The organism is Bradyrhizobium semiaridum (genome assembly GCF_020329505.1).
Taxonomy (GTDB): Bacteria; Pseudomonadota; Alphaproteobacteria; order Rhizobiales; family Xanthobacteraceae; genus Bradyrhizobium; species Bradyrhizobium semiaridum.
In genome coordinates this window covers 1-57,671 of sequence record NZ_JAGKJJ010000006.1, presented here as the reverse complement: position 1 = coordinate 57,671, position 57,671 = coordinate 1, and the positions used below count along the sequence as shown (strand labels likewise).

General features: G+C 63.1%; 48 protein-coding genes and 1 pseudogene (1 of these 49 running past the window's edge). 29 read left to right on the top strand and 20 right to left on the bottom strand.

Features of this window, described 5'->3' with window-relative positions:
- Positions 1-729, top strand: the 3' portion of a protein-coding gene (locus J6500_RS09085) for a hypothetical protein (RefSeq protein WP_225712358.1). The gene continues 24 nt to the left of window position 1, outside the view; 729 of the gene's 753 nt are visible here — the last part of the coding sequence; its start codon lies beyond the left edge, outside the window; its stop codon occupies positions 727-729.
- A 170-nt stretch (positions 730-899) separates the two neighbouring features.
- Here J6500_RS09085 and J6500_RS09075 read toward each other — a convergent pair whose 3' ends face one another.
- The 6 genes and pseudogenes from J6500_RS09075 to J6500_RS09055 all read right to left on the bottom strand — a co-directional run bounded on the left by J6500_RS09075 (position 900) and on the right by J6500_RS09055 (position 6,898).
- On the bottom strand, positions 900-1,565 hold the full coding sequence (locus J6500_RS09075) for a PAS domain-containing protein (protein WP_225712357.1): 666 nt from the start codon (positions 1,563-1,565) through the stop codon (positions 900-902).
- Positions 1,566-1,631: 66 nt separating this feature from the next.
- Positions 1,632-3,827, bottom strand: a complete 2,196-nt coding sequence (locus J6500_RS09070; protein ID WP_225712356.1) for an ATP-binding protein — start codon at positions 3,825-3,827, stop codon at positions 1,632-1,634.
- Positions 3,828-4,399: 572 nt separating this feature from the next.
- Positions 4,400-5,350: pseudogene (locus J6500_RS09065) on the bottom strand (sensor histidine kinase); the annotation flags it as partial.
- A gap of 189 nt (positions 5,351-5,539) precedes the next feature.
- Positions 5,540-5,920 (bottom strand): YihY/virulence factor BrkB family protein, encoded by a 381-nt coding sequence (locus J6500_RS32180; protein ID WP_376707779.1) that lies wholly within the window; start codon positions 5,918-5,920, stop codon positions 5,540-5,542.
- Positions 5,875-6,078 carry a hypothetical protein gene (locus J6500_RS32175; protein ID WP_376707778.1) on the bottom strand — a complete coding sequence of 68 codons (204 nt, stop codon included), beginning with the start codon at positions 6,076-6,078 and terminating at the stop codon, positions 5,875-5,877. The genes J6500_RS32180 and J6500_RS32175 overlap by 46 nt, the downstream gene beginning before the upstream one ends.
- A gap of 106 nt (positions 6,079-6,184) precedes the next feature.
- A complete protein-coding gene (locus J6500_RS09055; protein ID WP_225712354.1) occupies positions 6,185-6,898 on the bottom strand; it encodes a Crp/Fnr family transcriptional regulator in 714 nt (237 codons plus the stop codon).
- 126 nt (positions 6,899-7,024) lie between these two features.
- On the opposite strand from J6500_RS09055, the gene J6500_RS32170 reads away from it, so the two are divergent.
- The 9 genes from J6500_RS32170 to galE all read left to right on the top strand — a co-directional run bounded on the left by J6500_RS32170 (position 7,025) and on the right by galE (position 15,431).
- Complete coding sequence (locus J6500_RS32170) at positions 7,025-7,252, top strand: DUF6894 family protein (protein ID WP_376707777.1); 228 nt, start codon at positions 7,025-7,027, stop codon at positions 7,250-7,252.
- A 388-nt stretch (positions 7,253-7,640) separates the two neighbouring features.
- On the top strand, positions 7,641-8,711 hold the full coding sequence (locus J6500_RS09050) for an ROK family protein (protein WP_225712353.1): 1,071 nt from the start codon (positions 7,641-7,643) through the stop codon (positions 8,709-8,711).
- Positions 8,712-9,044: 333 nt separating this feature from the next.
- A complete protein-coding gene (locus J6500_RS09045; RefSeq protein ID WP_376707776.1) occupies positions 9,045-9,209 on the top strand; it encodes a DUF2934 domain-containing protein in 165 nt (54 codons plus the stop codon).
- 21 nt (positions 9,210-9,230) lie between these two features.
- The gene (locus J6500_RS09040; protein WP_225712351.1) at positions 9,231-9,785 is read left to right on the top strand and encodes a hypothetical protein; all 555 of its coding nucleotides are present in this window, start codon (positions 9,231-9,233) and stop codon (positions 9,783-9,785) included.
- Positions 9,786-9,806: 21 nt separating this feature from the next.
- Entirely contained in the window at positions 9,807-11,084 is a 1,278-nt protein-coding gene (locus J6500_RS09035; RefSeq protein ID WP_225712350.1) for an SDR family oxidoreductase, read from the top strand.
- The gene (locus tag J6500_RS09030; protein ID WP_225712626.1) at positions 11,084-11,545 is read left to right on the top strand and encodes a DUF2269 family protein; all 462 of its coding nucleotides are present in this window, start codon (positions 11,084-11,086) and stop codon (positions 11,543-11,545) included. The genes J6500_RS09035 and J6500_RS09030 overlap by 1 nt, the downstream gene beginning before the upstream one ends.
- Positions 11,546-11,996: 451 nt before the next feature.
- On the top strand, positions 11,997-13,616 hold the full coding sequence (locus J6500_RS09025) for an alpha-amylase family glycosyl hydrolase (RefSeq protein ID WP_225712349.1): 1,620 nt from the start codon (positions 11,997-11,999) through the stop codon (positions 13,614-13,616).
- Positions 13,617-13,721: 105 nt separating this feature from the next.
- Positions 13,722-14,081, top strand: coding sequence for an MBL fold metallo-hydrolase (locus tag J6500_RS09020; RefSeq protein WP_225712348.1), 360 nt, complete (start codon positions 13,722-13,724; stop codon positions 14,079-14,081).
- A 366-nt stretch (positions 14,082-14,447) separates the two neighbouring features.
- Positions 14,448-15,431: a UDP-glucose 4-epimerase GalE gene (galE, locus tag J6500_RS09015; protein ID WP_225712347.1), complete on the top strand. Its 984-nt coding sequence runs from the start codon at positions 14,448-14,450 to the stop codon at positions 15,429-15,431.
- 60 nt (positions 15,432-15,491) lie between these two features.
- On the opposite strand, the gene J6500_RS09010 is transcribed toward galE, so the two are convergent.
- From J6500_RS09010 to J6500_RS08965, 10 genes are all read right to left on the bottom strand, one after another.
- Positions 15,492-16,496, bottom strand: coding sequence for a Wzz/FepE/Etk N-terminal domain-containing protein (locus J6500_RS09010; RefSeq protein ID WP_225712346.1), 1,005 nt, complete (start codon positions 16,494-16,496; stop codon positions 15,492-15,494).
- A gap of 215 nt (positions 16,497-16,711) precedes the next feature.
- A complete protein-coding gene (locus J6500_RS09005) occupies positions 16,712-18,085 on the bottom strand; it encodes a nucleoside/nucleotide kinase family protein (RefSeq protein ID WP_225712345.1) in 1,374 nt (457 codons plus the stop codon).
- Complete coding sequence (locus J6500_RS09000; RefSeq protein ID WP_225712344.1) at positions 18,075-19,316, bottom strand: glycosyltransferase; 1,242 nt, start codon at positions 19,314-19,316, stop codon at positions 18,075-18,077. Before J6500_RS09000 ends, J6500_RS09005 begins: the two co-directional genes overlap by 11 nt.
- Positions 19,288-20,112: a polysaccharide deacetylase family protein gene (locus J6500_RS08995; protein ID WP_225712343.1), complete on the bottom strand. Its 825-nt coding sequence runs from the start codon at positions 20,110-20,112 to the stop codon at positions 19,288-19,290. The genes J6500_RS09000 and J6500_RS08995 overlap by 29 nt, the downstream gene beginning before the upstream one ends.
- Positions 20,109-21,062, bottom strand: a complete 954-nt coding sequence (locus tag J6500_RS08990) for a BUD32 family EKC/KEOPS complex subunit (RefSeq protein ID WP_225712342.1) — start codon at positions 21,060-21,062, stop codon at positions 20,109-20,111. The genes J6500_RS08995 and J6500_RS08990 overlap by 4 nt, the downstream gene beginning before the upstream one ends.
- Positions 21,063-21,582: 520 nt before the next feature.
- Positions 21,583-22,857 carry a carboxylate--amine ligase gene (locus J6500_RS08985; protein ID WP_225712341.1) on the bottom strand — a complete coding sequence of 425 codons (1,275 nt, stop codon included), beginning with the start codon at positions 22,855-22,857 and terminating at the stop codon, positions 21,583-21,585.
- A 12-nt stretch (positions 22,858-22,869) separates the two neighbouring features.
- The gene (locus J6500_RS08980; RefSeq protein WP_225712340.1) at positions 22,870-24,135 is read right to left on the bottom strand and encodes an NAD(P)-binding domain-containing protein; all 1,266 of its coding nucleotides are present in this window, start codon (positions 24,133-24,135) and stop codon (positions 22,870-22,872) included.
- Positions 24,136-24,204: 69 nt separating this feature from the next.
- On the bottom strand, positions 24,205-25,650 hold the full coding sequence (locus tag J6500_RS08975; RefSeq protein WP_225712339.1) for a lipopolysaccharide biosynthesis protein: 1,446 nt from the start codon (positions 25,648-25,650) through the stop codon (positions 24,205-24,207).
- A 4-nt stretch (positions 25,651-25,654) separates the two neighbouring features.
- Positions 25,655-26,512: a WecB/TagA/CpsF family glycosyltransferase gene (locus J6500_RS08970; protein WP_225712338.1), complete on the bottom strand. Its 858-nt coding sequence runs from the start codon at positions 26,510-26,512 to the stop codon at positions 25,655-25,657.
- Complete coding sequence (locus J6500_RS08965; protein ID WP_225712337.1) at positions 26,494-27,474, bottom strand: UDP-glucuronic acid decarboxylase family protein; 981 nt, start codon at positions 27,472-27,474, stop codon at positions 26,494-26,496. Before J6500_RS08965 ends, J6500_RS08970 begins: the two co-directional genes overlap by 19 nt.
- A 281-nt stretch (positions 27,475-27,755) precedes the next feature.
- On the opposite strand from J6500_RS08965, the gene J6500_RS08960 reads away from it, so the two are divergent.
- The 5 genes from J6500_RS08960 (at position 27,756) to J6500_RS08940 (ending at position 34,769) form a co-directional block, all read left to right on the top strand.
- Complete coding sequence (locus J6500_RS08960; protein ID WP_225712336.1) at positions 27,756-29,117, top strand: polysaccharide biosynthesis/export family protein; 1,362 nt, start codon at positions 27,756-27,758, stop codon at positions 29,115-29,117.
- A 61-nt stretch (positions 29,118-29,178) separates the two neighbouring features.
- Entirely contained in the window at positions 29,179-30,525 is a 1,347-nt protein-coding gene (locus J6500_RS08955) for an O-antigen ligase family protein (RefSeq protein ID WP_225712335.1), read from the top strand.
- 44 nt (positions 30,526-30,569) lie between these two features.
- Positions 30,570-32,051: a right-handed parallel beta-helix repeat-containing protein gene (locus J6500_RS08950; protein WP_225712334.1), complete on the top strand. Its 1,482-nt coding sequence runs from the start codon at positions 30,570-30,572 to the stop codon at positions 32,049-32,051.
- Between the two features lie 182 nt (positions 32,052-32,233).
- On the top strand, positions 32,234-33,229 hold the full coding sequence (locus tag J6500_RS08945; RefSeq protein WP_225712333.1) for an NAD-dependent epimerase/dehydratase family protein: 996 nt from the start codon (positions 32,234-32,236) through the stop codon (positions 33,227-33,229).
- A 70-nt stretch (positions 33,230-33,299) separates the two neighbouring features.
- Positions 33,300-34,769, top strand: coding sequence for an exopolysaccharide biosynthesis polyprenyl glycosylphosphotransferase (locus J6500_RS08940; RefSeq protein WP_225712332.1), 1,470 nt, complete (start codon positions 33,300-33,302; stop codon positions 34,767-34,769).
- Between the two features lie 75 nt (positions 34,770-34,844).
- On the opposite strand, the gene J6500_RS08935 is transcribed toward J6500_RS08940, so the two are convergent.
- The gene (locus tag J6500_RS08935) at positions 34,845-35,741 is read right to left on the bottom strand and encodes a LuxR C-terminal-related transcriptional regulator (protein WP_225712331.1); all 897 of its coding nucleotides are present in this window, start codon (positions 35,739-35,741) and stop codon (positions 34,845-34,847) included.
- Positions 35,742-36,351: 610 nt separating this feature from the next.
- Here J6500_RS08935 and J6500_RS08930 point away from each other — a divergent pair.
- On the top strand, positions 36,352-37,005 hold the full coding sequence (locus J6500_RS08930; protein ID WP_225712330.1) for a response regulator transcription factor: 654 nt from the start codon (positions 36,352-36,354) through the stop codon (positions 37,003-37,005).
- Positions 37,006-37,083: 78 nt separating this feature from the next.
- Here the strand turns inward: J6500_RS08930 and J6500_RS08925 are convergent, their stop codons facing one another.
- Entirely contained in the window at positions 37,084-37,842 is a 759-nt protein-coding gene (locus J6500_RS08925) for an SDR family NAD(P)-dependent oxidoreductase (protein WP_225712329.1), read from the bottom strand.
- 76 nt (positions 37,843-37,918) lie between these two features.
- Positions 37,919-39,190, bottom strand: a complete 1,272-nt coding sequence (locus J6500_RS08920) for an ROK family protein (protein WP_225712328.1) — start codon at positions 39,188-39,190, stop codon at positions 37,919-37,921.
- Positions 39,191-39,436: 246 nt separating this feature from the next.
- On the opposite strand from J6500_RS08920, the gene J6500_RS08915 reads away from it, so the two are divergent.
- From J6500_RS08915 to J6500_RS08870, 10 genes are all read left to right on the top strand, one after another.
- Positions 39,437-40,399 (top strand): sugar-binding protein, encoded by a 963-nt coding sequence (locus J6500_RS08915; protein ID WP_225712327.1) that lies wholly within the window; start codon positions 39,437-39,439, stop codon positions 40,397-40,399.
- A 61-nt stretch (positions 40,400-40,460) separates the two neighbouring features.
- Positions 40,461-42,002, top strand: coding sequence for a sugar ABC transporter ATP-binding protein (locus J6500_RS08910; RefSeq protein WP_225712326.1), 1,542 nt, complete (start codon positions 40,461-40,463; stop codon positions 42,000-42,002).
- Positions 41,999-43,060, top strand: coding sequence for an ABC transporter permease (locus J6500_RS08905; protein ID WP_225712325.1), 1,062 nt, complete (start codon positions 41,999-42,001; stop codon positions 43,058-43,060). The genes J6500_RS08910 and J6500_RS08905 overlap by 4 nt, the downstream gene beginning before the upstream one ends.
- Before the next feature lie 146 nt (positions 43,061-43,206).
- Entirely contained in the window at positions 43,207-44,553 is a 1,347-nt protein-coding gene (locus J6500_RS08900) for a carbohydrate porin (protein ID WP_225712324.1), read from the top strand.
- Positions 44,554-44,659: 106 nt separating this feature from the next.
- Positions 44,660-45,445, top strand: coding sequence for an ATP-binding cassette domain-containing protein (locus J6500_RS08895; RefSeq protein ID WP_225712323.1), 786 nt, complete (start codon positions 44,660-44,662; stop codon positions 45,443-45,445).
- Positions 45,445-46,527: an ABC transporter permease gene (locus tag J6500_RS08890; RefSeq protein WP_225712322.1), complete on the top strand. Its 1,083-nt coding sequence runs from the start codon at positions 45,445-45,447 to the stop codon at positions 46,525-46,527. Before J6500_RS08895 ends, J6500_RS08890 begins: the two co-directional genes overlap by 1 nt.
- Positions 46,528-46,619: 92 nt before the next feature.
- Positions 46,620-47,552 (top strand): sugar-binding protein, encoded by a 933-nt coding sequence (locus J6500_RS08885; protein ID WP_225712321.1) that lies wholly within the window; start codon positions 46,620-46,622, stop codon positions 47,550-47,552.
- A 111-nt stretch (positions 47,553-47,663) separates the two neighbouring features.
- The gene (locus J6500_RS08880; protein WP_225712320.1) at positions 47,664-48,278 is read left to right on the top strand and encodes a TetR/AcrR family transcriptional regulator; all 615 of its coding nucleotides are present in this window, start codon (positions 47,664-47,666) and stop codon (positions 48,276-48,278) included.
- A gap of 247 nt (positions 48,279-48,525) precedes the next feature.
- Entirely contained in the window at positions 48,526-49,137 is a 612-nt protein-coding gene (locus tag J6500_RS08875; protein ID WP_376707775.1) for a L,D-transpeptidase, read from the top strand.
- Positions 49,138-49,206: 69 nt separating this feature from the next.
- Positions 49,207-50,445: a YbfB/YjiJ family MFS transporter gene (locus J6500_RS08870; RefSeq protein WP_225712318.1), complete on the top strand. Its 1,239-nt coding sequence runs from the start codon at positions 49,207-49,209 to the stop codon at positions 50,443-50,445.
- A 34-nt stretch (positions 50,446-50,479) separates the two neighbouring features.
- Here J6500_RS08870 and J6500_RS08865 read toward each other — a convergent pair whose 3' ends face one another.
- Positions 50,480-51,160, bottom strand: a complete 681-nt coding sequence (locus tag J6500_RS08865) for a GntR family transcriptional regulator (protein ID WP_225712317.1) — start codon at positions 51,158-51,160, stop codon at positions 50,480-50,482.
- Positions 51,161-51,269: 109 nt separating this feature from the next.
- On the opposite strand from J6500_RS08865, the gene J6500_RS08860 reads away from it, so the two are divergent.
- The 3 genes from J6500_RS08860 to bioB all read left to right on the top strand — a co-directional run bounded on the left by J6500_RS08860 (position 51,270) and on the right by bioB (position 57,426).
- Complete coding sequence (locus J6500_RS08860; protein ID WP_312018208.1) at positions 51,270-54,704, top strand: molybdopterin-dependent oxidoreductase; 3,435 nt, start codon at positions 51,270-51,272, stop codon at positions 54,702-54,704.
- Between the two features lie 50 nt (positions 54,705-54,754).
- A complete protein-coding gene (locus J6500_RS08855; RefSeq protein WP_225712315.1) occupies positions 54,755-56,209 on the top strand; it encodes a short-chain fatty acid transporter in 1,455 nt (484 codons plus the stop codon).
- Between the two features lie 191 nt (positions 56,210-56,400).
- Positions 56,401-57,426, top strand: a complete 1,026-nt coding sequence (gene bioB, locus J6500_RS08850; protein ID WP_225712314.1) for a biotin synthase BioB — start codon at positions 56,401-56,403, stop codon at positions 57,424-57,426.
- Positions 57,427-57,671: the final 245 nt, after the last annotated feature.

Here is a 57,671-nt window from a genome sequence, read left to right as displayed (position 1 = left end):
CTTGGAACGCACCTCGTCGGCATGTTCTTGATTGCCGGCGACACCATCGGCGCTTCGACGACCGTCATGCTCTTCATGCTGTTCGTCGTCGCATTGTTTCCGCCGGGTGCCCATTACCAGATCGGGAAGACCGCGCAGCCGATGGCCTTGAGCTCCCGATTTCACGGTCCGGTCTTGGTCCTGCTGTTCTTTATGAACGCCTACTACTTCTATTTCGGGTTGAACAAGATTACCGACTATGGCGTGAAGTGGGTCCTGGATGCTCACACCGAGCTTTGGTCCAGATCAGCCATCGAAAACTCGCTCTTCGTCTCGAGCTACTCGACGAGCCTTTGGTTCAACGGCATCAGCTCTGGCCTTCATTGCGGCACTGCTGATATTCGTTCTCGAGTTGATCGCTGCGGTCACACTCTTTCTGCCGCGGTGGTGTCCCGTCGTCCTGATCTTCTTCGCGGCGATGCATGTCAGCATCTATCTGTCGCTTGGCTACGGCTATTGGACGAATACAGGCGCCGACCTGATGCCGCTGCCATACACGGCGATCGTCGCCCGGTTTTGGTCGTCCCAGAGTGGCGGCCGAGACGCAAAGCGGCCGCTCGTCTCCTTGCGATCGTAAGGCTCCTCGTCAGGCGAATTTCGACAGTTGCAGCGGCACGCCTTCGCAGGGCATACCCCGCGCGCCGAAAGGCTAATGTAGAGTATGCCTTGCATGGCGGGCGTCCTCGATGAGGAACTGCATCGCCATGGTTGTTTTGCCGGACCCGGCGTGCCCTCGATCAGGTAGAGGTTTTCGCGCTCCAGGCCGCCAATCAGTATCTCGTCCAGGCCGGGCACGCCCGAACTTGCCGGCCGTTTAGATACGCCTTCAGCCATCGCTGCTTCCAATTCTTGCTCACGCACTAAGTACGAGGAGCGCCGGCGACGGTCTCCGGGCCATCGTCACCCGAGTCCGTGGTGGGCGCCTGACGTATTTCGTTCCCATCCGCGCGGCTATTTGCGAACCGATTGTGGCCGAGCAACTCGGCCGCTTTCGCTTCATACTCCTCGGCCATGCGGCTTAGCGTATCGGCCGCAAAATCGTCCGCCACTGCATTGGCCAGTCGCCGGCAGCGCCGGGCCTGGGCTTGGAAATCCTCGGCGCGTGCTTCGTCTGTAACGTCTTCGAGCAGGTTCACCGCTCCCGCGAACCTGCCATCTTTGTCGAAAATCGGAGTTGGATAGGGCCGGAAGACCACGCGCGTGCCATCGGGCCGTTCTGCGACCGCTGTCACGCCGCGGATCGGCCGCCGGGTATTGATCGCGACCGCCATGGGGCATTCGGCATGGGGCAGGAAGTCACCGGCGTTGGTGTACAGGCGCCAGGTGACGCACCAGCGGTCCGCGCCGACTTGCGGACGCCGGCCCGTGAAATCGATGCAGGCGGGATTGAAATAGGTGATCACCCCATCGGCATCGGTGACGTAGATGGCGGCGGGCAGTTCGTCGAGCGCCTTACGCAGCGCTTGGTCGCCCGCCAGCACGACGGCGAGCGCGCGCTCCAGCATAGTCTCGACCGCGTCCGACATGGGCTTACCTACTTTCATGAACACCCTATCAGGTAAGGTGAGCTCGCAGGGAAACAATTGCGATGATTAAAGCTGCTCATCGAGTACATCTCGAATTCTGGTGGCTAAGTCAGCTGAACTGAACGGCTTGGTGATCAACCGCACGCCCTTGTCTAGTCGACCCTGGTGGATAATTGCGTTGCGAGCGTAGCCCGTCGTGAACAAGACCTTCAAATTAGGTTTCAAGTCGCGGGCCTGCTCGGCCACTTGGGCGCCTGTCATGCCGCCGGGCAACACGACGTCTGTAAACAACAAGTCCACCCGGCCCTGCCGTTCCAGCAGACGAAGGGCGGACGGTCCGTCATGAGCTTCCACCACGCGATAGCCAAGCTCCCGCAGGATTTCAACGGAATAGGTCCTGACGTCGTCGTCGTCTTCAAGGACCAGGATGGTCTCTTCTCCGTCGCCATCAGGGATGGTCTCAGCCGTTACGCTGTCGCTGTCGGCGGCGGCCATCAGTCGCGGAAGATAGATCTTGACCGTCGTTCCTTGTCCGACCTCGGAATAGATTTTCACATGACCTGCGGACTGCTTGACGAAACCATAGACTTGGCTGAGGCCGAGACCCGTGCCTTTGCCGACAGGCTTGGTGGTGTAAAAGGGCTCGAACGCTCGCCCCATCGTCTCCTCGTCCATTCCCTTGCCGGTGTCCGAGATCGAGATGGATACATACTGGCCAGGCGTCACCTCGGCGTAGTTGATCGCGTACGCCTCATCGATGTGGGCATTCGCGGTCTCGATCGTGAGCCGGCCACCATCCGGCATGGCGTCCCTCGCATTCACGGCCAGATTGAGGATCGCGGCCTCGAGCTCGTTGGCGTCCGCTTCGACCTGCCAAAGGCCGGCAGCCAGCACGGTCTCGACCGCGACAGTTTCGCCGAGAGTCCGGTGCACCATCTCCGAGAGGCCAGTCACCAATGAGTTCACGTTCAGAGGTTTCGGATCGAGCGGCTGACGCCGCGAGAAAGCTAGCAAACGTTGGGTGAGGGCGGCGGCGCGCCGCGCACCGTTGAGTGCCTGATTTGCGGCCCGCTTCAACCGAGGCGCATCGTCCGAAACGTTGCGCAGGATGGTGTCTAGGTTGCCGATAATTACCTGCAGCAGATTGTTGAAGTCATGTGCCACGCCGCCGGTGAGCTGGCCGATCGCCTCCATCTTCTGCGACTGCCGCAGCGCATCCTCGTTGACCCGGAGCTGAGCCGTCCGTTCCGCAACCTGCTGCTCGAGAGTAGCATTCAGCTCTCGCAGAGCTTCTTCGGCGCGCCGCCGCTCAGTGATTTCCCGTTGGGCTGCCTGGGAGAGCCTTGCGTTGTCGATCGCGACTGCGGCTTCCGCCGCCAGACCCGCAAGTCCTCTCTCCGAACGCTCATCGAACACGCCTGGCTTGCCATGGCCGAAAAACAGGCCGCCTATTACTTCTCCACTTCGTGAGACGACCGGCACGGCCAGATAGCTGCGCACAGGGAGGTGGCTCTCGGGCATGCCTTTGCGAGGCGCGTTCTTGCCGTAGCGCGGGTCTTTGGTGATGTCGTCGGATCGGACGATATGCTCGCCATTGAAGGTGGGCGCGAACACCGCGGTGTTGCGCGGCATTGGGAATTTGGAGAAGGCCTCCATCGGCGCGCCGGCCAAGGTGTAAAGCATATAGCTTTCGCCCTGCTCATTGAGCACATTGTAAAAGAACGCGCCAAACTCGGCGCCCGACAGCTCGACGCCGGCATCGGTGACAATCTGCACCAGCTTGTGGAGGTCTGTCTCTGCCGCGAGCGCGGACCCTGCTCGGTTGAGGATTTCAAGCGCCCGACGTTGTGCGGCGGCTTCTTCTTCCGCTGCCTTGGCCCTCGTGCGGTCGCGGACGATCTTGACGAAGCCCTTGATTTCGTCGTCCCGATCGCGAATTGGGGTCATTTCGCCGACTGCCCAGAGCCGGCCGCCCCCTTTTTTAAGTCGCCAACCCTCAGTACCGCCACCCAGGCCGTGGTTGCGGGCTTCCTCGAATTCACGCTCTATCTGGCTTGCATCTTCGAACAAGCGCTCGAGCGTCCGGCCCAGCATTTCTTCCTCGGTCCAGCCGAGCAGCCGGTGGGCGCCTTGGTTCCAGCTCGTCACCAGCCCGGCCTGATTGGTGGTGATGATCGCCGTGTCGGTTGCGCTCTGGACGATTTGGCGCCAGTCGGAGGCGCTGATGGCCTCTGGCTGGAATTCCGAGTTGGCGTCATTCATGCCCATACGATCCGGGGATGCTCTACCGGCGCCCACCTGCAGCGCGAAATCTTTTTGAGCACTTCCAGCAAGGCCCCAAGGGAATTCCTTACAAACTGTCCAAGTAGGTTTTGGTTCCAGATTGCGGAAAGGCGTGTTTTGGCCTGAAGCGGATGGTTCCAGACGGATTCACATGAGTTAATTCTGAAACCTTGCCGAAAGGTTAGGCCATGGAACCAGAACCGGACCACATTGGCGAAAACCTGCCGGATTGTCATGCTGTATGGAGAGAGCCAACGGTTGTCGCCGGCCGGCCGCTGCAGGACCTCGATGGCAAACTGAAACCTGGGTCACGATTGGCACCCGGAAGTCGCGGACAGGTCGAACAATCCGAACGAACATTCGGTCAATGATTCTGAGAGAATTGCGTGCGGTCCGAGCGGTTCGCCGGTTGGCAGCTGTAACAGGCGTCGATCGCGGTGTCGTCAATATTGAACGGTCGCAATCAGGTCTGTGTCGCAGCCGACAACCCGAGTTTACGGCTGGTAAGACCTGCGGGCTAGAGATCCTCTGCCGCCGCTCTGGAGACCGCGCTACGCCGGGATCTCCGCGAACGACAATTCGCAAACCAGGCCCTCCGGGCGCCAGTGGCGCGCAATGTGTCCTTGCAGGGTGCGGATGACGCCATCGACCGCGCCAACCCCGAAGCCCTCCCGCGTCGGCTTCTTGACCAGCGGGCCTCCGCTCTCCGACCAGCGCAGCGCGAGCGGGTCGGTGTCCCATCGGATCTCAATCCGTCCCGACGGGCTCGAGAGCGCACCGTACTTGGCGGCGTTCGTCGCAAGCTCATGGATGGCGACCGCGATGGCCTGCGCCAGCGAGGATGGGAGGCGGACGTCGTCGCCGACGATGCTGACCCGTCGGCGGTCACCGCCCGAGTACGGCCCGAGTTCCTCTTCGACGATGGTCCTGAGGCTAGCGCCGGTCCAACGCGACGCCGAGAACAGCCGCTGCACGTTCGCGAGCGCAGTGATCCGGCCTTGAAAGGCGGCCTGGAACGCTTCGGCGCTGTCTGCCTTGGTCAGCCGCAGCATCGCCTGGATCACCGCGAGGAGGTTGTTCGATCGATGGTCCACCTCGGCAGTAAGGAGCATCATCCGCTCCTCGGCCTGCTTGCGGGCCGTGATGTCCACCAGCATGTTCACCGCGCCGACCAGCCGGCCGCGCCCGTCGCGCAGCGGGGTCGGGTATGGCATGAAGCAGATCCGGGAGCCGTCCGGCCGCTCGGCCACGGCCTCAACGTCGCGGACGGGCCGGTTCTCCTTCAGTGCCACCGCCATCGGGCATTCCTCGTGCGGCAGCGGCGTCCCGTCCGGCCAATAGAGCTTCCAGGTCACGCACCACATTTCACCGATCTTCGGCGTGCGGCCGGCGAATTCGATGCAGGCATGGTTAAAGAAGGTGATTCTGCCAAAAGCGTCGGTGGTGTAGATCGCGGCCGGCAGGGCTTGCAGCAGGTCGCGGAACCGCTGTTCGGAATCCTTGCCGTTGCCGTTGTGCGCCGCCGCATGCCGCGCGGCGATCTCTCCGATGGCGGCATCCTCCGAATGTCCAAACAAGTCCTGCCTCGGGTCGTGAGCGGTGCGGGGAGATGGTCCAATTCCTCGGAGAGGCGATTGTTCCAGCCGTGTTTTCGTCCGCAGACCCGGAATCCAAAATGCACCGCGGTAGGCTTATTTATTCCGCAGCACCAGCGGCTGGCGTATTTCATCGCTTTTCATACTTACGTCGGTAGCCACAGGTGCTTGTCTGCTGCCTTGCATCCGACCAGCTGCTGCCCGCCGCGCCCATCGTGTCCGCATCCTCGCCCCGCGCGCGCCACCGGCTTCTCCGTGCCAGTCGTCATGTCGTGCCGTCTGGTGCTCCATCTCTGCGTCCAGCTCGGCTCCTAGCAGGATGACGATGGCGGAGATCCAGAGCCAGGTCATGAAGCCGATCGCGGCGCCGAGCGAGCCGTAGGTCTCGTTGAACTTGCCGAAGTTCCCCGCGAACGAGGAGAAAAGCCGAGCTACAAGACGGTCGCGACCGCGCTGCCCCAGGTGATCCAGCGCCACCGGGGCGCTTCCCGGCTCGGCCCGAAGCGATAGATCAGCGCAAGCGCGAGTCCGCCGACCATGAACATCGCGGGCCGCCTTGCGATGCGGGCTAGAAGATCGACCGGGTTCAAGAAGCCGACGAAGAAGGGCCGCGCCACATAGTAGGTGACGTCCATCGCTCACTCCTTGCGGCCGCGCGCCAGCGAAAGATTCCCCGCGCCAGGTCTATCAGCTCCTTCGCCCGTCTCTCGGGTCTCCAAGCCTAGCGGGTGAAGCTATGGACTACATCGCGCTGTCATCCTCCAAGGCTTCAAATCCGCCAAGTTCAATGATCTTCTCCAGGTCGCCGAGCGTGACAACACTTCGCCTCAAATCGAGGACCCCTTCGGCTCGAAACGTCTGGAGGACCCGATTGACGTGTACGACACTTAGCCCGAGGGCATCGGCCAGCTTCGATTGAGTAATCGGAAAATCAAACTGCTCGTTGGCGACCAATCCCATCGCTCCCAGCCGCTGGCGTAATTCCGCGATCAGGTAGGCCATGCGTCCAGCGGCCGATCGCGTGCCGAGGTTGACGATCCATTGCCGGAACAAAGAGGCGTCCACGAGTGTCTCCCGCCAGAGCGCCCTCGCGAGGGCCGGTCGCGATACAAGGACGCGTTCAAGCGCCTCATGATTGATGAAGCCGACCTGCGCTGGCGAGAGCGTCGTCAGGTCGTGATCCATCAGCTTCAAGGGCAAGCCCTGGAGATCGGGCATGTCGCCCGCAATATGGAACGACAGGATCTGCCGCTTGCCGGTTTCCGAAACTTTGGACCGGTACGCGAAGCCGCTCATGATCACGCAGCATTGGGTGCTGAGGTCACCTTCGCGGACGATGACGGAGTCCTCTGGCATGTTCTTCACCGGCGTCACGATGGAACGTAACGCCTCGATATTTTCATTAGGCAGTTCGGAGTGCAGCCGCAACTTGCGGATCATCATCTCGACGGGCATCCGAGATTCCTTGAAATTAGAGGCGGGGCAAAGCTATCGGTTCCGCCAGCATACGCTTGGAACGAGCTTGGGTGTCATCAATTATTCCTCGACATCAGCGCCCTCACCGCGAAACTGTCGCCTGGAATGCCTCGCTATTTTTTTCACATTCAGCATGGGCAACACCATGCCGACGAAACCGGCATAGACCTTCCCGGAAAGGATGCAGCCTGGGGGGAGGCTATCCTTACGGCTGGCCAACTCCTTCGAGATCTCGATGGCGCACTGAAGCCCGGCCACGAATGGCGGCTAGAGGTAACCGACGAGGCGGCAAATCCTGTTTGCGTCCTCCGCATATTAGCCGAACGGCACTGACCGTTTCTGTCCAGCCGACGGGCAGAGGGCCGACATTATCGAAGGTCCACGCCGGCCACGGCGCCTTCAGTGATTTGCTTCAGCCCGGAGGCCAGTGTCCGCGACCTCAATAACCTTGCGGGCCACCGGCGCAAAGCGGTCGCTACGGGCGACAACCCTATCCGTCCTAAAGCTAGGCTGAACGCCTCGGTCACAATCCCAATTTCTTCCGGCGAGCATTTGCCGGCCTTCCAGCAAGCGGCATCGTCGGCACTCACCCAGGCCAAGGTCGCTTCTGGCATTAAATCTGCTCGAGAGGAACCAAATCTGCTCGAGAGGAACCGCAATTGTCGGCGCGGGTTGAATGCAAGAAGTCCAGGTGCTGCCTGCGGCTTTTGCAAGGATTAGAATGGCCGACGAAACGATCAAGACCGCCGGCATAGCCTCACACGGCGCCTCTCGCCTCCCGTGGGTCGAGATTGACAGTTTCAACCTCGAACTCAAAGATGAGGACGAATTCCTGGGAGACCGCGCCAGCAAGGGGGCCTTCCGGGAAACTCTCGAAAAGTGGCGAAAGCCGCTGCGCAAATCTGGCGAAGATCCCTTCGGAAAAGAGCTTTCCGAGGACATTAGCAAGAAGGAGCTCGACGCGGTCCTTGGCGGCGACGATCCCGAAGCCTCCGTTGTCGTCCACAGCGCCATCGAGGACTTTGCGCAGCAGCTAGCCCGCGTAACGCGGCGGTTCCTAAAAGCCAAGGCTTGGGATAAAACCGAACGCATCGTGGTGGGCGGCGGTTTTCGGGACAGCCGACTCGGCGAACTCGCCATCGCCCGGGCCGAAATCCTCCTTAAGGCGGAAAACTTCAAGGTCGAGATACTCCCGATCCATTCTCACCCGGACGACGCCGGCCTTGTCGGCGCGCTATATCTCGCTCCATCCTGGATCTTCGAAGCGCACGACTCCATCCTTGCCGTGGACGTCGGAGGCACGAACATTCGGTGCGGCGTCGTGGAAACGCGGCGCAAGAAGGCGTCGGACCTCTCCAAGGCATGCGTGTGGAAGTTCGAACTATGGCGTCATGCCGACGACGAGCCGTCGCGTGAGAGCGCCGTGAAGCGCTTGGTCAAGATGCTTAAAGAACTGATCGCGAAAGCGGAGGACGAGAGATTCAAGCTCGCGCCATTCATCGGCATCGCATGCCCAGGCGTTATCAAGAGCGACGGCTCGATCGAGAAGGGGGCGCAGAACTTGCCCGGCAACTGGGAGAGCAGCAAGTTCAATTTGCCCGCAAGTCTCGTCGAAGCGATCCCGCAGATCGGGGAGAACGACACCTCCGTCGTCATGCACAACGATGGGGTCGTACAGGGACTTTCTGAGGTCCCCTTCATGCAAGACGTGAAGCGTTGGGGCGTACTGACGATCGGCACCGGTCTCGGCAACGCCCGCTTTACCAACCGCAATGGCAAAGGCGAACGCTGAGGTCTCGGCTGAAACGATGGCCGATTGGCCGGGTGTGAATTTCGGTCTTGGAGCCGACCAAGATCAGCACCTCAGGAAGCAGCCGGAATTTCGTTCTTGGTCGGCGTAGGCGGCGGTCAGCATCGCGATTTCGTTCGGCCCCTGGGCGACTTTTTGCCGCCATACGGTAAGGTTTCAACGGAGGAACCTCGCTGACTTCGCGGGTTTATCACCGGAGGAGGGATTGGCGCCGAGTGGAAAATCTACGGGTGTGAAAGCAGGCCGACGGCAACTGTTGAAGAGGCCGGGATTTGCCGACACTCACTATGATCTCCACACAGCTGAAGGAGGCACGTGGTGACCCAACCGACCGAAAAGGAAATCCAAAAGCGCGCCTATGAGATATGGGAGCGGAGCGGCAAACCCGAAGGTAGGGAGGAAGAATTTTGGCAGTTGGCGGAGCAGGAGCTGCGAAACGAGGATAAGTCATCTCCCCTCCGCACTCCAGACAGCCTGTAAACGAGAAGAAGCGCTGACCGAATGTCTCATTCCGCAGCAGCCGAAACCGTATTGCTGTACTTTGTGCTGCCCCTCTGGCTACTGGCCGGCTTTGCTGACTACCTTTGCCATCGCGCTTCGCGGATTGAGATAACCAGCGGTTATAAGGAAACTCTGCTTCATCTGTTGATGTTGATCGAATTGGCGATACCGCTGCTGGCGGCGATCTTTTTGGAGATTAACGCTCTTATTATCGCGACTATGATCGCCGGCTTTGTTGTGCATCAGCTGACAGCCCTCTGGGACACAACATTCGCCAGCAGTAAGCGGCTCATCACGCCCATCGAGCAGCAGATCCATAGCTTTCTTGAACTGATGCCCCTCATGGCGATGGTTATCGTGATTATCTTGCACTGGCCGCAATTCCTTGGCCTCTGGGGGATGGGATCTGAGCCCGCACGTTACGAACTCGTCCTGAAGCAAGAGCCATTACCCTGGACCTACGTGGCTGCATTCCTATTCGCAGCCCTGCTATTCGAAGTCCTGCCCTATATGGAGGAATTCGTTCGAGGTTTGCGGTCGCGGAAGAGAGCTTAGCTCGAACGCGGAGGACCATCAATGAAGGTTGCCGTCATCGGAGGGACAGGACTGTTGGGATCCGCCATTGTGGCCGAATTATCCTCGCGCGGCCATTCGGTTGTTTCCATGAGTAGAAGCGCTGGCATTGGGTGTCCGGGCGCTATCTCGGTAGATCTCAACCAGGCGGCGTCGCCCTCCTACTGGCTGCCCCATCTCGATGGCGTCGAGGCCGTAGTGAATTGCGCCGGGGTACTCCAAGATAGCCCAAGAGATTCCACGTCAATGGTTCATCATCGGGGCATTGCGAATCTTTTTACCGCCTGTGAGCAACTCCAAATCCGCCGCGTCATCCATTTCTCCGCAATCGGCGTGGACCGGCAAACCCCCAGCGCGTTTTCTGAAACGAAATTATCTGGAGACAAGGCTCTGATGGGGCGTGACCTTGACTGGATTATCTTGCGGCCCTCCGTCGTGATCGGTCGGGCGGCCTATGGGGCCAGCGCGCTCATGCGAGGCTTGGCGGCCCTCCCGGCTCTGCCGGTGATGCCGAATACGGGACAGCTCCAGATCGTCCTGCTAGAGGACGTCGTGCGAACGGTGCGCTACTTTCTAGAGCCCGGTGCGCCCACACGGACGATTGTCGAACTGGTTGGCCCGCATCGCCATTCTTTCCCCGAAGTCGTTGCGCTGATCCGCCGTTGGTACCGTTGGCCTTCGGCGCACGAGATTCGCTTGCCGAACTTTGCTTCGAGGGTGATGTACAAATTCGGTGACATGATTTCGCTTTTGGGCTGGCGGCCTCCCGTACGCAGCACTGCCGAGCGGGAGATCAGGCGAGGCGCGGTCGGCGATCTTGAAGACATGCAGCGACTTGGGCTGCGTCCAAGAGGCCTTTCGGAGTTCTTCGCCTCCGAACCAGCTTCAGTGCAGGAACGTTGGTTTGCGCGCATGTACTTGCTTAAACCAGCGATATTTATCGTGTTATCTCTGTTCTGGATCTCGACCGCCTTTGTCTCACTGGGGCCGGGCTGGGGCTACGGTATGGGCCTCATGGGCGAGGGCGGCGTCGAAGGAACGAGTGCGGGGCTCACGGTGATCGCCGGCGCATTATCCGACTTGATAATTGGGCTCGCGATTGCCTGTCGACCAACCAGCCGATACGGGCTCTATGCGGCCATCGCGATCTCCTTCACCTATGCAATCATCGGGACCGTACTTGTACCTCGCCTATGGGCCGATCCTCTAGGGCCGATGCTGAAGATCTGGCCAATTATCGTCCTGCATTTCGCAGCGCTAGCTGTTCTTGAAGATCGATGATGCTGTACTTCGTTCTCAAGTACTTACATATCGTCGGCGCCGCCGTCTTGCTTGGTACAGGATCCGGCATTGCATTCTTCATGCTTGCAGCTCACCTCGGCGGAAAGCCCTCCATCATCGCCGGCGTCGCGCGAATTGTTGTGATTGCGGATTTTATCTTCACAGCCACCGCCGTCGTTGCGCAGCCGGTCACAGGCTCGCTGCTTGTGCTGCACGTCGGTTACTCCTTCTGGGAAGGATGGATCGTTTGGTCGATCGTGCTGTATCTCGTCACGGGGGCACTATGGCTACCCGTTGTTTGGATGCAAATGCGCCTCAGGGATCTTGCCTCAATCGCAGCGGCAAAAGGCTCGCCTTTGCCTCCCGAATATCACCGAATCTTCTGGCTGTGGTTTGCCTTCGGCATTCCAGCGTTCATGGCGGTCGCCGCTATACTCTGGCTGATGATAGTCAAACCTTAACTTCAGATTTTTTGATGCGTGAATAGCAATTGCCGAGCTGGCAGGATGCTCCGCTCGCGATCGCCTGCCAGCTTGCAGTAGTTGCCGGGGATAGGGCGCAGGCCTCCGGGTATGGTCGAGCGGCTAGGAGGAGATACCTGTTAGGCCGTCCGTGCAATCCTGACAAAGCCACCAAGCTATCGCCGTTTTCACTTTGATGGATCCTGCGTTATCGGCTCAGAAACACAGATAACTCACTCTCCGCTGATCAGCCGAACGGACATGCCTTCCAAATGTCGCTGGCGTGCGGTTGCGGAAGATTCAGCGCTTCATGTGCACTGCAAGCGAACGCGGGCCGACGAGCTTGAGAGCTCAGCCGCGCGGTAGTCGTAGGAACAAACATCTCTCGGCGGAGGTTGACGAACACGTAGGTTGGACCGCGCTTGAGTCATCTAGGGAGTCCGTTTTCCGCGTGAGCAGGAATGCACCACCGAGGAAATCCGCATCCGTTTCCGACGAAACGTGGTGGCGTAATGCGGTCGTGTACGAAATCGCCGTGGTGTCATTTCAGGACAGCGACGGCGACGGACAGGGGGACTTGGTCGGCCTTCTGCAGCGTATCGATTATCTCACTTGGCTCGGCATCGGCGCCGTATGGCTGACGCCAATCTACAAGAGCCCCAATCATGACTTCGGCTATGACATTGCAGAGTTCTGCTCGGTTGATCCCCGTTTCGGCAAGCTGGAAGATTTCGATCATCTGCTACGTGCCTTGCACGATTCGGGCATGCGACTCATTCTCGACCTCGTTCCCAATCATACCTCCGATCAGCACGCTTGGTTTGGGGAAAGCCGCGCGTCGCGCAACAACCCGAAGGCCGATTGGTATTTATGGGCGGAAGCCGGTGCCAATGGTGGACCGCCGAACAACTGGCTCAGCCGGTTCGGAGGCAGCGCTTGGGAGTGGTGCGAGGAGCGCGGGCAGTTCTACTACCATTCATTTCTTCCGAGCCAGCCGGACCTCAACTGGCGAAACCCCGAGGTCCGAGAAGCCATCGCGGCTACCATGCGCTTCTGGCTCGATCGCGGAGTCGACGGCTTCCGGGTCGATGCCAGCGCCGTCTTGGTCAAGGATGACCTGCTACGCGACAATCCGCCTGACCCCGAGGCCAACGATAAGACTCCACCCCCTCAGGCCTGGACGCCTGTGTTCACGGACGACAGGCCGGAAGCCATGCGCTGCATCGAATACATCAGGGAAGTTCTGGACCAATATGACGGAAGGCTACTCTGCGGCGAGGTGCAGGGTAAGACTGGTCGGATCGGTCACTTTTACGGAAACAGCAAGCCGCGCCTGCACTTGCCGCTGAACTTCGCGCTGCTCGACTCGGAATGGAATGCGATCTCGCTTCAGGCGACGATCGATGCCTATTTCAATGCACTTCCGCAAGATGCCTGGCCGAACTTCGTGATCGGCGGACATGACAAGCACCGGGTCGCCAGCAAGGTGGGTCAGGCCCAGGCACGTATTCTTGCGATGCTGCTGATGACGATCAGGGGGACACCGTTCTTGTTTGCCGGGGACGAGATCGGCTCGGAGCAGGTCCCGATTCCGTCGGATCGGGTCCGGGACCCCTTCGAAAAGCTCGTGAATGGCTTTGACCTCGGTCGCGACCCCGAGCGGGCACCCTTGCGCTGGGACGACACGGAGGGAGGTGGCTTTACGAGTGGCGAAGCCTGGTTGCCGCTAAGCCGGGACCGCACTCGCAATATCAAAGCGCAGAAGGACGATCGGAATTCGCTCTTGCACCTCTACCGTGAACTCATTGCGTTGCGCCGGGAGGAGCCTTGCCTGCGGCAGGGAGAGTATCTGCCCCGCCGAGCCCAGAACGACGTCTTCTCGTTCGGGCGCCGGATGAACGATACGGAAATCCTCGTTGGTCTCAATATTTCCGGAGAGCCACGTCTTTGGGAGTGGAAGGGCTGTGGCGTCCGATTGTTATCGACCGGGCTGGACTGTAAGCAGGAAACGGTAGCCGGACCAATCCACCTGAAGGCGAACGAAGGAGTCATCGTCAAAGTCCGTCGTTAAGTCCGCGGTGGCCGCCGACCGGCTAGGCGCTAAAGTCCCGGCGATGCGGGCCGATGCGAGGACCCGTACAGAGCTGTCGCTTTTCGCGGCAACTACGCACGCCGGGTGCTGTTCTACGACGGCGATGCCGAGATCGCGCCCGGGCTGACGGCCCATGCCGCCGGCGGACATTCCGCCGGCCTGCAATTCGTCCGCGTCAATACGCGGCGCGGCCCCGTCGTGCTCACCTCCGACGTCAGCCATTTCTACGAGAACATGACCAGCGAGCGGCCGTTCACGACGGCCTTTCATGTCGGTGACATGCTGGCAGGATTCGACAAGCTGCGGGCCTCAGCGCCGGACGTGGTCCACATCGTCCCTGGGCATGATCCGCTGGTGATGAAATTTTATCCGGCAGCGAGCCCGAATCTGAAGGATGTTGCAGTTCGCCTCGATCTCCCGCCGACCGAAATCGCGCATTCCTAGTACGTGCCGAAGGTCGGGATCGGTGGTGCGCCTCCCTGATTTGAGTCGCAGTTGACTCCGTAAAGTCAGAGTGACCATCGGAAAACCCTTATTTTCCAAGACCTTCGCGGGATAGCGGCATTTGATTTGCCGCTCCGGTCGCCAAGTATCGAGCGCACCCGAGCGCGTCACAACCGACAATACGATGACCAGGCGCCGGCAACGTCGGCGGTGGCTCGCCTACTCCCTCTTGGCTACCTCAACTGCCAGATCGACAAGCGACCTACGAAGGCAGTGTCATGAGCAACTGAGCCGCCCGCTGCGGCGCCGCTATCGCGCCTGCCGCGATGAGTTTGCGGGAAGTTTTAAGCGGGAGGGAGATGCGGCATGACGATCCTGATCACAGGGGGCGCCGGATTCATTGGCGGTCACACCGTTCTCGCCTTTCTCGATCGGGGCGAGATTCCGGTAGTATTGGATGATCTGTCGTCCGGCTGCAGGGCCTCGGTGCCGTCTAGCGTGCCGCTTTATGTTGGCGACATCGGCGATCCGGAACTCGTGCTGCGGATATTGCAGAACCATCAGATCGATTCCGTCCTGCATTTCGCGGCCCGGATCGTCGTGGCGGAGTCGGTGATTGATCCGCTCCATTACTATCTCGCCAACACGGTCAAGACCCATGCGCTGCTGCAGACAGCAATCAAAGGGCAAATCAGGAATTTCATCTTCTCATCGAGCGCGGCCGTGTATGGCAACCCAGCGGTGACGCCGGTAAGGGAGACGGCTGATCCGGCGCCGCTCTCGCCTTACGGCAGGTCGAAGCTGATGTCGGAGCAGATGTTGGCCGATGCAGGTGCTGCCTATGGCCTGCGCTACGTGGCGCTGCGCTACTTCAACGTCACGGGCGCAGATCCGGCGGGCCGCCTTGGTCAGTCGATGCCGGGTGCCACCCATCTGATCAAGGTGGCGCTTGAGACGGCGCTCCGCCGCCGCGCATGTCTGGACATTTACGGCGCCGATTATCCAACACCCGATGGCACCTGTGTACGCGACTACGTGCACGTTTCCGATCTCGCCCGTGCGCATCTCGCGGCGCTGGATTACCTGCGGCGCGGCGGTGAATCGCGAACCCTGAACTGCGGCTATGGACGGGGCTATTCGGTCAGGGAAGTTGCCGATGCGGTCAGAACGGTTGCGGGCGTCAACTTCGAAATTCGCGAGGCGCCTCGTCGCGCGGGAGATCCCGCCTCGATCGTCGCCGATCCCGATCAACTCATGAAGCTCGGATGGCAGCCGAGGTTCAATGATCTGCCGACCATGATCGAGCATGCCTACAAATGGGAGAAGAGGTTGGTCGCCGCAGCCGCATAGCGGCAGGTGGTCCGGCGGCAGGGTCCCTCCGGCCCCAGCCACCGTATCTGCGGCTTGCATCTACGGGTCGGCCAGCTTTTCCTGCGATTTTGCGACCGCGACGCGAACGGGCTGCCCAGCCCGGTCTCCCACGACTGTGAGTTTGTCCGGCCGGAGGTGACCGCGCGGTGCGAGCTGCAGAGCCAGCCACATCCCCGCACCGAGAGCCGCGCACGCCGCAAGCCCGAGGATTAGGAACACAGGCGGGCCGGACGGGACAAGGGTCGGCTCGGCCGGGATGAACGACTGTCCTACAACCTGCCTTATACTGTCGCTGTCGGGCGAGCCATCCCGCAATGCGGTCAGCCGGTTTTCCAGAGCATTGAGTTTGGCTTGGGCGAGCGCGTGGCTCGGGTGACGTGCGCCATACACCGCTGAAAGCTGAGCCAGTTCGCGTTCGACGGCGGCCTGGTTGTCTGACAATTGCTGCAGCATCTGGCCCCTAAGATATTCCAGCGCAACTGCATTCGCGAGCCGGGTGGCCTGCTCGGGATCTTTCGTTGTCACCGTGATCGAGATCAGATAGGAGCGCGGCTCGTTGGTCACGCTGATCATGCGCATCAACTGGCTCGCGGCCAGCTGCCGACGCGTCGGCGTCGTCGTTTCCTCCAGGCCGAGCGCTGCGCGGATGAGGAAGACCAGTTGCCATACCATCGGTTCGCGCGCGAAGTCGGGATCCTTGTCGAGCTCGAGCCTGGCGACCACTGCGTTGGCCGTCGCCCGCGACCGGATGGCGCGCGCGGTGCTTTCCACCAGCGCGACTGCGTCCATCACGGCGATCGATTGCGTCTTGGTGCCATTGGCAGGCTCATCGCGAAGGAAGTTGAGCTGGATCGCGGCTTCTCCCGAATAGCGCGGGCCGATGAGTACGAGCGCGGCCGCTGCGAGCGAGACCGCAACGAGAAGGATGGCAAGAATGAGCAGCTTTCGATCCCAGATGAGCCGGAATGTGGTTCGCGCAACCTCGTCGTAGTGGGCTCGCGGCAGGGTGGCTTCGTTGTCCTTGATCTTGACCTGTACTGTCATTCGAGGTGTTCCAGGCTTGAGGTGCCCAATGCCGAAGCCAGCCGTGGCGCGAGAGCAAGAGTTCGACGAGCCTTGCGGAATCAAGCTCCGATCGCCAATGAATGGAAAGGTTGCAATGGGGGTAACCCGTGGGGATTAGGCGCTGGCGCCAGGGCGCGGCCAGCAAGTGAGCCGATCGGCACGGCGTTGCGCTGTGCGCTTTTCCGGATCACGCTCTAGCGCTGTACATCCGGTCTGGGCTCCTCGGCGTCAAAGCGCCGGCTCAAGGTGCCGAGAATGATGTCGTTGACGGCGGCCGTCACGTCTCGCAGCGGCAAGGATGCATCTACGGCATATCCATTGCGCAGCGTGCGGACGAGTTGACGATAGCGATTCATCAGCTCGACGGTTTGCTCGAACGGCAGCTCCTGTTTCCGGGCGTGGAGCACATCAGCCGGCGCGTCGAGCAGGATGACCAGATCGGGCTTTGGCAGCAGGAGCCAAATCCACCGCAGCAGCCACGCCGGACCCGCGTAGCGATAGCGCCTGGGATCAACCAATGCATCGAGGAGATGCCGGTCGTGAATGACCAGCGCGGATCGCGCCAGGGCTGGTCGAATGGAGATCCAGTAGCCCGCGATGTAATACGCCAACCAGTAGGCGAGAGCCCGGCTGACCGATGCGAACACCGAACGCTGCGGCAGATCGTGCGGCAGTACCGGAGGTCCTTCCGGACGACCGCGCCACCGGCGATACAGCGCCGGCGGAAAGAACAGGCAGCGCGTGCTCGAAAATGCACCGTCCAATTCCTTGCCTATCTGGCTGATCACTGACGATTTGCCGGCGCCATCCGGCCCCAGGAATATGACCTCCATGCCGCCCTTCGGCCAACAAATGCGGCTCCCCCGTCGGGCCAGCCGTGTGAACTGATCGCGGACAGGTTCGAGCGGTCGTCTCAGCGCTGTTCGCCGCTGGAGTTCGCTGCGAAATCTTGGAAGGCCGTTCTGAACTCCCTTCCAATCGCCGCGTTCTATCGCGCTTCGGATTTCTGCGGCTGTCGCCGGACTCCAGAAGCGCGAAATCTCCGCGGCGCAGCCGCGCGGATCCTGTCGGTAGAGATCGCCAAACCTTCGCGCATTGTCGTCGGAGATCGAACCCTTGATGACCCTGCGAACCAGATGGCAGCCGAATGCGAGCCGCACCGCAGGAATCCAGAGTTCGCCAAACCGTCGCCGCCGGCCGAGGATTTGCTCCGCACTGTAATATCGATGCCCATTCAGCTCGTAACCGTTACCGACGTGAAGGTCGACAAAGCATGGAGACCTGTCGGCGTTCCTGCCCGCGAGGACGATGTGCCCCGACAGGCAGCGTATGACATCCGCGCCAATTGCCCTGCGGTGGTGTTTGAGCAGATTCGTGAGCCGTTCAGGACTTACATCGATCGGCACGATGCAATCGACATCCGACGTGACGCCCTGGGCCAGGTCTTCGTAGCCGTGAGTGATGCAATACGGGATGTCGGCGGTCTCGAGCGTTTCCAGAACGGCAGCAAGTATGCTCCACGATCGATCGAGGGGAGCCACCGGAATTGGCGCAGGGCTATGCAGCATGGCGAATTCCGACGGCACGCTGGTAGATCGCCATGAGCATGTCATGATTGGTTTCGGCGATGAAGTTCTGTGCGAACCTCTCTCGGGCGGCACCTCGCATCTGCGCTAATTCGGATGGATGCGCGAGAAGTCCTCCGACTTTGGCGGCGAGATCGTCCGCATCTCCGGGTTCGAAATGCAGGCCGGTACGGCCGTCCTCGACGATCTCGGCCATGGCGCCCAATCGCGACGCGATGACCGGTGTACCTTTTGCAAAAGCTTCGACGGCGACGCGCGGAAAATTCTCATAGCAGCGCGAAGTCAGCAGCAGGACGGCCGCTTCGCCAAGCAGGCGGTGAACGAAATCGAGCGGCTTGTATCCCAGCCACTCGATCCGGCCGTCCGCAGCCGCCGCCTCGCGCACCTGCTGCGCCAGGGGGCCGTCGCCGACAATCTTCAGCTGAATGTCATCGCGCAAGCGCCGCCAGGCCGCGAGCAGCGTCTCAATGCCTTTCTCCTGCGACAATCGCCCTACGAACAGTGCGAAGCGTCCGTTGCCGTTGCCCGGGCCGGGATCCGGGTAGACGAAGTTGGGCTTGACGGTGATCTTGTCGGCGGGCAGTCCGCCTTGGAGCAGCTTGCCTCGCGAGAACTCGGACAGGGCGATATAGACGTCGACGGCCTTCTGCCAGGTCCCCAGCAGGCGATGCGTCGCAACCATGGTCGCGGTCGCGCTGCTTGCGCCGAGGCTGTTGCGATAGCACTTGTGCAGGATGCCGGGCCATGGCACCGCCTTTCCCAGACAATCCTCACAAACCCGCCCGTCCCGGAACAAGACCGCATTGATGCAGCAAAGCCGGAAATTGTGCAGGGTCTGGACCACCGCGGCGCCCTCGGCGCGAGCAGCCCAGTAGGCGGCGGGCGAGATCAGCGGAAACGTATTGTGGAAGTGAACGATCTGCGGACGATGCGTCCGCAGCAGTCGTGTCAGTTCAAGCGACGACGACCGGTTCCAGATCGTGCGCGAGGCGAGCGCAAGGCGGTTCATTGCATCGATCGCGTTGTTGTGCAGGCTGAACTGCGCAACTTCATGCCCGAAGGAGCGGAGCATGGCCACTTCGACGGCGACCTGTTCATCCTCGCCGCCAGCCTGCTGGTAGTAGTTGTGCGCGACCAGGATCCTCATCGCGGCCGGATGAGGAGTCCGGTGGCGCTGGCCGCCATCAGCCGCGTGCGTCAGAACGGAGTTCATCGCTTGATCCACCCATGTCGGCGCGCCGGTCTCGCATCGCGTCATCGTGGAGTCCGGACGTCGAGGATATCCGGGCTAGCTCTGCATTCGTGAGATTGGGCGCGTCGCCCGCCACGTCGCGCATCAATCGCAGAACGTCATCCAGGCGGCGCCACTGGCTCGAGTCACGTAGCTCCCATGAGTGGCCCCAGAGATGGAAAACACCGCCGCGCTCGATCGCCTTGTTCAACAGGGATCGCGCCAGTTGCGACCAATCTGCCGATCGGCCATGAACGAGGAATCGCCACAGGTTGGCGAAGGCCATCCGCTTGACGGCGTTTCTGGCAAACGCGGCCAGGCCATGCGGATAGGCTTGAACCGTCGTCGGCATCAAGGCGAGGCCGGCGCGCCGTCTCGGGAGATCAAGGGACCCCAGCTCGACCGTGCGCAGACCGACGAAGCCGGCCTTGCGGATCATCTTGAGATGCGAGCGCAGGAATGCGCCTGTTGGCGGACAGAACATGCTGCATTGTCGCCCGGTCACATCTTCGAGCCAGGCTTTCGATCCCACGATCTCCTGCCACGCCAGTTCATCGGTCACTTCGGTGAGAACCGTGTGGTGGATCGTGTGCGCACCGATCTCAAAAGCCGAGTGAAGGTCTCGAATCTGCGCCGCCGCCATCGTGCCGTTTTCGGCGGTCATCGGCACGTAGAACGTGCCGGTCAGGCCGTGCTTGCTCAGAAGCGCAGCGATGCGCAGATCGAGGGGGTGGCCGTCGTCCCAGCTCGTCGTGATGTATGTTGCCGACTGCGTCACTGACGCCTCGCCAATTGGTCGGCCAGCGGTGCACACGTCGCCGGTACGCATCGCGCTCTCAATCGCCCGAGCGTTGCGTCGATGCGTCGCGCAGCGAGCCAGCGAAGCGCTCGGCGCCAAAGTCCTCGCGGCGAGAGGGAGACATCGATCGTTTCCAGATGAAACCGGGCAATCGCCTGGATTTCATCGATCAGGTGCAGCCTGTTTTCGTGTCCCGTCTCGGACTCGAGGAAGACGCACAAGACGCGTTCCGCAAGGGTCAGCCTGCGATCGCGGGCGACCGGGCCAATCGAGTCGCTCTTAACCTGCATTGCGACATCGTAGAGCATGTAGCCGAGGTCGTACGACGCGGGATGCCAGCGGGCTGCTCCGTCGCCGCACGGAATCAGCGGCGGCATATCGAAGTCGACAAATGAAATCTGTCGCGTCGTCGGCTCGAGCAGAATGTTGTCGAAATTGAAATCCCCGTGCGATTGACCGGCGCGCCAGTATTCGCTCATGGCAGCGATGATGGCCGGCGGCACCATCGCGGCGAGGTCATGTGCGAGGTCGCCGCCGGGTCGCAGATATCGGCTCACCTTCGTGCCAGGGACCATGGTCATGACGAGCGCGAGCGGCGACCGGCACACGTGCAGCGGGATCGGGGTGGAAATCCGCCAGCCATCGAACGTGCGGCCGCTCAGTGCCGCATGGGCGCGGGACATCGAGTCGAACTGTCGGCATACGAACTCACCTTGCGTGGGCGAGGCCAGTCTGTACAGCTTGATGACGACGGGATCGCGGGTCTGGCTTTGATCCTGGTTCCTGGACTCGGCGACGAAGACGGTGGCCTGCTCACCCTGGTCGAGCGGTCGGACCCGCCAGGTGCCGTCGGATGTGCCTTGCGTGAAGTCCCTAAGGGCCTGAACCGCCTGACCGAGGTTCGACGACGGAGCTGTCGTCTCAGCCATGCCGGCGCGCGTCTCTTGCGCTGGACGGGCCAACGTGAGCGCGATCCACCGTCCGACCGATCGGATCACGGTGCCCGGCAGGAATCCGCAAGCGGCCCTGACCAGTCCCCATGCATATGCCGGATGGGATGCCAAGAGCGTCTGGCTGTCGCATCGTGCGGCTCCTCTCGGCGTGAGCCTCTCCGTTGCGCTCGGCGTGCGCGAGGAGAGTGTGTCGGGAACGGCGTCACTTGCGGTCGGGGGAGTTCTTTTCAGTGTTCAATCCTGTTCTTGTCGTGTCCGGGGATGCGTGGCGCCTTTGGGCGCATTGATCGCGAGCCAAGCGTCGGCGGCCAAGTGGACGCCGGAACGAACAGGATGGAAAGCAGCAAGTCGGGGTAATCCGTAAGGGCAGGGCGCCGGCCTCCGAGGACCCTGCGGCCGGTCACGACAAATCGCATGCGACCGTAATGACGTTGCCCGCGGTGGATCCCAAAAGCGCCAGCGCGAAAGGCAGCGCCAGAAGCGCGAGCAAGCGAAACTAGGCTTTCTTGCTTCTGGCGCCAAAGTGAAGGAGTTTGTTGGTTCGCCTGACACGCAGCAGGACCTTCCCGCCGTTTCTCCGGGCCGTGCGTGCCGCGACCCGAAGCAGCAGGCGCACGCCCATTGCCAGAAACGGGACTGGATCGTCCCAGCTCCACCAGGCCAGTTCGCGGGTCCCGGCAAGTGATTTTCGCCACGCCTGGACGCTCAATCTGCCGCGGCGTGGGTAGGTGAGGGACGCAACCAGGTCATAGAGCTCCACGACGAACGTCCGGCCTTCGATCATTGGAGACCTGCGGATCTGCCGACCCGTGAGGTCGAGATGGAGCGCGCGGACGACGTCAATACCCTCGCTGGTTTCGAACATTCGAAAATTCGCGCCAACGCGCGGGTTGAAGTCGACGAGCTTGTATTGACCGTCGCGCTCGTCGCGACGGTAGTCGAGATCCATGATGCCGGAATAGCCGATGTCTCGCAGCATCACCCCGGCCTGTTCCTCGAGACGATCATTCCGGATCGACACGCCCAGCGTGGTGGGGCCTGCAAAGGGTGGATAGGATCGCAGCTTCCTTCCAGTGAAGCCGACGAGGGAGTCCGTTTCGGCATTGCGATAGCCGTGAAAGATCCAATCCTCTCCAGGAATGTGTTCTTGCAGGATCATGTTCGGGCGGCGAAAGAATTCCGGCGGCCCGCAAATTGCACGGAGTTCTTCCGGGGTTCGCACGATGAGGCTGCGGTAGCAATTGTGCAGTGGCCGCGAATGGTCCGCGGCCTTGACGATGATGGGGAATGTCGTGCGCTCGACAAACTCATGCACCTCTTCGAGAGAGGTGGGAAAGGCAAAATCAGGACAGGGTATTCCGGCCCGTCGGCACAGTGCGTACAAGCTCATCTTGTCGGCCAGCTGGCGAGGAAGCTCCGCCCGCAGATGCGGGAACAGAAAATGATCGCTCAGGTGCTTCGCGTGCTCCGCGATGAACACAGCCGCGTTGTCATCCGTCGGGAGCAGGATCGTGGGGCCCTTCATGCGTTCAGCGATCGAACGCAGGCAGTTCAAGACGTCATTGGCATCCGTGGTCCGGTTGACAAAGGTTCCGGCCAGATGCCGGCACATCGCAAGCGGGGTGTAGCGGTCCTCGACGGTTGCATAGACCGGGATACCCAATCGGCCGAGGCTTCGAGCGATGCCGATGGCGCCATGGTGAATGACGTACTCGCCGATCCTGAACAACAGCACCGAAACTTTTCTGTCCACGTCGGCCGATGTGAGCATCACAAGCTCGAGCTAGCCGCCCGCCTCCAGATTGTCGTACTTGGCGATGCGGGCGGATCGGATTGCCGGCCTGCTGTCTCGTTCCGCGGCTGCGATCTGCTCGGATATGCGCCGCGCCGTGAAGCTCGTGCCATGGATGAACCGCATGGCGGGACCAAAGGAGTAGGTACTGGCCAGCCCGGTAAAATACAGTCCAGGCACGGACGATTCGAAATCCGAGCTGAGCATCGGCAACTGCCGCTCAACGCGAAGCCGGGACCTGAGATCGTCGCTGAGGAATGGCAGTCGATCGACCTGGAAAGCGTAACCGGTGGCAGCTATCACGTGATCGGTGACCAGATGATCCGGGCGGCCACCGGGATCGGAGACATGCAGCACGGCACGGTCGCCTCGGGCCTCGGCGCCACGCACCGAGTGACCGAGCAGGATCGGCAACCCGGCGATCCTGTCTCTCAACCACCACGCGCCTGCGGGGCCAAGCACATGCTTTGCTCTGTCGTGCCGGATTCGTTGAGGCAGATAGCGGAACATGTGGGGAAGATTGCTGTACGCCCAGAGTTGGAGCCCGTCTCCGAGGCCCGTCCTTGGACGCGCCAGGCGCTGATACAAGGTTAGGCGATCGCCGCTCGGCGACGGGTTCCATGCGAGCGATGGCTTGCGAACGACGAGGCGGACGCTTGCACCTGCTTCATGCAGCAGCGCCGCTGCTTCGAGGGCGGACTGTCCGCCGCCGATCACCGTGACGTCCCTGCCTCCAAACTGACTGAGGTCGTGATGCTCCGCCGAATGCGATCGCAGGTGCGCGGGCAACTGGCTCAATTCCGGCGGCACGAGGGTCATATGCTCCAGGCCGGTTGCGATGATGACCCGCTCAGCGTTCAATCTCTCACCGCTGCTCAACTCCAGCCGGAAACTATTGCGCGACTTGCTGACCATGGTCACCATCGCGCTTTCGACGTTGGGTACGAGCGCCCGCTGAAATGCCAGCGCATATCGGACAAAATCCTCTCGCGAGATCGGCAGACCCCATTCGCTATACGGCAGCGCGTGCTCGGCGCAGTATCGGCCAAGCGTTTGGTGACCCGTCGGATCGGAGAGGCTCGAGGCGCAACCTTCGGACTTCAGGAACATCCCAATCGGCATTTGGGCGCGCCATCGATGCATCGAGATGCCGAAGATGCGGAAATCTATCCCCTTGGATTTCAGGTGCGCGGCGACTGAAAGGCCGTAGGGTCCGGCGCCGATGATACAAACCCTTACAGGCGACAGGAGGTTCATTGCGTTATTCCTCCGAGATGCGTCCATCCATGGCGCCGCTCAGGCGTCTGGCGGTCGAAAAAGCTCCATTCACAAATGATGATCAGCGGGCCGTTCGGCCTCGGTTGCGGGAAAACCCGATTGATGGACATCGTCGCGGCACGCATTCCGCCGGGGAACGAAGATCAGGAACGCGATCCACCTTCCAAGCGAGCCGGTCACGCTGCCAGTCAAAAATCCGTAAGCGGCTCCCGGCAGTCCGCCTTCGATCATCAGATACCAGACGAGAGCCACCGTCACGCCGGCGCCCAGCGAACTGGCCCCGAGAAGCGCCTGGGGGCGCTCCATGGCCAGCAACGCATTGGTCGCGGGCATGCCGAGCGCCGAGGCGAGCAGTGCTAGCGCCAGCACGAACAGGGTATGGGCGTGATCGGCATACTCCTCGTTCGAGTAGAGCAGGCGCATCACGTCGTCGCCCAGAAAGAAGATCGCCAGGCAGAACAGCATCATCGCTCCGCCCAGCAACAGCAGATCCTGCGCTGCCTCGCGACAGAGCCGCGGGTGGCCGCCCTCACTCAGGGCCAAAGCAGCCTTCGGAGCCAACGTGTTGCCGATCCCGATGATGAACGGATTTGCAAAGAGGACGATGCTCATGCACGCGGCATAGATTCCCGTCGCCGTCGGGCCGGCGATCAATGCCAACAGCCAGTACGGGATGCTTGCCTGAACGCAGATGGTTATCTGGATTGCGAAGAGCCATTTTCCCAGGTCCCAGCCATGTGTGATCGCTGCCGACAGCTGATTCGTGCGGATCACGAAATTGCTGCGGTTGAGGCATAACCAGACGCTGCCGGGGAGTGCGCAGGCGATCCCGATGGCGATATATGCGCTCGCCGACGACATTCTCCCGGTCCATCCCAGCCAGCACAGCGCGACCAGCTGGATCGCTGCGACCGCGACATCGAGGATCAATGCGCGATTCATCTGCAGATGCGCGAAGGAATACCGCCGCCCGAAATCGCGCAGCAGCGCGAACGGCGTGACGATTGCCAGCGCCCAGGTCATTGCAACCAGTTCAGGCGCCGCCCCGTAGACGGACAGAGCCAGCGCGGTCCCTGAAGGAACGATCAGGCCGAGCGCCGAAAGCAGGCCGGATTGTACCAGCGAACCGCCGGCGTGCTCGGTCGGTGTGCCGCGCGGCAGATGCCGCTGGATCGTATATGGCAGCGCGATCAGCGAGTCCTGGATCGCAACGATCGAGATCAGTATGGAGATTCCGATCGCATAGAGGCCAAGCTCCCTGGGGGAGGTCCAGTGGCCGACCAGAACCGTTGTCGCAAAGCTGACGCCGCTGACCACGGCCTGGTCCGCGAGCCCCAGCGCGTGTGTGCGCCACTTTTGCCAGGCGATGCGCAGCACCGCGACCGACCACCATTTTGTCTGCCCTGGCATCGGTCCCGGTCGAGCGGATGGGACCGGCGAGGGCACCGGTGCTGCCGCCGCCATCGGTACGCCGCATTTCGAATTGCGGTCCAAGCTCCTATTCCTTCGCTCGACTGTCCGGCTTCCAGCTGCTCATGCTCAAGGGCGTGCGCGAGCGAACGGAGGGTCGCAGCGCGCGACGCAGAATCTCGGCGGCGGCAAGGATGCTGAAGCCCGGGACGATATAGGCGTAGCGACGCCACAGACGCCGCGGCTCGGAGCACAGCCGAAACAGCCACTCGAGCCCGCGTCGTTGCATCCACGGCGGAGCCTGGGCTTTGGTGCCTGCCAGGAAGTCGAAAGCCGCCCCGACGCCGAGCATGACCGGCGCCTCGATGCGCCCGAGGTGGCTTGCCATCCATAGCTCCTGCTTGGGCGTGCTCAACCCTACCCACACGATGTCGGGGCGCGCCGCGTTGATCGCGGCAACGATCGCCTCGTCCTCCTCGGCCGTCAGCTCGCGGAACGGGGGACTGAGCAAGCCCGCCACCTGCAGCCCGGGGTGCTCGGCGATCATGACCTGCCTGAGCTGCTCGGCGACACCTTCGGCGCCGCCATAGTAGAACTGCCGGTAGCCGCGCAGACTTGAGACGGCGGTCATTTCCCGCATCAGGTCCGGACCGTAGACCCGGCGGATACGATCGCTGCCAAAGATCCGTGAAAGCCACACCAGCGGCATGCCGTCCGGCGTCACCATGCCGGCGTCGTTGTGGATGCGACGCAAGCGCTCGTCGCGGCGGCTCTCCATCACGCCGTGAACGCCGGTGATGCAGACGTAATTGCGGCTGCGACGGCTGATCCAGTGCTCAATCGTTGCGATAGCGTCGTTCAGATTGATCAGACTGATGCCGACACCGAGAATATCGACGCGATCGTGATGGATTGAACCGGCGAGACCTAGCTGGCGACTTTCCATATGATCTTCTTCGTTTCACTGGGGCTCGAAAGCAGGCTGTCGAAATAGCGGATGGTCCGGTTCAGGCCTTCCCGAAGCGGGATCGTCGGCCGCCAATGCAAGATCTCTCTGGCCCGGGTAATATCGGGGCAGCGTTGGCGAGGGTCGTCCTGCGGCAGCGCGCGAAACTCGAGTTTCGATTTCGACCCGACGAGAGAGATGATCAATTCGGCAAGTTCGTTGATGGTGGTTTCGGAGGGGTTGCCGAGATTGACGGGGCCGTCGAGATCGCCCTCGACACCCATCAGGCGCATCAGGCCATCGACGAGATCGTCGACATAGCAGAACGATCTCGTTTGCGCGCCCGAGCCAAATATGGTGATCGGCTGGTTTTTCAGGGCCTGGACGATAAAGCTGGAGACAACGCGCCCATCCTGCGGATGCATGTTCGGGCCGTATGTGTTGAAGATGCGTGCGACCCTTATCGAGAGCCGGTGCTGGCGCTTGTAGTCGTAGCACAGCGTTTCGGCGCACCGCTTGCCTTCGTCGTAGCAGCCGCGCGGGCCCGCCAGATTGACGAGGCCGCGATAGGCCTCGGTCTGAGGATGGACGTCGGGATCGCCATACACTTCGCTGGTCGACGCCTGCAGGATCGGGGCGTGCAGGCGCTTGGCGAGGCCCAGCATGTTGATCGTTCCGATGACACTCGTCTTGGTCGTCTGGACCGGATCATGCTGATAGTGAACCGGCGAGGCCGGGCAGGCCAGATTGTAGATCTCGTCGACCTCGACATAAAGAGGGAAGGTCACGTCGTGACGCATGACCTCAAAGCCGGGCTCGTTGAGCAGGGGTTCGACGTTGCGGCGGGTACCCGTGAAGTAGTTGTCGACGCAGAGAACCTGACACTCCTGGTCGAGCAGCCTTGCACACAGATGCGAGCCGAGAAAGCCCGCACCGCCGGTCACAAGAACCCGCTTTTTCATTGGATCACTCCCTGGCTACGAGGCGCCAACAAGGCGTCTCGCTAGGACCCGAAGGTCGCTCCGAACTCTGATCGGGAGGGCTGCGAACGGGAAGGGGTCATTGGGAGCCCCGGCCTATACAATGCGGATTATCCGCGCATACCCAAGGGGTACTCACGAAGAGCCTGTCGCATAGCCATCGTCGCCCCCGATGGGGGTCCGGCAGGTCGCTAGCGTTGCTGCTGCCGAATGTGGACCGCCGCGTCCCATCCGGTGACGCGCGCGGTTCGCGAGGAGAGTCCATGACGGCTGCTCGAGCGGCGATGGCTGGCACGCTGAGGTTCCGGAGTGCCGGTGCATTGCATCAATTCATGCGCACGGCCGCTGTGCTCGGCGTCCTCGCATTCCCATTCTCGCTCCGTGCCGACCCCGCGGGGGACGGCAACGCCTACCGGCTCGGCCCCGGCGATCGGATAACCGTGAGCGTTTTTGGACAGGCGGAATTGTCAGGGGACATCGCTGTCGATGGCACGGGCAAGATTCTCCTGCCGTTGGTCGGGCCGATCGACGTCAGGGATCTGACGATTGATGAGTGCCAGAACCTTATTCGAGACCGGCTGGCCGACGGCGTTCTCCGGCAACCTTCCGTGAGCGTACGGATCAGCGAGCTTCGGCCGCTGTATGTGCTGGGCGACGTGCGCGCGCCCGGTGCTTATCCCTTCCGCTATGGCAGCACCGTGCAGAGCGCCGTTGCCGTCGCCGGTGGCTTCGGACTGCCGCCTCAGATCGAGGCCGCGGCAGTCCCCGAATTCCTGCTGGCCAACGAGCGCGTGCGCCAGCTCAGCTTCCAAAGGCAGGTGCTGTTGGTCCGCCGCGCGCGGCTCGAAGCGCAACGCGATGGCGCGAAGAGCTTCTCGCCGCCCGCCTCGGAGGTGTTCGCGGAAGCGGAGCCCATGCCGGGCGAACAACTTGCCCGGCGGGCGTCAAGCATAATCGCCGACGAGATGGATACCTTTGCAGTGCAGGCTGACATCCTGCAACGGCAGCTCGAGTTGCTGCGGTCGCAAAGGCCCCGCCTGGAAAACGAGATCGAATCCTACAACGGGCAGATCGAGGCAGCGAAGAAGCAGCTCGACGCGGTCAAGCAGCATGCCGATCAATATAGCCGGCTGGTCAAGCAGGGCCTGGGCGTCACGAATGCCGAGCTGCAGTTCCGGCTCACGGAAGCCAACCAGGAGAGCGAGCTCTGGAGGCTGAACACCCAGGTCATGCGCCTGCGGATGGAGGCCGGCGAACTCGACGTCAAGATCTACGAGGCGGAGGCGGCCTTCAAGCGGCAGGTCGTTACCGACCTGCGCGACGTGCGCGAACGCCTGAGGGAGCTCGATGTGACGTTGCCCTCGGCGCGCGAGATCCGGGAGGCGAAGCGTCAGCAGGCCGGCAGTCTGTTCGGCGCCGAAGCGGACCGGACCATCACGGTGACGCGCGCGCGGAACGGTCAGACGACGGTGTTCGAGGCGACCGAGGCGACCGTCGTGCAGCCCGGCGACATCATCGATGTCAAGAAGCGGCTTCCTCCGGAAATGAACCGCAAATTGTCGGCCTCCGAGTCTGGTCGGGAAGCAGCAGCGCGGGAGCTACCCGTTGTGTCGGCGTTACGCTAGCAATCGATCCGACCAGCGACGGACGTAACGGGGCAGCGGCGGCGTCAACGGCGGCAATTCGATGACCTCGATGTCTTCAGGCAGTGCAAGTTGGTCGGCTCCTGTAAGGCGAGCGGACCTGGGCGACCGTTATCTCCTGCTGCTCTCGGTGGTCCTCCTCGGATATGCCTTGCTTGGAAAGGGATTCGCCTATCTTGGCCTCCCTCCCATCTTCATCGGCGAGATTTCCCTGTTCCTTGGTCTTTTGGTGCTGTTGCGGACCGGCTGCCTCGTCGCAACGCTGACGACGTTGCCGGCTCTCGCCCTTGTCACCGCGATGCTCTGGGTCCTTCTGCGCACCTTGCCCTTCATTGAAACCTATGGCTTCGACGCCCTGCGCGACAGCGTCGTCCTGATGTATGGAGGGTTCGCCTTTATCGTTATCGCGCTGCTGCTGGACGACGGCAACCGCATCAATTCAATTCTTCGATACTACGGCACGTTCGTAAGGATCTTCATCCCGACCATCCCCTTCATCTACGCGTTCCATCGCTACATGGGGGAACAGATTCCGAGATGGCCCGGCTCCGACGTACCCATCCTGCAGAGCAGCGGCGAGGTCACCACGCATTTGGCTGGCGCCGCCGTGTTTGCCCTTGTCGGGTTCAGCAGGATGAGCCCGCTCGCCATCGTCATCTTGTCCGCGACGGCCGTGATGGCCAGTGCGGCAAGCCGGGGCGGAATGCTCGCCTTTGTCGTGCCCGTCGTCTTCGCCGCGCTGGTTCTTGGCAAGGTGCGAACGCTGGCGGCTGTCCTCGTCGCCGGACTGATGATCTTTGGCGCGGCCTTTTCGGTCGAAACGGCTGTCACCGAGGCGCGCGTCGCCAGATCGACCGAGGAGCGGTCGCTCAGCACCCGGCAGTTCGTCGACAATGTCGCCAGCCTTGTGACCCGGTCGGGCGAAGATACCGAAGGCACCAAGACCTGGCGTCTCGAGTGGTGGACGATCATCGTCAACGACACGGTGTTCGGGTCCAACTTCTGGACCGGGCGAGGGTTTGGATTGAACCTTGCCGACGCGGACGGCTTCCAGCACAGAAAGGACCCGAACAGCCCCCCGCTGCGGAGTCCGCACAGTGTCCACATGACGATCCTGGCGCGCGCCGGAGTCCCCGGGCTGGCGCTGTGGGCACTCTTCATCGCCGCCTGGTCGGCCGCCTTGGCCGTTGCTTCGAGGGCGGCCCGCCGCAGCGGCGAGCAGGCGTGGAGCGGTTTGTTCATTTTCATCGGCTGTTACGCGGCGTCGTTCGTGATCAATGCATCGTTCGACGTCGCGATCGAAGGGCCGGTGCAGGGCATATGGTTTTGGTGCTTGATCGGCTTCGGCATCGGCTCCGTGATGGTCTACCGATATCAGCACAATTGCTGATGATCGCTCTATGATGGCAACTGAGCTTGGGAGCTAGGGCAGCCATGCGGGCGCCTGGCGCGAGAACGAGCGAACGTATCGTTGCGGTTGCGCTGCTGGCGCTTGCCATTCTGCCGGCAGCCGCAGCACCTCTCCGCGCAGGCGTCATCGACAGTCGCTGTCCGCCGGGCGCGATCGCGGTCGAGCCCGGCGCCGCGATCCAACCCGCGGTCGAGCGCGCCGGCGAAGGTGCCGCGTTTTGCCTGAAGAATGGAATTCACCGGGTTCAGGCGGTGCGGCCGAAGTCCGGCCAGACCTTCAGCGGAGAGGGCCAAACCATTCTGAACGGCAGCCGCCTGCTGACGGCGTTCAGCCGCGACGGACGCTACTGGGTGGCAAGCGGACAGGACCAACGTGGACAGAAGCACGGTCGATGCGCCAGGGACGCGCCGGCCTGTGACTTGCCCGAGGCAGTCTTCATGGACGACCAACCGCTGGTGCCGGTGCTGCGCAAGGACAGTCTTGAAGCGGGCCGGTTCTATCTCGACCGCAGCAGCGGGCGCCTCTACCTCGCCGATGATCCGGCCGGGCGCAAGGTGGAGGCCACGGCGGCCGCTTTCGCGTTCGAAAGCGCCGCAAGGAACGTGACGATCAGAAACATCATCATCGAAAAATACGCAAGCGTCGCCCAGAAAGGCGCAGTCCAAAGCGGCAACACCGCCTGGGTCATCGAGAACTGCGAAGTGCGCCTGAACAGCGGGATCGGAATCGTGGCCCGAGCAGGCGGCCGCGTGCGGGAGTGCGACGTTCATCACAATGGCCAGCTGGGGATCGGCGGAAAAGGCCGGGATATCATCGTCGAGGATAACCGGATCTGGGCGAACAACATCCACGGCTTCGACTTCGGATGGGAGGCGGGCGGCCTGAAGATCGTCCTGAGCGATGGCGTGATCCTGCGCGGCAACCATGTCCACGACAACGTCGGTCCCGGGCTGTGGTGCGACATCAACTGCCGGAACGTGCTTTACGAGGACAACATTGTCGAGCGCAACCAGGGCGCGGGCATATTTCACGAAATCTCCTTCGCTGCCGTCATTCGCAACAATACCGTCCGCAACAACGGCATCGCCGAAAACACCTGGTTCTGGGGCAACGACATTCTCATTGCCGCGTCGCAGGATGTGCAGGTGTACGGCAACAGGCTCACCGTCAGCCCGGGAAAATGCGGCATCATGCTGATCGACCAGGGGCGCGACGATCAAGTGCGAGCGCGCAATGGCCCGATCTACAAGACGAAGAACAACACGATCCGGAACAACGAGGTGACCTTCGAGGGGGCGGCATGTGCAGGCGGCGCGTCCGACGTCAAGCCGGGGCACGAGAATTTCTCAATCATCACGGACGGCAACAACGTCCTTGATGGCAACCTTTATCGCGTTCGGCGATCTGCCGGGCCTGCGCGCTTCGCCTGGGGCCATGCGACCTTCGACTGGGAAGGGCTGCGCGCGCAGGGTGTGGAGCCGACCGGGCGGATGGTGATCTACTGATCGCTCGCACGTCAATCGCTTCTGCCGTCAGTCAGGCTGCACTGCGTGTCAGTGCGCGGCCTGCGTCTGGGCCGTCAATCGTCCAAGGCGCATCTCCGAGCACCATCTGGATTACTCCCTTGTTGCAGTAATGGAGCGGGTTCTATCCCCGTATCTTGTGCCCAGAAGTCAGGGAGTGTGACATGCGGAAAGATGCGACAGTCCTGGTCACCGGAGCCGGCGGTTTTATCGGCCACCATCTTGTCAAGTATCTCGTCGAGCGTGGGTACACCGTGCGCGGTGTCGACATCAAGGCGCCGGAGTACGAACAGACGGCGGCTGACGAGTTCATCATCGCCGACCTTCGCAAGCCTGCCGAGTGCATGAAGGCGACAAAAGGCGTCGATGAGGTGTATCATCTCGCGGCGGACATGGGCGGCATCGGATACATCAGCGCATCCCACGCCGGCATTGCGATCAACAACACGCTCATCAACGCGCACACGCTGTGTGCGGCCCGCGAGAATGGCGTGAAGAGGTTCCTGTTCTCGTCGTCGGCGTGCGTCTATCCGCAATATCTTCAGGAGCAGCCCGAAGTCGTGCCCCTGCGTGAAGAAGACGCGTTTCCCGCGCAGCCCGAGGAAGGCTACGGGCTCGAGAAACTGTACATGGAGAAGCTCTGTCAGTACTTCACGGACGACTGGGGATTTGTGACCCGGGTGGTGCGCTTCCACAACGTCTATGGGCCGCTCGGCACCTACGATGGTGGTCGCGAAAAGGCTCCCGCCGCAATCTGCCGCAAGGTCGCGACACTTCCGGATCGCAGCGAGATCGAGATCTGGGGCGACGGCAAACAGACACGATCGTTCATGTATATCGATGATTGCGTCGAAGGAATCTACCGCATCATGCAGTCCGACTATGGCGCGCCGCTCAATCTCGGTACCGACGAGCTGGTGACCGTCGATGATCTCGTCGACATCGTCTGCGCGATTGCGGGGAAGACGCTGGTCAAGCGGCACGATGTGTCGCGCCCGCAAGGTGTGCGCGGCCGCAACAGCGACAATTCGCGGCTGAGGAGCGTTCTCGGCTGGGAGCCAAAGACGGCGCTGCGCGCGGGGCTGATCCCGACATACCGATGGATCGAGGAATACATGGCAGGCCGGCAGCAGCATCCCGTGCAGACCGCGGCCGAATAGCCCGGAATCGCGTTGGCCGTTCGAATGCGTGTCGCGAACCGGCAGCGCCGACCATAAGGGAACGCCGAGAATGGCAGAAATTGGCGCGCTTCTCCCTCAAACCGATGCGTCGACGAGCCGTCACCACGGCCGGCGCAGTGGGGACGAGGGATTCGCTCGCCGTTTTCGAAAGACAATCGTCATCGCGACCCTGGCGTTCGGCGATCTGGTTGCCGCAACTGCCGCGATCGCTTGCAGTCGCGCATTGATCGGGATGTCCGGTACGCAATCGCCTGATCCGGGCTATCTCATGATGCCTCTCGTCGTTGTGGTATTCCTTTGTGTCGGCCTGTACAGCGGATGCGGCCCCAGTCCATATGAGCGGTTCAGGCTGCGCGCGATCGGCGTGGCGGCGCTGGCCGCGATCGATCTTCTGGTCGAAAGTCGTTTGAATGGACTGTCGGCCCTGCCTGTTGCGGTTGCAACCTGCGACGCGTTTTGTTTGCTGATCCTCAGTCACTACGCGGAGACCATGGTCCGCGCCATGCTCATTCGTCTCGGCCTGTGGGGCGCTTCGGCTGCTGTCGTCGGGTGCGGCGACAGCAGCCAGACGTTGGCGCGGTTTCTGGAACGCCATCCGTCGCTCGGATTGCGGCCAATCGGCTTCATCGAGACATCCCGTGATCAAGCGGCGCGCGGCGCGCTTCCCTTGCCGCTGATCGGAGAGTTGGCGGAAGCAGGCCGGCCGTACCCCGACGTCGAATTCGCGCTCTTTGTCTCCGCGAGCGAACTGTGCGCGGCCTCAACCGGTCCATACGCATGGCTGCCGACCTGTCGATTTCTGCTGGTCGAGGATGTACAGGATTTGCAGAGCCTGTGGTTGCGCACGCGGACGCTGGGCAGGGGAATCGGAATCGAGATCCGGCGTGACGTCTGCTTGCCGTACAACCAGGCGCTCAAGCGCGCCATCGATCTGTTCGTCGCGGTTCCCCTGGCAGTGCTGGCGGCGCCGATCATTCTTCTTCTCGCGGCTGCCATCAAGATCATCGACCCGGGACCGGCGATCTATGTCCAGGATCGGGTCGGGCGCAACGCGAAGACGTTGCGGATCTTCAAGCTTCGCACGATGTATGCCGGCGCCGAACAACGCCTGCAGGAACATCTGTGCAATGATCCGGTCGCGAGGGCTGAATGGCAGCGCTTCTTCAAGCTCTCGCACGATCCTCGCGTCCTGCCCATCGTCGGAAACCTGCTGCGGCGCACCAGTCTCGATGAGCTACCGCAACTTTGGAACGTCATTCGGGGCGAGATGAGTCTCGTTGGTCCGAGGCCGTTTCCCGCGTACCACATGAACGGCTTCGATCCCGAGTTTCGCGTCATTCGGACCAGCGTGCAGCCTGGCATCACGGGGATGTGGCAGATTTCGTCGCGAAGCGACGGTGACCTGGAGGTTCAGAGGGCGCAAGACCTCTTCTATATCCGAAACTGGTCGATCTGGCTCGACCTGTATATTCTGTTGCAGACGGTCATTGTCGTCATCGAGGGCAAGGGAGCCAGATGAATTCGCCCGCGCGCAGGTCTGGCTGCGCACACGCTCCGCTGATCCATCAAGTCCGAGGCCGTAGCGATTGCCCCGCTATTTGCCGATTCTGCCCGCGCCGGTCGCTTTTTGAATCAGCACGTCGTGGATCAGCTCGCCATTGATGCGGTCGATCCCGACATGATTTGCATTCTGCGCAATCACGCGGAGCTGGGCCGGTCGCTCGGCAATCCCTGCGTCCGGAGCCGAAGCTTGCTTGCCGGCGTTTGCGGCGGCAGAGCCCTTGTCGATCGGATGGGTGAGCAACTCGTTGTTGTTCAGGGCCCAGATCGCCGCCTGGGTCCGGTTCTGGACGCGGATCTTCCGCAGTATCGCCTTGACGTGAACCTTCACGGTCGCCTCGGCAATGTCGAGCTTGCGTGCGACGCACTTGTTGGTATCTCCCTCCACCAGGCAGCGCAAAATGAGCTTCTCGCGGGGGGAAAGCTGTGGCGCGGTTGAATCGTCGGCCGCCGAGTGGCCGCTGGCGCTGTGCGGCGCCGTCTCGCCGAGGGAGGCGAATTCGGCGCTGCGGACGAAAGTGCGCAAGGCCGGTGGAAAGACAGTCTGGCCCATCATGACGAGTTCGATCGATTTGATGAAGGCGTCGCATGTCGTGATGTCGACGAGGTAGCCGCTCGCGCCGGACCGGAATGCCGAAACCAGGTCGCTCTCGCGATACCGGTCAGCCACGATTGCGACGAGCCCGTTTGGATAGCGCGCCTGGAGCAGCGCTATCTGGCCGGCGACGGACTCGAAATCATCGCCGGTGTGAACAATAAGGAACAGCAGCTGATGCCGCTGCAGTTGAGCCGTGCTTGGAATCAACTCGTCCGTGGACGATACCGAACTTTGGATGCGAAAATGCGCTGCCCGTAATATTCCGGAAAGTGCTTCTCTGAGTAATACACTTTTTCCAATGACTACGGCCGCAAATGACTGCCGCCTTTGCATGATACTCTCCTGCCGGCGCCCAATTGAAAATAAAAGGGGCGATCGAACTCAGTAATTCTGGGTTGTCGATGGCCGAATGACTGTGCGTTAACGGTGGTCTGGCAACGTTGATAAATCTGGAAGCGCCAAATATTGTGCGACTTTCTTGTTCTTCAATGAGAAGGCTCGGATGCGGGCGATATGGGGGCTTTCGACTTTTTTTGTCTGCGACATTTTTATGAATTGTAGATTCGAATTCCCGATATCCCTATATACCTAAAGTTATATAGTCGTACCTTGTTTGATGAGCGGTCGCCGTCAGGTGAATGCGGACCATTGCGAAAGTCCGCACCGGACGATCAAGCGTCGCCGAAATGGTGTTTGAAGCAGCGCTACAGCGCACCCCTGGCAGTATTGGAGGGGTCCGTCATTATCTGCATGAGCCATGCGGCCCAGGGCCGCGAGCGCCTCGATGAGGACGTGTTGGCAGTGAATTCGGGGCGCCGTGCCTGACCTTGGCTGAGCGCGATTGCGCTGCGCCGACTTCGGGGAAGCGAAAACCGAGTTTTGGAAACAAGTGTGTAGCCCGGCGTTTAGTTGCGAGGCGTTGAGCCACAAGGGGAGAGGGCAAGTGCCCACGCGTTGCGTCACGGTGGTGATTGCGGACCGCCAACCGATCGTCCTGCACGGCTGGATCAACCTTCTCGGGCCGAACAGCGGCTTCAGAGTTGTGGCGTCCTGCGATGACGGGCCAAGCTGCATTGACGCGATCAGGAGTCTGGTCCCCGACATTGCCATTCTTGACATCGCAATGCCCGGTGCGAGCGGACTGGAAATTCTCGCGATCGCCGGCTCCGAAAAGATTCCGACCAAGCTCGTTCTGTTCACGGCATCCAGCGACGAGGGAGAGCTTGCCCTGGCGGCCGCCGCAGGCGCGTACGGCATCATTTCGAAGGACGTCGATGTGGCAGTCGTCGTTCAGTCCTTGCGCCGGATTGCCGATGGCCAGAGGCTGTTGCCGTCATCCTTCCCGAACGGCGTGATGCCTCGCGAGCCGGCAAACATCGCGCGTGAGCAGAACGCGCTCAACGTGCTGACCGATCGCGAGCGCCAGATCATGCGCCTGGTGTCCGAAGGACTGTCGAACAAGGAAATTGGACGCAGGCTGAACATCAGCGACGGCACGATCAAGGTGCATCTGCATCACATCTTCCAGAAGCTGGAAGTCAGCAATCGGACGGTGCTCGCGGCGCTCGCCATCGCGCAAGGCGAGCTCAATGGATGAGGTAGCGGCGGGGCTCGAGCCCCGCTGCGCCCACCCTCGCAAAATCGCTGCGCCGGGAATCTCGCCGACGCAGCCGGGTCAGACCCAGCCGCCGTCGACGATGTAGTTCTGGTTGGTGCAGGCGCCGCTGTCGTCGGCGGCGTAGAACAGCACGACGCGGGCGATGTCGTCGGGCGTCAGCTTGCGCTTGATGCACTGACGCTGCATCAGCTCGGCCTCGGCTTCCGGCGTCAGCCAGTGATCGAGCTGCCGCTGCGTCATGATCCATCCAGGGAGGATGGAATTGACCCGCACGTTGCTCGGCCCGAGATCGCGGGCCAGCGCCCGGGTCAGGCCCTGTACCGCCGATTTCGCGGTGGTGTAGCAGGGCATGTTGCCCTGGCCGATCACCCAGCTCACCGAGCCGATGTTGACGATCGAGCCGCCACCGGCCTGGGCCATATCGGGCGCGACCGCCTGGGCGCTGAAGAACTGGTGCTTCAGATTGACGGCGAACCGCTCGTCCCAATATTCCGGCGTGACGTCGGCGATCGCGTGGCGGTCGTCACGGGCCGCGTTGTTGACCAGGATGGTGATCGGACCGAGCGTCTCGCGGATCCCCGCGATCGCGCGCCGCAGGGCGGCGATGTCGCGCAGATCGGCATGCTCGAAATGCACGGTGGCCCCTGCGGGAAGGGTCGCCAGCAGCTGCTGCGACGCCGCCGTATCGATGTCGATAAATCCGACCCGCGCGCCTTGGCCGATGAATTGGCGGACGATGGCTTCGCCGATGCCGGAACCGCCGCCGGTCACCAGAACGGTGCGGTCTTTGAGGCTTGGATAGCTGGCGCCTTGCATTGGAATCCTCTCTTGGCGCCTCAACGGCGTCGGTTTGCGTTGCCGCGGCTCGAACGAGGCGCCGCCGCTCCGGGGGTTATTCGGGTGTCTCGAGCTGGCTCTGGTCGACGACCCGCAGGGTCCGCCGCACCATGCCATCGACGATGGCCGCCGCTTCGCTCGGACGGATATGGATCGTCGTGGATTTCAGCAGCCACGGCAACACCGCCTGATCGAGCCGCTCCTCATAGGCGCGGCGCATCATCTCGAATGCCTGCAGGCCGGGACCCGCCAGGATCACGTGATGCGGGCGCAGCACCGAGATCGTTGCTGCGACAGCCTCGGCCAGCGCGCGGCCGGCCTGCTCGAACAAATGCGCGAGACGCGGATCGCCGCCCGATGCGCGCTCGCGCAGCAGCGCCATCTGAGCTTCGGACGGCTGCTGCGACACGGCCGGCGGCAGGTCGAGAAAGGTGCGCGCGTCGCGGTACAACGCGTAATCGGCAAGATGGGCCTCGATGCAGCCGCGCTGACCGCAGCGGCATTGCGGACCGTTCATCGCCAGCTTGACGTGGCCGATCTCGCTGCCGGCACCGGCGCCCCAGCGCGCTTCACCGTCGATGACGATGCCCATGCCGACGCCATGGCCGACCATGATCGTGGCCGAAAGCCCCTGCGCCAGCGCCGGTTCCGCGGCGGCGAGAGCCACTGCGACCGCGACGGCGTCGTTCGCCATCACGACCTCGACGCCGAAGGCCTGACGGACCGGCGTCGCCAGATCGACGTCGGTGATCGACAGCGCCGGACTCCACAGATGCCGGCCGGTGTCGGCGTTGACGATGCCTTGCAGCGCGATGCCGATTCCCAAGAGCCGATGCCGCGGCGTCGCCGTCGCATCGAGCATGGCTTCGATCTGCGCGATCACGAGATCGCATAGCGCGCCCGCATCGAGCGCGCGCGTGGTGAGTTCAAGCCGCGATTGCGCCACGGCGGCACCGCTGAAATCGGCGATCAGCGTCTCGATCAGATTCATGCGCAACGAGACCGCGATGATGCGGCCGAACTCGGGATTCAGCGTCAGCAACACCGCAGGCCGGCCGCGGCGACGGCCGCTCGACGGGTCCGCATACTCCTCGTCGGTATCGTCGGACCAGGATGTCGCGGCGCCGGTGTCGGCCTCGCACAGCAGCTCCTCGGCCAGCAGTTTCGACGTGATGGCCGAGATGGCCGGGAAGCTCAGCCCCGTGCTGCGTGCAAGCTCGACGCGGGGCAGCGGCCCCTGACGTCGCAAGACTTCGACGAGACGGCCGCGGTTCGATCCGCGAACCAGGCTTGATGCACGTCTCAGCGGTTCGGGCTGGTCATTCATGCGGGGCTTTTTAATTCTGTAGATTAAATTAATCAACGCGTGAGAACACAGCGAACGCGGAAATGTGCCGTCAAGCGCTGCTTCCTCGGACTTTGAAAGCTTACCTGCGCGGGAGGCGGATCGCAAGAAACACCCTTGACTGGACAAAATGTCGCGATAATTTATTCAGCGAGTAAATAAAATAAGGCGGCAAAAAACGCCGTCCATGGATCCCGGGATGCCGGGGCGACGACAGGGGAGGTCCAGATGAAGAACTCGAAGAAATTGCTTGTGCCGCTGCTGGCCGGCACCGCCGTGCTCGTGATGGCGACAGGGCTGGCGCAGGCGCAACAGAAGAAGACCATCGCGCTGGTGACCAATGTCGCAGCCGATTTCTGGACCATCGCCGGCCGCGGACTCGAGAAGGCGCAGAAGGAACATCCGGACTACAAGATCGAGCTGATCGTCACCAACGACGGTACGGCGGCGGGCCAGCGCCGCGAGCTGGACGATTTGCTGGTGCGCGGCGTCGCCGGCATCTCGATCTCGGTGGACGATGCACCCCACGCGACCGAACAGCTCAACAAGGTTGCCGCCAAGACCGTGCTGATCACGACCGACAGCGACGCGCCGCAGAGCAACCGTCTCGCCTATATCGGCACCGACAACGTCGCGGCCGGCCGCCAAGCCGGCGAGGAGATCAAGAAGGCGCTGCCGAACGGCGGCAAGATCGCGCTGTTCGTCGGCACCATGGACGCCGACAACGCCCGCGAGCGCGTGCAGGGCATCAAGGAAGCGATATCAGGCACTAAGGTCGAGCTGGTCGACGTGTTCACCGATCAGGTCGACTTCGCCAAGGCCAAGGCGAACATGGAGAACGTGCTCGTCAAATATCCCGACATCGCGCTGCTGTCCGGGCTGTGGAGCTACGAGACGCCGCTGATCTATGACGCGGTGAAGGCGGCGGGCAAGGCCGGCAAGGTGAAGATCGTCGGCTTCGACGAGGATCAGCGGACGCTGCGCGGCATTGCCGACGGCACCATCGAATCCACCGTCGTGCAGCAGCCCTACGAGTTCGGCTATCTCTCCGCCGTCAACATCATCAAGACGCTGAACGGCGACAAGTCCTGGATCCCCGCGGACAGCAAGCTCATCGTGCCGACCAAGGTGATCAGCAAGACCAACGTCGCGGAGTTCACTGCCCATCTGAAGGACTTGCTGAAGAAGTGACGTCAGTGGGCGTCACGGCCCGGCCGCCACAGGCCGGGCGTTATGCGGGAGGAATCGCCTGATGGCGGAGACGCTGCTGCAGCTCAGCGGAATCAGCAAGACCTATCCGGGTGTCCGGGCCCTCGACGACGTCAACCTGCGGGTCGACCGCGGCGAGGTGCTCGGACTGATCGGCGAGAATGGCGCCGGCAAGTCGACGCTGATGCGCGTGCTCGGCGGCGTGATCGCGCCGAGCGAGGGCGTGATCCGCATCGGCGGCATCGACCACGCGCAGATGACGGTGAGCGAGGCGACGCGGTGCGGCATCGCGTTCGTGCACCAGGAGTTGAACCTGTTCGAGAATCTCGACGTCGCGGCCAATGTCTTCATCGGCCGCGAGCAGCTGACCGGCGGCCCGCTGAAGCTGGTGGACAATGCAAAGATGCGCGCCCGCGTGACACCGCTGCTGGAGCGGCTCGGCGCCGATTTCACGCCGGATACGCTGGTCGACAATTTGTCGATCGCCGAGCGCCAGATGGTGGAGATCGCCAAGGCGCTCTCGATCGATGCGCGCGTGATCATCATGGACGAGCCGACCTCAAGCCTGACGATTTCAGAGACCGAGCGGCTGCTCGAGGTGATCGCCGACCTGAAGGCGCACGGCATCTCGGTGATCTATATCTCGCACCGGCTGGGCGAGATCATGTCTTGCGCCGATCGCGTTGTGGTGCTGCGCGACGGCCGCACCGTGGGTGAGCTGGCGCGGGACGAACTGAGCCATGCCGCAATGATCCGGCTGATGATCGGCCGCGACCTGAAGGCGCTGTATACGCCGCCGAAGCAGCCGCCGCAGCCGGGCGGCTGCGATATTGCCGGCGTCGTGACGACAGCTTTTCCCGACCGGCGGATCGACCTGTCGGTGCGGCGCGGCGAGATCCTCGGCCTCGCCGGGCTGGTCGGCGCCGGCCGCACCTCGCTCGCCCGCGCGATGTTCGGCGTCGATCCGCTGCTCGGCGGCGAGATCAGGATCGACAACACGGCGGTCGAGGTCGCGTCGCCGCGCGATGCGATCCGGCAGGGGATCTACCTGGTGCCGGAGGACCGCAAGAGATCCGGGCTGGTGCTGGAATTGCCGATCCGCGAGAACGTGACGCTCGCGAGCCTGCTGGATTATGCGCGGATGTGGCTGGTCGATGGCGCGGCCGAGCGCAAGATCGCCAAGGATCAGGCGCGCAACCTCTCCATCAAGGCGCCGAGCATCGACACCGAGGCCGTGACGCTGTCCGGCGGCAACCAGCAGAAGGTCGTGCTGGGCAAGTGGCTGTCGATGCAACCGCGCGTGATGTTCTTCGACGAGCCGACCCGCGGCATCGACGTCGGCGCCAAGAGCGAGATCTACGCGCTGATGCGAGAGCTCGCCGATCAGGGCGTCGCGATCGTGATGATCTCGTCCGACATGGAGGAAGTCATCGGCGTCTCCGACCGGGTGGCAGTGATGCATGAGGGGAGTATCAGCGGCATGCTCGAGCGTGCGCAGTTCAGCGAATACAACGTGCTGCGGCTGGCGATGGGCCAGGAGCTGGAAACCCGGGCACCGGAAGCCAAGGAAGCCGCCGCGCCATGATGAAGAAGGAACTCGGCCTGTTGCTGCTGCTCGTGGTGATCTTTGCCATCACCGGCGCGATCAATCCGGCCTTCCTGTCGGTCGTGAACCTCTTGAATCTGGCCAACCTGATCGGCCTGTTCGGCGTGTTCGCGCTCGGCGAGGGACTCGTGATCATCACCGGCGGCATCGATCTTTCGCTTGGCTCGATGTTCGCGCTGCTCGGCGTCATCTTCGTCGACCTCTTGACGACGTATCAGGTTCCCTGGCCGCTCGCGCTGCTGCTGGTGCTGCTGGGCGGGCTGGCGCTGGGCGGCATCCAAGGTTTCCTGATCACGCGGCTGAAGATGCAGCCCTTCATCGTGACGCTGTGCGGGCTGCTGATCTATCGCGGCGCCGCGCGCTACTACACCAGCGATTCGACGCGCGGCTTCGGCTATGGCGACGAGGCCGCCACGCTGAGCAACATCGCCTCCGGCAATGTCGCGGGTATTCCCAACACGTTCATTTTCCTGATCATCCTCGCATTGATCCTCGGCGTGCTGCTGCACCGCTCGGTCTACGGGCGCTGGCTCTATGCCGTGGGCAAGAACGAGGAAGCGGCGCGCTTCTCCGGCATCAACACCAACATCGTGATCGCGACCGCGTACATCATCAGCGGCGGCCTCGCCGGAGTCTCGACCGTGATGTTCGTGTTCTACACCAACTCGGTCTCGCCGAGTTCGTTCGGCAATTTCTACGAGCTCTATGCGATCGCGGCGGCCGTGCTTGGCGGCTGCAGCCTGCGCGGCGGCGAGGGTTCGATCCTCGGCATCGTGCTCGGCACCGCGCTGCTGCAGGTGCTGCAGAATCTCGTGAACATCCTGGGCATCCCCAATTCGCTCAACTTCGCGGTGATGGGGACGGTGATCCTGATCGGCGTGCTGGCGGATCAGCAATTGCAGGCGCGCCGACGGCGCAAGGCGGCGCTGGCCGGCCTCGCCCGCACGGCGCCGAAACCGACACTGGCGCAGGGAAAGCCAACCACAGCACCGCGCGGCGCGGCCGCGTTGTCTGCGGCAACGGACGAACAGACATGACGGCTCCACGCTCCGGTTGACTCACGGCCGCTGCGTCGGCGGTTGAAATCGGTGCGTGCTGAGATGGGGCACGTTCCAGCTCATGGGCTTGGGCGGGAACGTGATGGAAACAGACAAAGCCTGGGGAAGCTGGAAGGACTACGAAAATGTTGCACAGGTCTGTGACCGCCGCACGCATGTGCGGCGTAGGGATCCTATTGTCTTTGTTCAGCAGTGGAGCACATGCAGCCGACCTTCTCACGAAGGCTCCGCCGATCCCGTATACCGAGACCGATGATTTCTGGACGAGGCCATATCTGTTCGGCGATCTCGGCAGGACGCAGTTGAAGGAGCGGGGCATCTCCCTGGCCCTGACGTTGGGCGACGAAGCGGTCGGCAACCTGTCCGGCGGAAACCGGAACACCGCGACACAAGCCGGCCAGTTGTTTTTCCAGGCCAAGTTCGATCTGGCCAAGCTTGCCGGCATCCAGGGGGGCCTGGTCGGCCTCACGCTGGTCGACCGCTTCGGCCACAATCTGAATGACGAAGCCGGCATTCCGGCGTTGCAGCTCACCAACGAAGTGTTCGGCCGCGGCAACATCCTGCGCCTGACCGAGTTCTACTATTCGCAGAAGCTGTTCGACGGTCAGCTCGAACTGAAGGGCGGCCGCTTGCCGGTCGGCTCCGACTTCTTCTTCGGCCTCTGCGAGTTCATCAACCTGACCTTCTGCGGCGGCCAGCCCGGCAATATCCTGGGCGGCTACATCTACAACTGGCCGGTGAGCCAGTGGGGTGGTGTGGTCCACTACAACTTTGCCAAGGGCTTCCAGTTGTCGGTCGGCGTCTACGACGCCAATTCGAACTATCTGACGACAACGGATCCCACGATTTATTTCCTGCCGGGCGTGCCGAACTCGAATCCCGCCGCCGGCGTGCTGGTGCCGGTCGAATTGGTCTGGGCGCCGAGCGGTCCGTTGGACGGCACCTGGAGATTCGGTGGCTGGTATGACAGCGCCTCGTCGATCGACGGCGGCCTGCCGGGCATTCTGGCGCTTATCCCGGGCGGTAACGGGGGCCCGGACCAGAACATCGGAGATCAACGCGGCCGCTACGGCATCTATGAATCGATCCTGCAACGGCTGACCGTCGAAGGGCCGAAAGCGCAAGGCTGGTACACCTTCCTCAATACGACCGTCGCCGATCACCGGACGTCGTACCAGGACTACCAGATCGCGTTTGGCTTCAGGCACACCGGCACCTTCAGCTGGCGTCCCGAGGACGAGGTCGGCTTCGCGGTGGGTACGACCCACGTGAACTCGGCGGCGCTCACTCCGAATGCCGGCGGCAACGAAGTTCCGATCGAAGCCTGGTACGGCTGGCAGGCGACCGGCTGGATGAACCTCAAATTCGATGCCCAGTATGTCATGAATCCGGGCGGGCGCGGGTATAATGCCGCGGGCGTCAAGACGAGCAATGCCTGGGTGCTCGGCATACGCACACTGGTTCACTTCTGATGCGACGGCTGGCTGCCCGGGGCACGGCGATGAACGAGGGCAACGCGAAGGCCGTGAGCATGCCCGCTCACGGCGCGTCCTGCCGATCATCTGAACGAGGATCACGATGGTAACCGCTCACGCTGCCGGTCAGCCAGCCCCGGCTTTGAACCAGCCCGTGCTGGAATTGAAGGGCATCGGCAAGGAGTTCGGCGCCATTCGCGCGCTGCACGGCGTCGACATGCGCATCTTCCCCGGCGAGGTGATCGGCCTGATGGGAGATAACGGCGCCGGCAAGTCGACGCTGGTCAAGATCATCGCCGGCAATTTCCCGCCGAGCCACGGCGAGATCCGCTTTGCCGGCGAGACGGTACATTTCGCCCGTCCGATCGATGCCCGCGCGGTCGGGATCGAAGTGGTCTACCAGGACCTCGCGTTGGCCGACAATCTGACGGCAGCGGCCAATGTCTTCCTCGGCCGCGAGCTCAAGCGCAAGCTCGGTCCGTTCAGCCTGCTCGATCACAAGGCTATGGCAGCGCGCGCGCTGGAGCTGTTCGGAGAGCTGCGCTCGGAGACCCGCCCCGATGATCTGGTCAAGCAGATGTCGGGGGGCCAGCGCCAGGCGGTTGCGATCGCGCGGACGCGGCTCTCCAATGCCAGGCTCGTGATGATGGACGAACCGACGGCAGCGATCTCGGTGCGTCAGGTCGAGCAGGTGCTGGGCCTGATCCATCGCCTGAAGGAGCAGGGCGTTGCCGTGATGCTGATCTCGCACCGCATGCCCGACGTGTTCGCGGTCTGCGACCGCGTCGTCGTGATGCGCCGCGGCGAGAAGCGCGCCGACAAGGCGATCGGCGACACCAGTCCGGAGGAAGTCACGTCCCTGATCACCGGCGCGAAAGAGGCTGCGTGATGACGACGCCCCTCGACTCTCCCATCAGCTTCACCAATGTCGGCAAGGTCAGGTGGTGGCAGAGCGGCTTTTTCGCCTCGCAGACCGGCTACGTCCTGCTGGCGCTGGTGGCGCTGTTCGTGGTGATGCATTTCGCCAGCCCCTATTTCTTCACCCAGGGCAATCTGCAGAATGTGGCGAAGAACTTCTCCTTCATCGCCATCGCCACGCTCGGCGTGACCCTGGTCATTATCACCGGCGGCATCGATCTGTCGGTCGGCTCGATGATGTGCTTTTCCGCGATGGTCACCTCGATGGTGATGACCCAGCTCTCGACGCCGGGCATGCCGGGCGCGGAATGGTTCGTGCATCTGGCCGATGACGGCAAGACCGTGGTCGCCAACGTGCCCGGCCTGATCCTGCTCGTCTCGGTGCTGGCGGGGCTCGGCGTCGCGCTGGTGGTCGGCCTCGTCAACGGCTTCTGCATCGCGGTGCTCGGGCTGTCGCCGTTCGTCACCACGCTCGGCATGCTCTCGATCGTGCGCGGGCTCGGCTATGTCATCTCCAACGGCCGCGGCAGCTTTCCCGGCGGCCCCGACGCCGATTATTTCTATGCGCTGACATCGGGTGTCGTGCTCGGCCTGCCGGCGCCGTTCATCTATCTCGTGGTTCTCGCGCTGGCGATGGCGGTGGTGCTGCATCACACCAGCTTCGGCCGCCATGTGTTTGCGCTCGGCGGCAACGAGAAGGCGGCGGCGCTGACCGGCATTGCGGTGGTGCGGGTGAAGATCGAGGTCTATGTGATCTGCGCGCTCGCGGCGGGTTTGCAGGGCATCATCGTCTCCGGCTGGCTGGGATCGGCGCCGGCTAACATGGCGACGTCCTACGAGCTCAACGTCATCGCTGCCGCGGTGATCGGCGGCGCCAATCTCGCCGGCGGCGTCGGCGGCCCGCTCGGCGCCATCGTCGGCTGCGCGCTGCTCGAGGTGATCCGCAACGGCTTGGTGCTCGCGCAGGTCAACTCCTACTGGCAGCAGGCGCTGGTCGGCGTGATCATCATCGTCGCCGTGCTGGTCGATCGCATCCGCTCGCGCATGGCCTGAACAATTCCTCCGGGAGGATCGCGAAATGATCGCCTATCCGCCTCCCGAAGCCGCTGATGTGAAGGATAGGTGTAAAAATGTGGAGGGAAGCGATGAGGAAGGCACTTCTTGCCGCCATGGCCGTCGCCATGATGGCGACGCCGGGGTTTGCACAGAGCTACAAATTCGTGATCGTGCCCAAGGCGATGAACAATCCGTTCTTCGACTTCGCGCGGGATGGATGCCAGAAGCGCGCCAAGGAGCTCGGCAACATCGAGTGCATCTATAAAGGTCCCGTCGAGCACGAGCCGGCGACGCAGGCGCAGATCATCCAGGATTTCATTACCCAGAAGGTGGATGGGCTGGCGATCTCGGTCGCCGACGTCGCCGCGATGACGCGGTCGATCGATGCGGCACGGGCGGCCGGCATCGCCGTGATCACCTTCGATTCGGACGCCCCCGGCTCGAAGCGGATTGCCTATATCGGCACCGACAACAAGGAGTTCGGCCTCGCGCTCGGCAAGCAGTTGCTGAAGCTGCGGCCCGATGGCGGCAAGTACGCCATGATCTCCGGCGGCCCGGGCGCGGAGAATCTGGCCGAGCGGGTCAACGGCGTGCGCGAAGCGCTCAAGGGCTCGAAGTGGACCGAGATCGCGGGCTCGCCGAGCTTCTGCAACGACGATCCCGCGCTCGGTGTGCAGCAGATGACGGATCTGCGCACCGCAACGCCCGATCTCGCGGCGATCGTCCCGGTCGGCGGCTGGCCGATGTTCGCGCCGGAAGGCTTCAAGGCGTTCGCCAGCAGGAGCAAGAAGGATATCGACGCCGGCAGGTTCACCCTCGTGGTGGCCGATACGCTCAGGATGCAGCTCGAGCTCCTGAACGACGGCTATGCCAATGCGCTGGTCGGCCAGCGTCCGTTCGAGATGGGTGAAAAGGCGATGGAGACGCTCCTTGCCATCAAGAAGGGCGAGAAGGTGCCGGAGATCATCCACACCGGACTCGACATCGTGACGAAGGACAATGTCGCCAAGATGCTAAAATAGGCGGCGAACGCGGGGTCCACGGCGGCGCGCTTCCGCGTCGTAGGGTGGCTTGACATTATGGATCGTTTGCTCCACAAATATGGAGCAAATGATCCATAATGGAGCTTGACGATGGCGAGGCCCCGGGAGTTTGACGAGGTCCAGGTTCTGGAAGCGGCCGGCGCGGTGTTCTGGGCCAAGGGGTTCGAGGCCACCTCGACGCGCGATCTCGTCGAATCGACGGGCCTGACCCAAAGCAGCATCTATGCCGCGTTCGGCGACAAGCGCGGCATCTTCCGGCGCTCCCTGCGCTACTATCTGGACTGCATCCTGCTCGAACGCATCGTGCGGCTGGAAAGCACGAAATCGCCGGGGCAGGCGATCGTTCTGTTCTTTCGCGAGATCGTCGATCGCTCGCTGGCCGATCCGCAGCATCGCGGCTGCATGCTGGTCAATGCCACGCTGGAGGCGACCGCCGACGATCCCGAACTGCAGACCTATCTCGCTGACGAGACGGCGAAGATCGAACAATTCTTCTTTCGTTGCGTTTCCGCGGGGCAGGCCAGCGGCGAGATTACCACGAGCTTCCGTGCCGAGGATCACGCGCGGCATCTGCTGGCCTTGCTACTCGGACTGCGCGTGCTGGCCCGCGTGCGTCCCGATGCCACGCTGCTGAACGGCCTGGTCGGGCCGGGGCTGGCGGCGGTTGGCCTCGCCTGGCCGTCCGGCAAGCGGAGGCCGTCATGATCGATCTGTACTACCGGCCGGCGGTGACGGAGCAGGGCAAGTCGATCCTGTTCGGCCAAACCATTGCGAGCCCGGCCTCCGGCTGAACATCGCAACCAGCCGCTTTCAATCCACCCACGTCTGTCATCGCTGCCGCGCGCCGCCCCCGCTGCGTGCGCGCGGCCTCGCGCCAGGAAGAAGGATCAGTGAAACCATGTTGACCCGACGCATATTCGTCTGCGGTACGCCACTCGTCCTCGCGGGATGCGTGACGCAGGATCGTTCCGGCCTGATGGCGCGCGACGACCACGATCCGCGGCATGCGGCGATCTATGACGCGGTCCCGGGCGAGCGGTTTGCCGTACCCGCCGTCGATCTCAGCCGGATCGATCCAAAATTTTATCGCCGCGAAATTGCCTATCCCACCCGCGAGCCGGTCGGGACGATCGTGGTCGATCCCGCGCAGCGCTTCGCCTATCTCGTTCAGGAGGGCGGACGCGCGATCCGCTATGGCGTCGGTGTCGGCAGGGACGAGGCCTTCAACTTCCGTGGCGCGGCTATCATCGCGCGCAAGGCCGAGTGGCCGCGCTGGGTGCCGACGCCGTCGATGATCAAGCGCGAGCCGAAGCGCTACGGTCCCTATGCGGACGGCATGGATGGCGGCATCCAAAATCCGCTCGGGCCGCGTGCGCTCTATCTCTACGCCAACGGGCAGGACACCTACTACCGGCTGCACGGCACCGTCGAGCCGTGGACAATCGGCACGATGGTCTCGTCGGGCTGCGTGCGCCTGATCAACCAGGACATCATCGATCTCTACCGCCGCGTTCCCGTCGGCACCAAGGTCGTGGTGCTTCCCGCGCATGGCGACGTCGCATAGCGCCACGCCGCTCCGGGCATGGCGAGGTCGTCGATGCCCAATTCCTCCTCATCAATCGAGCAACAACTCATGTCCCATCGTTCGCAGAGCCTTTCGCCGGCACAGATCGACCGCGTCCTGGTCTGGCGCCATATCTTTGCCGGGCTGTGCGCCAGCCTCGTGAGCATCGGGTTGGCACGCTTCGCCTTCACGCCGCTGATTCCCGAATTGATCAAGGCGCAATGGTTCTCGGCTTCGGCCGTCATCTATCTCGGCGCCGCCAATCTGGCGGGCTATCTGGGCGGCGCCCTCATTGGGCGGCTGCTGGCGATGCGTCTGTCGAGAGAGCATACGCTGCGGCTGATGATGCTGATCATCACCGCTGCGTTCTTTGCCTGCGCAACGCCGCTGTCGTTCGTCTGGTATTTCGGCTGGCGGCTGCTGTCGGGCGTCGCCGGCGGCGTCGTGATGGTGCTGGTCACCGGCACGATACTGCCGCATGTGCCGAAGGCGCGCAGAGGCATTGCCGGCGGCGCGATCTTCCTTGGCCTCGGTCTCGGCATCGCCGGCTCGGGCACCATCGTGCCGCTGCTGCTCAATCTCGGCTTGAGCCAGACCTGGCTGGGGCTTGGTGTGTTCTCCGCGATCCTGACGGCGGCAAGCTGGTTCGCCTGGCCCGCATCCGGTCTTGATTCCGGCACCGAGACCGACCCATCCGCGTCCGCGGCGGAGCATTGGCATGCCGGCCCGCGCATCGGTGTTCTCTATGCGCAGTATGCGCTGATGGCGACCGCCGCCGTGCCGCCGATGGTGTTCCTGGTCGATTTCATCGCGCGCGGACTCGGCGACGGCATTCACGCCGGAGCCATGTTTTGGATCTGGTACGGCTTGGGCGCGATCGCCGGCCCGCCGTTGTACGGCTTCCTTGCCGACCGTGTCGGTCCGCGCCCGACGGTGCGGCTAGTGGCGGCCGTCCAGGCTGCGGCGCTGCTCGGCCTCTATGCGACGGACAACCGGCCGGCGCTCGTCTTGCTCACCGTCATTATCGGTACCTTTGCCCCCGGCATCGTTCCGCTCGCCTTGGCACGGGTCCGCGAGTCGATCCCGCACAGCACGCACCGGCAGAACGTCGTATGGAGCCGGGCCACCATCCTGTCGGCAGCCGCGATGGCGGTCGCGGGCTCACTGTTCTCGGCGCTGCTCAATATCAGCGGCGGCAATCACCGCATGCTGTTTCTCACCGCCGCCGGGTTGCTGCTGTTGGTGCTGCTGGGCGAGATGGTCCCTGGGCCGCGCATCGGGAACATCAAGCGGATGCAGGCGATATGAAACCGGACTGTGGAGCACGTCGGCGACGCGCGCGTCAGCTGCGCGCCTGGCGGAGCAGCGGCTCGCGGGCGTGCTCCCTCGAACGCAGCAGCGCGTCGACGAAGATCGGCTCCCATGAGCGGATGTGCGTCTTGAGCAGGGCGGTCAGGGCCGCGGTCTCGCCGGCGAGGGCGAGCTCGATCAGCCGATAGTGTTCGGGGACGGAGGCCTGTTGCCGTTCGAGGCCCGCGCGCGAGCGGATGCCGTAGAGCCGCATCTTGTCGCGCAGGCCCATCACCGTATCGGTGAGCAGGTCGTTGCCGGCGGCAGCGATAAAGTCGCGATGATAGTTGCGGTCGGCTTCCAGATAGAGCTGCACGTCGTCGGTCTCGACGGCCTTCGCGATCTGGTCGGCGCATTCACGCACTGTCGGCAAATCCCGCGGCGGATTGGCGGCGACCAGCACCGCGGCGTGCAGCTCCAGCACCTCGCGCATGTCGAAGAGATTGCGCAGCTCGGTCAGCGTCGGCTCCACCACCTTGAAACCACGGTTGCGCATCGGCTCGACCAGGCCGCCGCGGCTGAGCTCGAGCAGCGCCTCGCGCACCGGTGTCGAGGAGACGCCGAGACTCGCGGCGAGGCTCGGCACCGAATACATCGTGCCCGGCAGGCTCTGCCCGGAAATGATCTCGGCGCGCACGCGCTGCAGCACCTGTTCTCGCAAATTCTGGTCCATGGGTGGTCGCAGGCCGCCTCTCGCCGGGGACTCCGATTCGTCCCCTGATTATTACTTAGCCTTGACGCGAGCAGTAGCGTATGACGTAAATGTGTAACGCATTACTAAAGTGCATCACTTTTGCTCCTTGGACGGTGAGATCGAGGTGAAACAGCGGCTTCCGGGCTATTGCACGCTTTGCCGCTCGCGCTGTGGGGCCGTCAGCGTCGTGGAGGGCGGCCGCCTCGTCGGAGTGGAGGTATTGAATAACCATCCGACCGGTGGCGCGCTCTGCGCCAAGGGACGCGCGGCGCCGGAGATCGTCGCCAGCCCGCGCCGCCTGACCGTGCCGCTCAAGCGCACCCGGCCGCGCGATGCCGCGGATCCGGGCTGGGTCGAGGTCACCTGGGACGAGGCACTGACCGAGATCGCCGCGCGGCTCGCTACGATCCGCAGCGAAAGCGGCGCCGAGGCGGTCGCCTTCGCGGTGACGACGCCGAGCGGCACCCCGATGGTCGACAGCTTCGAATGGGTCGAGCGTTTCATCCGCGGCTTCGGCAGCCCGAACCTGATCTATGCGGTCGAGATTTGCGGCTGGCACAAGGACTATGCTCACGCGCTGACCTTCGGTCGCGGCATCGGCTTTCCCGATTACGACAATGCCGACGCGATCGTGCTGTGGGGCCACAATCCGGCACGCACCTGGCTCGCGCAGGCGACGCGCGTGGCCGATGCGCGGCGGCGCGGCGCCAAGGTCGTGGTCGTCGATCCCAAGCCGAACGGATCGGGACAGCAGGCCGATCTGTGGCTGCGCATCCGCCCCGGCGCCGATGGTGCGCTCGCGCTGGGCGCGATCCGTCACCTGATCGAGACCGGCACCTTTGACGCGGATTTTGTCGATGCGTGGACCAACGGATCGCTGCTGGTCGACCGCACCACCGGACGTTTCCTGCGCGCGGACGCTCTGTGGTCTGATGGTGCGAAGGAAGTTTTCGTTCGCCTCAATGCCTCTGGTGCGCCGGTGCCCTGCGATACGCGCAGCGCGCCCGTGGGCGGCCAACTGCGCGGGGCGCTGACGATGCGCGCGCGCGACGGCCGGCAGATTTCGGCGGCAACGGCGTTCGAGCTGTTGGTCGAGCGCGTCGCAGCCTATACGCCTACGCGTGTTGCGGAGCTGACCTGGCTCGACATCGGCGAGGTCGAAGCCTTCAACGCGCTGTTCGCGGGCCGGCCGCGGCTCGCCTATCACTCCTGGACCGGCGTCGGCCAGCACACCAATGCGACAGCGATCGAGCGCGCGATCGCAACGCTCTACGCGCTGACCGGCGCCTGCGACCGGCCCGGCGGCAATCGCTGGCCGGTGCCGCCGCCGACCCGCGTCCTCAACGACTACAACATCCTGCCGCCGGAGCAGCAGGCGAAGGCGCTCGGCATCGCCGAGCTGCCGCTCGGCCCGCCCGCAAAGGGCTGGATCACCGCACGCGACTTCAGCCGGGCGGTGCTCGAGGGCGAGCCCTACCGGGTGCGCGCATTGGTCGGCTTCGGCACCAATTTCGTCGTCTCGCAGGGCCATTCCGAGCGCAACCGTGCGGCGCTGAACGCACTCGAATTCCAGGTTCATGTCGACATGTTCATGAACCCGACCGCGGAGAGTGCCGACTTCGTGCTGCCGGCCAGCACGCCATGGGAGCGCGATGCGCTCAAGATCGGCTTCGAGATCACCCAGCAAGCGGTGGAGACCGTGCAGTTTCGTCCGCGCATGGTCGAGCCGGCCGGCGCGGTCAAGGCCGATTACGAGATCGCGGCGGCGCTCGCGCTGAAGCTCGGCATGGACGAATTGTTCTTCGGCGGCGATATCAAGGCGGGCTGGAACTATCAGCTGGCGCCGCTCGGCATCGACGTCGATGAGCTGCGCGTCCACCCTGAAGGGCGGCGCTTCCCGCAAAGCTTCCGGGACGAGAAATACGCCATCATGCGCGAGGACGGCACTGTGGCCGGCTTCGCGACGCCGACGCGGCGCGTCGAGCTCTATTCGGAGCTGATGCTGGGGCACGGCTACGATCCGTTGCCCAGCCATGTCGAGCCCGATGGCAGCCCGCTGTCGGCAGCGGCGGACGAGCGCTTTCCGCTCGTGCTCTCCACCGCCAAGAGCGGGTGGTTCATTCACTCCTCATACCGGCACGTCGCCTCGTTGCGGCGCAAGTCGCCGGACCCGGCCGTCGAGATCAGCCCGCGGCTCGCCGCCCAGCGCGGCCTCGTGGAAGGCGACTGGGCCGTGGTGGAGACGCGCGGCGGCGCCGTGCGCCTGAAAGTGCGTCTCAATGCGGCGCTCGACGCGCGCGTCGTCGTCGCCGAATTCGGCTGGTGGGAGGATTGTCCGCCGCTCGGCCGCGATCGCTCCGCGACGTCTGGCGTCCGCACCCGCAACATCAACGCCGTGCTGCACGACGACGCGCGCGATCCGGTCTCGGGTTCGGTCCCGCTGCGGGCGATCGTCTGCGACATCAGGCGCGATGCGGAAGCGAGCCGCGGCGTCTGGAGCGGCCGGCGCCGGTTCGTCGTCAGCGCACGGCACGCCGAGGCCGACAATGTCGTCGCGCTCAGCCTGCGGCCGCAGGACGGCGGGCCGCTGCCCGACTTCCTGCCGGGACAGCACGTCCTGGCGTCGCTGCCTGGTGCTGCCGAGGCGCGGGCCTATTCGCTGACCGGATCGGGCGATGCGCCGGGCACGCTGTCGATCGCCGTGAAAGGGCGCTTCTTCGATGAAGCGCGCCATGCCGACGCGCCGTTCTTCATGCCGGATCGTCTGCACGGCCTTGCCGCCGGCGATGAGGTCCTGCTGGAGCCGCCAGGTGGCATCTTCACGCCGCCGCTGAAGGGCACGCGGCCGCTGGTCTTCCTCGCGGCCGGCATCGGCATCACGCCCTTCATGAGTCATCTCGAGACGCTGCAACGCTTCCCGGCGCAGGGGCGCGTTCCCGAAATCCTGCTGCTGCACGGTTGCCGCAGCAGCCGCGAGCATCCCTTCGCAGGGCGGCTCGCCGAGCTGGAGGCCGTCACTCCCGAGCTGAAGCGCGTGACATTCTACTCCGCGCCGCTGCAGCATGATCCGGTCGGTCGCGGCGCGCTGCGCAAGGGACGACTTGATCCTGCGCTGGTCAGCGCGCTCGTGACGCATCGTCCGCTGCTCTACATCTGCGGCTCGCCGGATTTCGTCGCGACGCAGATCGAGGCCATGACGGCGCTCGGCGTGCCGCGCTTCGACATTTTCGCGGAAAGCTTTGTCTCACCGCCCGCGGTGCCGAGTGATCTCGCGCCGCGTACCATCCGGCTTGCCAACAGCGCGCAAAGCTTCTCCTGGCGACCGGAGCAGGGAACGCTGCTCGACGCCGCCAGCGCGGCCGGCGTCGCGCTGCCGAGCGGCTGCCGGGTCGGGCAATGCGAAAGCTGCGCGGTTGCGGTCGTCGACGGCGAGTTCACCCATCTCGGTCCCGTCGACGGCAGCGAGGGACAGTGCCTCGCCTGCCAGGCGGTGCCGCTGACCGACCTCACGCTCGCGCTCTGACCATCACCACGGCACCGAAGGCTGTCACCGCATCACCAGAAGGGGGACCAATGACGAATGCAACGCACGATCAGACCATGAACCTGCGAAAACCCGCCGCGGACAATATCATGGCGCGGTTCTCGCAAGCGCTGGTGGCCTTTGCCGAGCGCTGGTTTCCGGATGCTTACGTTTTCGTCCTGATCGCGGTGATCGCCGTCGCGGCCGGCGCGATGCTGCATGGCGGCTCGCCGCTCGCCGTCAGCCGCGCGTTCGGCGACGGCTTCTGGAACCTGATTCCCTTCACGATGCAGATGGCGCTGGTCGCGATCGGCGGTTATGTCGTGGCGATGTCGCCGCCGGTGGCAGCATTGCTGGCGCGGCTGGCCAGCGTGCCGAAGACCGGCCGCGGCGCGGTGGTCTTCGTCGGCGTGCTCAGCATCGCGCTTTCGCTGCTGAACTGGGGGCTCAGCCTGATCTTCTCGGGCCTGCTGGTGCGCGAGATCGCAAGGCGCTCCGACATCCGCCTCGACTACAGGGCGGCCGGCGCCGCCGGCTATCTCGGCCTCGGCTGCGGTTTCACGCTCGGCATCACCTCCTCGGCGGCGCAGTTGCAGGCCAATGCCGGCAGCATTCCGGCCTCGCTGCTGCCGATCACCGGTGTCATCGGCTTCTCGGAGACCATCCTGACCTGGCAGAACATGGCCACCGTCGTGCTGGTGACGGTGGTCTCCGCCGCCATCTGCTATTTCACCACGCCGGCGCCCGAGCAGGCGAAGACGGCCGAGGATCTCGGCGTCGCGCTCGGCGACGACCGCATCGAGGCCAGGAAGCCGGCCCGTCCGGGCGACTGGCTCGAGTTCAGCCCGCTGCTGACGATCCTGATCGCGCTGCTGGCGGCCGGCTGGCTGTGGCAGACATTTCAGTCCGGCAATCCGCTGATCACCCTGTCCGGGCTCAACACCTACAATTTCGTCTTCCTGATTCTCGGCATCGTGCTGCACTGGCGTCCGCGCAGCCTGATCGAGTCGTTCTCAAAGGCGATGCCGAGCGTCTCCGGCGTGCTGTTGCAGTTTCCGTTCTACGCCGGTATCGCGCAGATCCTCACCAAAGTCCCGAACAGCAGCGGCACGACGCTGTCGGACACCATCGCGCACTGGTTCGTCGGCGCCTCCAGCAATTCCACCGTGTTCTCGTTCCTGGTCGGAATCTATTCGGCGCTGCTCGGCTTCTTCGTGCCGTCGGCTGGCGGCAAGTGGATCATCGAGGCGCCCTACATCATGAAGGCCGCCAACGATATCGGCGCGCATCTCGGCTGGACCGTCATGGTCTACAACATCGCCGAGACGCTGCCGAACTTCATCAACCCGTTCTGGATGCTGCCGCTGCTCGGCATTCTCGGCCTGAAGTCGAAGGACCTGATCGGCTACACCTCGGTGCAGTTCTTCATTCACTTCCCGATCGTGATGCTGCTGGCCGCGATTCTGATGGCGACCTTCACCTATCATCCGCCGATCATGCCCTGATCGAGGGCGCGGCCGCACGCCTTCCAGCGTCCGGCCGCAGATATTACCTCACCTCGAAAGCGGCCGCATGCCTGCCGTGGCGCGGGACGCATGGACTCGCGCCGTGGAATGGACGCATATCTCCCGATCAGATGCATTCGTCTCGCCGGAGCAGGCCGAGGCATGAATGGCGAAACCGGAGAATGAGCGTGATGATCGAGACTCAAGGCGCGAAGCAGGGCGGAGAGCCCGTCCGCAACGATTGGAGCCGCGCCGAGGCGGAAGCCCTGTACGACCTGCCGTTCTCCGATCTGGTGTTCCGCGCGCAAACCGTCCATCGCGCCCATTTCGATCCGAACCATGTCGAGACCGCGAGCCTGCTCAGCATCAAGACCGGCGGCTGCCCGGAGGATTGCGGCTATTGCTCGCAAAGCGCGCACTACGACACCGGCCTGAAGGCGACGCGCCTGATGGACAAGCAGGACGTGATCGCGACCGCGCAGCGCGCGAAGGCGGCGGGCGCCGAGCGCTTCTGCATGGCGGCGGCATGGCGCAATCCGAAAGACCGCGATCTCGATCAGGTCTGCGAGATGGTCAGCGCCGTGAAGGGCCTCGGCATGGAGACCTGCGTCACGCTGGGCATGCTGACGCCAGCGCAGGCTGGCCGGCTGCGTGATGCCGGACTCGATTTCTACAATCACAACGTCGACACCTCGCCGGACTATTACGACCAGATCATCACCACGCGCACGCTGCAGGATCGCATCGACACGCTGGGCCATGTGCGCGAGGCCGGCATCAAGGTGTGCTGCGGCGGCATCATCGGAATGGGCGAGCAGGTCACCGACCGGCTCGGCATGCTGGTGCTGCTCGCCAACATGGCGACCCATCCGGAAAGCGTTCCGATCAATCTCTGGAACCAGGTCAAGGGCGTGCCGGTGAACGACACCGCCGAGCGGCCAGATCCGATCGGGGTGGCGCGGCTCGTCGCGGTCGCCCGCATCATGATGCCGCAAAGCGTGGTGCGGCTGTCTGCCGGGCGGCAATACATGACCGACGAATTGCAGGCGCTCTGCTTCCTCGCCGGGGCGAATTCGATCTTCATCGGCGACGTGCTGCTAACCACGCGCAACCCGCAGCGCGACCGCGACGCCGATCTGCTCGACCGTCTCGGTATCAAGTCGGGCCTGGAGCGGACAGTGCAGGCTGACGCAGAGCTCGTCGCTCGAGCTGGATAAGCTTGCGTTGAAGTGAGACGAGCTCCGCTTCGCCTCGCCCCGCCTGCGCGAGGAGGCCGGAACGCATCGCAGATCCGTTCCGGGTGAGGGCAGGGCAATCGCATGTGAGGCGCGTAAGCTGGTTCACTTCGCCTCTCCCGCTTGCGGGGGAGGCCGACGCGCATCGTGAGATGCGTGGCGGGTGGGGTGTATCCACGGTGGGATTCTCTATCCGGAGACACCCACCCCGCCCTCCCCCGCAAGCG

Bases quoted from the DNA above. Each gene is read 5' to 3' on its own strand.
- J6500_RS09075 (WP_225712357.1), bottom strand. From the start codon at position 1,565: ATGTCGGACGCGGTCGAGACTATGCTGGAGCGCGCGCTCGCCGTCGTG.
- J6500_RS09070 (WP_225712356.1), bottom strand. From the start codon at position 3,827: ATGAATGACGCCAACTCGGAATTCCAGCCAGAGGCCATCAGCGCCTCC.
- J6500_RS32175 (WP_376707778.1), bottom strand. From the start codon at position 6,078: ATGGACGTCACCTACTATGTGGCGCGGCCCTTCTTCGTCGGCTTCTTG.
- J6500_RS09055 (WP_225712354.1), bottom strand. From the start codon at position 6,898: ATGCCCGTCGAGATGATGATCCGCAAGTTGCGGCTGCACTCCGAACTG.
- J6500_RS32170 (WP_376707777.1), top strand. From the start codon at position 7,025: ATGCCTCGCTATTTTTTTCACATTCAGCATGGGCAACACCATGCCGAC.
- J6500_RS09050 (WP_225712353.1), top strand. From the start codon at position 7,641: ATGGCCGACGAAACGATCAAGACCGCCGGCATAGCCTCACACGGCGCC.
- J6500_RS09040 (WP_225712351.1), top strand. From the start codon at position 9,231: ATGTCTCATTCCGCAGCAGCCGAAACCGTATTGCTGTACTTTGTGCTG.
- J6500_RS09035 (WP_225712350.1), top strand. From the start codon at position 9,807: ATGAAGGTTGCCGTCATCGGAGGGACAGGACTGTTGGGATCCGCCATT.
- J6500_RS09030 (WP_225712626.1), top strand. From the start codon at position 11,084: ATGCTGTACTTCGTTCTCAAGTACTTACATATCGTCGGCGCCGCCGTC.
- galE (WP_225712347.1), top strand. From the start codon at position 14,448: ATGACGATCCTGATCACAGGGGGCGCCGGATTCATTGGCGGTCACACC.
- J6500_RS09010 (WP_225712346.1), bottom strand. From the start codon at position 16,496: ATGACAGTACAGGTCAAGATCAAGGACAACGAAGCCACCCTGCCGCGA.
- J6500_RS09005 (WP_225712345.1), bottom strand. From the start codon at position 18,085: ATGCTGCATAGCCCTGCGCCAATTCCGGTGGCTCCCCTCGATCGATCG.
- J6500_RS09000 (WP_225712344.1), bottom strand. From the start codon at position 19,316: ATGAACTCCGTTCTGACGCACGCGGCTGATGGCGGCCAGCGCCACCGG.
- J6500_RS08990 (WP_225712342.1), bottom strand. From the start codon at position 21,062: ATGGCTGAGACGACAGCTCCGTCGTCGAACCTCGGTCAGGCGGTTCAG.
- J6500_RS08985 (WP_225712341.1), bottom strand. From the start codon at position 22,857: ATGCTCACATCGGCCGACGTGGACAGAAAAGTTTCGGTGCTGTTGTTC.
- J6500_RS08980 (WP_225712340.1), bottom strand. From the start codon at position 24,135: ATGAACCTCCTGTCGCCTGTAAGGGTTTGTATCATCGGCGCCGGACCC.
- J6500_RS08970 (WP_225712338.1), bottom strand. From the start codon at position 26,512: ATGGAAAGTCGCCAGCTAGGTCTCGCCGGTTCAATCCATCACGATCGC.
- J6500_RS08965 (WP_225712337.1), bottom strand. From the start codon at position 27,474: ATGAAAAAGCGGGTTCTTGTGACCGGCGGTGCGGGCTTTCTCGGCTCG.
- J6500_RS08960 (WP_225712336.1), top strand. From the start codon at position 27,756: ATGACGGCTGCTCGAGCGGCGATGGCTGGCACGCTGAGGTTCCGGAGT.
- J6500_RS08955 (WP_225712335.1), top strand. From the start codon at position 29,179: ATGACCTCGATGTCTTCAGGCAGTGCAAGTTGGTCGGCTCCTGTAAGG.
- J6500_RS08950 (WP_225712334.1), top strand. From the start codon at position 30,570: ATGCGGGCGCCTGGCGCGAGAACGAGCGAACGTATCGTTGCGGTTGCG.
- J6500_RS08945 (WP_225712333.1), top strand. From the start codon at position 32,234: ATGCGGAAAGATGCGACAGTCCTGGTCACCGGAGCCGGCGGTTTTATC.
- J6500_RS08940 (WP_225712332.1), top strand. From the start codon at position 33,300: ATGGCAGAAATTGGCGCGCTTCTCCCTCAAACCGATGCGTCGACGAGC.
- J6500_RS08935 (WP_225712331.1), bottom strand. From the start codon at position 35,741: ATGCAAAGGCGGCAGTCATTTGCGGCCGTAGTCATTGGAAAAAGTGTA.
- J6500_RS08925 (WP_225712329.1), bottom strand. From the start codon at position 37,842: ATGCAAGGCGCCAGCTATCCAAGCCTCAAAGACCGCACCGTTCTGGTG.
- J6500_RS08920 (WP_225712328.1), bottom strand. From the start codon at position 39,190: ATGAATGACCAGCCCGAACCGCTGAGACGTGCATCAAGCCTGGTTCGC.
- J6500_RS08915 (WP_225712327.1), top strand. From the start codon at position 39,437: ATGAAGAACTCGAAGAAATTGCTTGTGCCGCTGCTGGCCGGCACCGCC.
- J6500_RS08910 (WP_225712326.1), top strand. From the start codon at position 40,461: ATGGCGGAGACGCTGCTGCAGCTCAGCGGAATCAGCAAGACCTATCCG.
- J6500_RS08905 (WP_225712325.1), top strand. From the start codon at position 41,999: ATGATGAAGAAGGAACTCGGCCTGTTGCTGCTGCTCGTGGTGATCTTT.
- J6500_RS08900 (WP_225712324.1), top strand. From the start codon at position 43,207: ATGTTGCACAGGTCTGTGACCGCCGCACGCATGTGCGGCGTAGGGATC.
- J6500_RS08895 (WP_225712323.1), top strand. From the start codon at position 44,660: ATGGTAACCGCTCACGCTGCCGGTCAGCCAGCCCCGGCTTTGAACCAG.
- J6500_RS08890 (WP_225712322.1), top strand. From the start codon at position 45,445: ATGACGACGCCCCTCGACTCTCCCATCAGCTTCACCAATGTCGGCAAG.
- J6500_RS08885 (WP_225712321.1), top strand. From the start codon at position 46,620: ATGAGGAAGGCACTTCTTGCCGCCATGGCCGTCGCCATGATGGCGACG.
- J6500_RS08880 (WP_225712320.1), top strand. From the start codon at position 47,664: ATGGCGAGGCCCCGGGAGTTTGACGAGGTCCAGGTTCTGGAAGCGGCC.
- J6500_RS08870 (WP_225712318.1), top strand. From the start codon at position 49,207: ATGTCCCATCGTTCGCAGAGCCTTTCGCCGGCACAGATCGACCGCGTC.
- J6500_RS08865 (WP_225712317.1), bottom strand. From the start codon at position 51,160: ATGGACCAGAATTTGCGAGAACAGGTGCTGCAGCGCGTGCGCGCCGAG.
- J6500_RS08855 (WP_225712315.1), top strand. From the start codon at position 54,755: ATGACGAATGCAACGCACGATCAGACCATGAACCTGCGAAAACCCGCC.
- bioB (WP_225712314.1), top strand. From the start codon at position 56,401: ATGATCGAGACTCAAGGCGCGAAGCAGGGCGGAGAGCCCGTCCGCAAC.